A 48,276-nucleotide genomic window follows, 5' to 3' on the forward strand; every position below is an offset into this window, starting at 1 on the left:
CCGAAACCAATCAATAGGTTTCGGATTTTTACACATCAGCAGGATCGGTCAATGGATCCTTAACTGATCGGCATTACCCTGCGGGGCCCTGTTTTTTTGTCAACAATCTGGTGAAATCACGAAATTTTATTATCCGCGATCACCTTTTCCCCATATCAAACCCGCTAATCTTGCGCTGTCGGATCACATGACGGCGCTGCCGAGGAATGGAAGCTATGACCACCCCACATGAGGCGCCCAAGAAGCGCCAACTCCCCACTGTCTATACCCTGCTTTTCATCATCATCGCCCTGATGGCGGCTCTCACCTGGGTGCTGCCGGCGGGCAAATATGACTATGTCACCGCCAAGAGCCAGCAGCCGGTTGCGGCCGCCACAGTGGCCGATTACAGCGGTGATGAGCGCTTGCTGCCTGTGCCCGGCAGCTACACCGAGCTACCCGCCCAGCCGCAAGGGGTGTTCGAGGTGCTCAAGGCCCCCATTCAGGGCTTCCACAAGGCGGCCGACGTGGCGCTGTTCGTGCTCATCATCGGCGGCTTTCTGGCGGTGACCATGCAAAGCGGGGCGCTGGATGCGGGGGTGGGGGCCATAGTGCGCACTTTCGCCGGGCGCGAGCGGCTGCTGATCCCGGTGCTGATCGCTCTGTTTGCCCTCGGCGGCTCCACCTTCGGCATGGCGGAAGAGACGGTGGCCTTCTGGGCGCTCATCGTGCCGGTCATGATGGCGGCGGGCTTCGATCGTATGGTGGCGGCGGGGATCATCCTGCTTGGCTCCGGCGTCGGGGTGCTCGCCTCTACCGTCAATCCGTTTGCCACCGGCATCGCCTCCGGTTTTGCCGGCATTCCCATCGGGGAGGGGATTGGGCTGCGGGTCATCCAGTGGTTGCTGCTGGTGGTCTTCGCCTCCTGGTTCGTGATGCGCTACGCCAAGCAGGTGCAGCAGGACAAGTCCCGCTCCGTGCTGGCTGACATCGCCTATGACGATGAGTTTTCCCAGATGAAGCGCAGTGACTCGGCCTTCACCGGCAAGCAGAAGCTCACCATGCTGGTGTTCTTTGGCACCTTTTTGCTGATGATCTATGCGGTGGTGCCCTGGGCGGATCTGGGGATAGACCTGCTGCCGACCCTGGGTTGGTGGTTTGACGAGCTCTCCACCCTGTTTTTCAGCGCCTCCATCCTGATAGCGCTCATCAACCGGATGCCCGAGTCCAACTATGTGGCGACCTTCCTGAACGGGGCGCGGGATCTCATCGGCGTGGCGCTGGTGGTGGCGGTGGCGCGTGGCATCTATGTGGTGATGGAGCAGGGCGTCATCATAGACACCATCTTGCACTGGGCCGAAGGGTTGGTGACCGGCCTCTCCTCGTCGGTTTTCATCCTGATGGCTTATCTGGTGCACATCATTCTTAGTTTTTTTATTCCCTCAACCTCGGGGCTGGCGACCGTCTCCATGCCGCTGATGGGGCCGCTGGCGGATTTTTCGGGCATCTCGCGGGATCTGGTGATCACCGCCTATCAATCCGCCTCCGGCTGGATCAATCTGTTCGCTCCCACAGCAGCCCATCTGGTGGCGGGACTGGCGCTCGCCAGGATCCCCTACGAGCGATTCGTGCGCTGGGTGCTGCCCTTCATCGTCGGGGTGGCCCTCATCACAATGGCTGTGCTGGTGGCGGGCACCCTGTTGCATGGCTGATGATTCAGCTGCAAACGACAGATAGCAAAAAGGCTCCCGAAGGAGCCTTTTTCATGAGCCGTGCTTACTGCTTGTAGCCCTTGAGGAAGCGGGCGAGGCGACCGATGGCCTCTTCCAGCTCCTCTTCCCGGGGCAGGAACACCAGCCGGAAGTGGTCCGGCGCCGGCCAGTTGAAGCCGGTACCCTGCACCAGCAGCAGCTTTTCCTGCTGCAGCAGGTCGAACACCATCTTCTGGTCGTCACGAATGTCGTACACCTTGGGATCGAGGCGCGGGAACATGTAGAGCGCCCCCTTGGGTTTGACGCAGGAGACCCCGGGGATCTCGTTCAATAGCTCCCACGCCTTGTCCCGCTGCTTGCGCAGGCGACCGCCCGGCAGGATCAGCTCGTTGATGCTCTGGTAGCCACCGAGGGCGGTCTGGATGGCGTGCTGCATGGGCACGTTGGCACACAGTCGCATGGAGGCCAGCATCTCCAGCCCCTCGATATACCCCTTTGCACGGCCCTTGGGCCCGGTAATGACCATCCAGCCCTGACGGAAGCCACAGGCTCGATAGGCCTTGGAGAGGCCGTTGAAGGTCACCACCATCACATCGTCACACAGGGTGCAGACGCTGGTGTGGGAGATGTCGTCGTAGAGGATCTTGTCGTAGATCTCGTCGGCGAAGATGATGAGGTTGTGCTGGCGGGCTATCTCGATCACTTCCAGCAGGAACTCGCTGCCGTAGACGGCGCCGGTCGGGTTGTTGGGGTTGATCAGCACCAGGCCGCGAGTGCGCGGTGTGATGCGGGCGCGGATGTCATCCAGATCCGGATACCAGTCGGCCCCTTCATCGCAGCGGTAGTGCACCGCATGGCCACCGGAGAGGGTGACGGCAGCAGTCCAGAGCGGGTAGTCGGGGGAGGGCACCAGCATCTCGTCGCCGTTGTTGAGCAGCGCCTGCATGGCCATCACGATGAGCTCGCTGGCACCATTGCCGATATAGATGTCGTCGATGTCGACCTTGCGCATCCCTTTTTGCTGGTAGTACTGCATCACCGCCTTGCGGGCAGAAAACAGTCCCTTGGAGTCGCAGTAGCCCTGGCTCAGCGGCATGTTGAGGATGACGTCCTTGATGATCTCTTCTGGCGCATCGAAACCAAACGGGGCCGGATTGCCGATATTGAGCTTGATGATGCGGTGGCCTTCGTCTTCGAGACGGCGCGCTTCTTTATGCACCGGGCCGCGAATGTCATAGCAGACATCGTCGAGCTTGTGCGACTTGTCGATAGTGAACATGGTGAGTGTGCTTCCTTCCCCGTGGGGACGCGTTGGCGAAAAAGGCGATTTTTAGTATCAAATTTCTTTTCCCCTATTCTTCACAGAATTGAATGCTAGAACAATCTTCTTTTTAGTAGAATTCCCTGATTTTTAGCCTAAAAACAGGGTTGCTGAAACGTTAAATTCAGCACGATCGTTTGTGTGAACCGAGGTTCACTAGTGAAAGATGAGGGGCTGATTAACAAAGCTACCCGACTGTGTTGAAATATTCGTATCCAATGGCACGATTGGCTTGGGCCCTAAATCGTCTTCTCGCCCGTGCCAGCGAATAATAAAGAGGGCGCAGACAACAGGGCCTGCGGCTTTCTTCTTCGTTTGTTCATCGAGCCCGCACTCACAGAGGTATGTCCATGCATGCACCCGCGCCCGGCCGTTATCGCCACTTCAAGGGGGGCTATTATCAGGTACTCACCCTGGCCCTGCACACCGAAACCCGGGAGCAGCTGGTGGTCTACCAATCCGAGCAGGATGGGGTTGTCTATGCTCGCCCTGTGGCCATGTTCATGGAGTGGATCGAGCATCAAGGGCAGGTGGTGAGCCGCTTTACGCCGATGGGGGGTTGAGTCTGTCATTTTCACCATAAAAAAAGGCGCCATCAGGCGCCTGTTTTCTATGGAGTAGAGCTTACTGGTAGAGACCCAGGTTCTCTTTGGCATAGGCTTCAAAATCGGTGCAGCCACCGATGTGCTGCTCGTCCAGGAAGATTTGCGGCACTGTATTGACCGGCTTGCCGGCGCTCTTGGCCAGATCTTCCTTGGTGATGCCTTCTGCGTGGATATCCACGTAACGGAAATTGAAATCGTCACGCTGTTCAACCAGTTGCTCGGCGATCTGCTTGGCACGGACACAATAGGGGCAACCGGGACGACCAAAAATCACTGCAAACATCTTCTCTCTCCGTTGAATTGAGGCAGGGCACAGCATAGCCCTGCCTCGGTACCGATCAAAGTGCAAATTGTCGATATGACCATTCGCCCTTTCCGATAAGCCGACGTATTACTGCTCGATGAGCCGGATGAATTGTTGCTGGTAGATGCTCTCCAGCACTCCTTTCTCGAGCCTTGTTCAGGGCATAAGAGTCGCCTTGCTGGCAAGGTGGCTCCCCGCATTACTGTTCGATAATCTGGATGGGTTGTTGCTGGTAGATGCTCTCCAGCACTCCCTTTTCAAATACGGTCCAGGGCCAGGGTGCCTTGCTGGCACGGTAGCGCTCGTGGGTGGCCGGGTCCTGCGACAGGCCGCGCTGGAACATGACAAACGCCTTGCGCTGGCCACCGACTGTGTCGATAAAACCGGCCAGATTGGAGGTACCCGTGATGGTGCCTGTCTTGGCATGCACCCGGTTTTTCATCATGGGGGCGGTAACGCTGCGACGCCAGGCCAGGGTGCCATCCACCTGAGAGCTGGGCAGCAACTTGATGAGACCGAGTTCGGCATCATTTTTCTGGATGAAGTTGAGCACAGACAGCATCTGGCGTGCGCTGATGAGGTTGTGGGCAGAGAGGCCGGAGCCGTCGGCCAGGGTGGCATTGCCGAGGTCTATGCCCTGCTTGGTCAGGATGGCGCGTACCGCCATGGTGCCGCTGCGATAGCTGCCCGGCTTGTTGTAGTAGTGGCGGCCTACCGTTTTCAGGAAGGTGTCGGCGTAGAGGTTGTCCGATTTCTTCAGCATCCTGGAGAGCATGATGGGCAATGAGACAGAGTAATGGGTCCCCAGGGTCTCGGCACTGCCTGGTGCCTTGTGGGTGACCTGAAGCAGCCCTTCGTGTGCTATGCCTGCTCTGTCCATTGCCCAGCGGATGTTGTCCCAGCCCCAGGCTTCCACGTCGTGGATGGCAAAGCGCAGCCCCTGGGGTTCCTTGTTGGGGGTGATGCAGCCTTTGAGCTCATAAAAGTTGCCCTTGGCCATGTCGACTTCCAGGGCGCAGAACTGACGCGCCATGTCGCCATAGCTCATCACCTCCACCCTGTCGGTGCCAATGCCGATGGGCACGCCGGTGGCGACGTTGCCGGTGGCGGGGCGACCAATCTGGGTGGCTGTAATGGTGGCGTAGGCGCAGTTCTTGTCGATGATGACAGAGGAGACAGGGGCGGCGAAGCAGAGGGTCTGATCCCCCCAGGACCAGCCGTTACCGCGCTCATAACCGTTATAGGCACCGGTATTGACGTAGACATTGCCCTTGATGCGGTTGACGCCGAGCTGCTTGAACAGGGCCAGCAGATCCATCCGTGACAAGGTGGGGTCGCCGACGAAGTTGATCCAGATGTCGCCATTGATGGCATCACCCTGTTTGGCACCTGGCTGGGCCTGAATATCGGTGGCAAAACGGAAGTCGGCACCGAGCTCGAGCCGTGCCGCCAGGGCGGTGAGCACCTTCATGGTGGAGGCGGGGGCTATCATGTCATCGGCATTGCGGGCGAACTCTATGCCGCCATTGCCCTGCACTATGATGGCGTACTGGCCCCCCTTGGGCGGCGTCAGCGTGGCGGCTTGAACCAGAGTTGGAACAAGTGTGGAAAATAGAGCACAAAAACCAATCAACAGCCGCTGCATAAGATCCTCTAACTTAACGAAGGGGTCGGTAGTGCGCTACCCACCCTGATAATCAATATGTTTACGTTCACCGGCCAGCCTGTCGCTGCAAGGTATGATCCGCGCTCAGCCAAGGGCATTGGCGGCGCGGTACCGGCCTTCATAATCAAAAATTTTCTCTTTCACCTGCCAAAAGCGACCTGACTTGCGGGCGATGACAAAGTCGGGGTGACGAAACTGGTTTGATGCGGCCAGCACGCTCTCCAGAGTGGTGAATTCCGGCTCCAGGCCCGGGGCGGGCCAATGATGACGCACAAAGCGCTGTTGAAACAAGCGCCGTGCACCCGGGGAGTGAAAACCGAAGTACTCCGTCAGGGTAAGACCATCCTCATCGTGATAGGTCACCTCCAGCCGCTCCCCCTGTTTGCTACGGCCCGCTGTGAGGGTGAGACCGGCGCAGCGAATGACCATGCAGTCTTTCAGATTGAGGGCTTCCTTGAGCTTGTCGTCCGGATCCACCAGCAGCTGATCACAGCTCTGGCAGCGGCGGGCGGCGATGTCGTTTTCGGCGCCACAGGCGGGACACACCTTGGCGCGAAAGCGGTAGTCACACTCCTCACGGTGGCCCTCGTCATCTTCAAACAGCCCCTGACAGCGACGGCCGTAGTGTTCAATCACCTTGCCTTCTTCATCAGTCTTGCCCCAGAAGGTGTTGGCAAAGCCGCAGGCCGGGCAGGGCACCTGTACCGGCTCGGTGCCAGCGTGGGGTCTGGGTTCACCCACCTCGGGAGCGAACAGGTTGAAGTTGTTGCCAGCGTAATCGAGCACCAGACAATCGGCCTTGCCTGGTGAGAGGCGCAGGCCGCGGCCCACGATCTGCTGATAGAGCGACACCGACTCGGTGGGGCGCAGCATGACGATGAGATCGACGTGGGGGGCATCGAAACCTGTGGTGAGCACAGCCACATTGACCAAAAACTTGATCTCCCGCGCCTTGAAGGCGCTGATGAGGGCATCGCGCTCCGGGCCCGGTGTCTCGCCCGTAATGAGGGCCGCCGTCTGGGATTTGGCAATCAGCAGCCCCTGGATCTCACCAGCATGTTCGACGGTGGCGGCGAAGATCATGACTCCTTGCCGGTCGGCTGCATATTCCAGCACCTGGCTCAGGATATGGGGGGTGACCCGTTGCTGGCGTTTGAGCTCGCCGTTGAGATCCGCCTCGCTGAACAGGCCATTCTCCCGCGCAACCAGCTTGCTGAAGTCGTAGTGGACTATGGGGGCGTCGATGAGCCGCGGCGGCGTCAGATAGCCATTTTTCACCATGAAGCGCAAGGGGAGCTCGAACACGCAATCGCCAAACAGACGCTCGCCATGGCTCTTTACCATGCCGTGATAGTGACGCCGGTAGATCCAGCCCAGCCCCAGGCGGTAAGGCGTGGCGGTGAGGCCGAGAATTTTCAGGGACGGATTGCTGGCTTTGAGATGGCCCAACACCTGGTGGTACTGGCTCTCGTCATCCAGCGACACCCGGTGACATTCATCGATGATCAGCAGCGAGAAGGCGCCATCGAAGGCATCCAGATTGCGCGCGACCGATTGTACCGAGCCAAATACCACCTGGGCCTTGGCCTCCTTGCGATCCAGACCAGCGGCGAAGATGTCGGCCTTGAGTCCCCAGGCTTCGTACTTGGCGTGGTTCTGCTCCACCAGCTCCTTGACGTGAGCCAGCACCAGCACCCGGCCACGGGCCTTGCGGGCCAGTTCGGCGATCACCAGGCTCTTGCCCGCACCGGTAGGCAGCACTACCACAGCAGGGTCAGGATGCCGACGAAAGTGACTGATAACGGCGTTGACGGCGTCGATTTGATAGGGTCTGAGAACAAACATGGGGAACGGATGTGGTGCAGGATGGCGCCATTATAGGGATCTTGGCGCCACAAAAACAGCGGGCCGGCATGATGCCGGCCCGCTGGGATCCCTTATTCTGATTAATGGAAGGGGAAGACGTAGTTCATCCAGCTTGCCATGCGCAGCAGCACCTTGCGCATCACGGAAACATGGTGGAAGTGCTGGGTATAGATGGCGGCCTGACCACTGGCGCCAGCGATCACCTGATACTTGTGCCACTCGGGATCCGTGATGGAGATGACCACAGGCAGACGACCCGGACGCACCGCTGTTGTCTGATCCAACAGACCAATATTGGCCTGGACATTGCCGGCGGCGATAGCCGGCACCACGGCGGTGACAGTACCTTTGAAGATCCTGCCGGGGATACCATCGATCACCACTTCGGCCTCGTCACCAATTGCCAGACGCTGCATGCTGTTTTGCCAGAACCAGCCGACATAGGCGGTATCGTCTTTATGGATGAAGGTCATCACGGGGCGATACATGAAAGGGGTGGCAATCATGCCGGGGCGCAGGGCCAGCTGCACCACATGGCCATCACTGGGGGCATAAACCACTGTCTGTGCCAGCTGGTATTTTGCCTCGTTCAGCTGGGCTTGCAGATCTTCCAGGGTGGCTTTTTGCTGGTCAATCTGGGCCACTATGTCGTCCACATTCGCTTGCGTGACATCGAGATCCCGCTGCTTGCCAACTCCCCGCCGCATCAAGTCACTGGCGCGATCCCTGTCCAGTCTGGCAGAACGCAGTCTGGCCTCGATGGATTTGAGGTGTTCACTATTGGCGTCGAGTCGCGCGCTCAGGCTATCCACCTTCAGCTGGAAAGGTTCGGACTCGATACGAAACAGCACGTCGCCTTTTTTCACCGGCTGGTTGGGTTGTACCGGTACCTCGACAACCCGCCCCTTTACCAGGGGAACAATCGGTGTGGAGACGTAGTAGTTGCGGGCCATTTCGGAGTAGGGGTGGTTGTAGTTCATCAGCATGATCAGGGTGCCGATGATGAGCACGCCGCCCAGCGCTGCCGTGGGCACAGTCCACTTGTTGAGCGGGATGCGAAAAATCTTGAACACGGCCACACACAGGGCCGTGTAGGTCAGGATCAGTAGCAGGTCCATGATTTATCCCTGTTGTTCAGTCTGTTGGATGGTATCGATGCGTGCCTTGAGATCGGCGAGTTCCTGCTTGAGAAGCTGTATCTCGTCTTCATCCTGTTGCAGACGCTGGTTGAAGCCCCAGCCGCGATCAGGACGATAGACGGTGGCCCAGATCCAGAGGAAGGGCCAGAGCACATGTAGGGTAAACAGACTGACCCATCCCGCCACATGAATGGCATCTTGATGGGGGTGCTGACGGTGTTTGGCTATTTCATAAGGAATATCGTGGATCACTATGATCCCGTAGAACATGACCAGCCCGACAAAGAAGAGCAGGCCAAGGGCAAAATAATCAAGGAACATGGGTGTCTCCACAGGTTTGATGCACAACCAATCATTGGATTCAATTTTAGATAAAGCAATTAAAGATCACATATTTATCCGGGATTCGGCGGGATTTTACAGCCTGATCTTGTATCGAAGCTTAAGCAGGATGGAATAATTAAACATTGATGCAGGACTCATTTTTACGAGCGAAAAGGTGCGCGTTTGGTTGGTGACACAGGCCGCCTGTTTGTGCTTGCCAGCCGCCGCGGATGATCGAAAAAGGGGGAGCCAATTTGGCTCCCCCTTTTGTTTGCAGCAGGATGCTCAGCTTTCGCCTGGGTTGCTGACCAGGGTCGGGCGGTATTTCAGCAGGAAGGCAATGGTAATGGCGGCGGTGGATGCCAGGCCAATAACGGTGGAAATACCCATCTCCAGCCCGAAACCTATGGGGGCATTGGCCAGATAGGTGAACACCACGGCTGTCATGAACATGGCGGGAATGGTGCAGACCCAGTGCAGCTTGCCCTCTTTGGCCAGATAAGCCGCCGCGGCCCACAGCATGATCACGGCCGTGGTCTGGTTGGCCCAGCCGAAGTAGCGCCAGATCACCCCGAACTCCGCCTTGGAGATGATAAAGCCAAGGATGAACATGGGGATGGCGATGAGCAGACGCTTGGCCATGGGTTTCTGGGTCAGGTTGAGGAAGTCAGCCACAATCAGGCGGGCGCTGCGAAACGCGGTATCACCGGAGGTGATGGGCAGGATCACCACGCCGAGGATAGCCAGTATGCCGCCCACTGTGCCGAGCAGGCTGGTGGACACTTCATGCACTACTGCCGCCGGGCCGCCGCTGGCCATGGTGGCGTTGAGCGCCTCTGTGCTGTCGTAGAAGGAGAGTCCCAGGGTACACCAGATAAGGGCGATGACCCCTTCACCTATCATGGCGCCGTAGAAAATGAAGCGGCCGGATTTCTCGTTCTGCATGCAGCGCGCCATCAGCGGCGACTGGGTGGCATGAAAACCGGAGACGGCGCCACAGGCGATGGTGATGAACAGCAGCGGCCACAGCGGCAGCTCGGTGGGGTGCAGGTTGGAGAAGTCCATCCCTGTGTTGTAGAAGCCTTTGCCGGAGACGATGAGACCTATGATGAGGCCGACCGACATGAACACCAGCAGGGCGCCGAAGATGGGATAGAAGCGACCGATGATCTTGTCGATGGGGACTATGGTGGCGAGGATGTAGTAGGCAAAAATCGCCACAATCCAGTAGACCAGATCGGTGGAGGTGAGGTTGGCCAGCAGGCCCGCCGGGCTCAGTACGAAGACCACGCCCACCAGCATCAGCAACACGACCGCAAACAGGTTCATGAAGTGCTTGGCGACCGTGCCCAGATGTTCACCGACCACGGTCGGTACGGAGGCGCCCTTGGCGCGCACCGACAGCATGCCGGAGAAGTAGTCGTGCACAGCACCGGCAAAGATGCAGCCGAATACGATCCAGAGCATGGCGACCGGCCCATAGAGGGCGCCGAGGATCGGGCCGAAGATGGGACCGACGCCGGCGATGTTGAGCAGTTGCACCAGGTAGACTTTCTTGTCCGACATGGGCACATAGTCCACACCGTCAGCCATGGTGATGGCGGGGGTGGCGCGCTCGGGTTTCGGGCCAAATATCCGCTCGATGAACTTGCCGTAAATGAAATAGCCGGCGACAAGTAAGCCGACACAGAGGAAGAACCAGATCATTGCTACGCTCCTGCATTGTTATTTTATGGTGTGCGCAGCCAGTCTAATGGGGTCGTCTGTCAAGGGCAGGTGAAACGCGCCGAGCGGCGCCATGGTGACTCGAGTGGTCGCCGGCTGTGATCCGGCGCACAGTCCCACGCTATTATTCCAGTCCCAGTTCGTCTTTGAGCTCCTTGAGGTAGCGACGGCTGACCGGTACCCGGGCGCCGCTTGGGGTAACGATCTGGGCCAGCTGGTTTTCCAGCAGCTGGATCTCGAAGATGGCGCCGGGAGAGATCAGATACTGGCGGTGACAGCGCAGCAGGGGGGTCTTCTCTTCCAGAGATTTGAGGGTGAGCTGGGTATGAAACAGCTCGCCCTGACAGGCGACGTGCACACCGCTGAGATCGGAGAAGGCGTACTCCACCTGCTCGATGGGCAGCAGCCGCACCCGGTTGTGCAAATAGCCAGGAATGTGGCGGATAGCCGGAGCCAGCATCGCCATGGATTGGGGGCTGATATCCTGCTTGAGGCGGCTTAGCGTCTTGGCCAGCCGGGCCGGCTCCACGGGTTTGAGCAGATAGTCAAAGGCGTTCTCTTCGAAGGCCTGGATGGCGTACTCATCGAAGGCGGTGACAAACACGATGCGGGGCAGGGGATCCAGCATGGCGACCAGTTCCATGCCGCTCAGCTTGGGCATCTGGATGTCGAGAAACACCACATCCGGCTTGAGCCGCTGTATCAGTGGCAAAGCCTCGATGGCATTGGCCGCCTGGCCCAGGATCTCGATATCGGGGTCCTGGCCAAGGTGCAGGGCCAGCTCCTCACGGGCATAGAGTTCATCATCGACGATGAGTGTGCGGATCATGGGATCTCCTGAACAGAGTGACAATGGGTGAGTGGCCATGGGGGGAGGGAGTGCACCCCATCAATATCAGGAGGTTCAGCATCCGGATGCGTCCCTGGGCAGGGTGAAGGAGACGCGGGTCCAGCGCTCCGGCTCACAGCTGACACTGACGCCATAACGATTGCCAAACGCGCTCTTGAGGCGCCGATCCACTATGGTCATGCCCAGACCATCCCCTGCGGGTTTCTCCTGCCAGGTGCCGGCATTGTCCTCCACGCAGATAGTCACGCTCTCCTGATGCTCTTCGGTATAAAGGCGGATGTATCCCTGCTCCAGCAAGGTCGAGATGCCGTGCTTGATGGCATTCTCGATGAGCGGCTGCAGGGTAAAGCTCGGCAATTTCAGGTTGGCAAGATGAGGCGGGATCTCGTTGATGACGGTCAGCCTGTCCCCAAAGCGGGCCAGCTCTATCTCCAGATAGGATTGGCAGTGCTCCTGTTCTTCCTGCAGGGTGGCGAGGCCACTCTGGCGCTTGAGGTTCTTGCGAAAGAACAGCGACAGGTGCAGCAGCAGTTCCCGGGCCTTGTCCGGATCGCGCCGGGTAATGGCGCTGATGGTATTGAGGGTATTGAACAGAAAATGGGGATTGATCTGGGCCTGAATGAGCTTGAGCTCGGATTGCACCAGCAGGCGCTGCTGCTGCTCCAGTCGCCCGGCCAGCAACTGTTGTGACAGCAGGTTGGCTATCCCTTCCCCCAGCGTGTGGTTGATCTTGAGAAACAGCCGCTTCTTGGGCTCATAGAGCTTGATGGTGCCTATCACCCCCTCATCACCGTGCAACGGTATCACCAATACAGAGCCAAGCTGGCACTGGGGCGAGAGGCTGCAGCGGTAGGGCTGGCTGTTGCCATCGGCAAACAGCACCTTGTTTTGGGCAATGGCCTGCAGCGTGATGGCGGAGGCAATGGGGGTTCCCGGTTTGTGGTGATCTTCCCCCGTGCCGATGAAGGCGAGGATCTTGTCGGTATCCGTGATGGCGACGGCGCCGACCCCTGTCTCCTCTTTTACGATATGGGCTATCTTGCTGCTTGCCTCAGCGGTGAAACCCTGGCTCATGATGCCGACGGTGCGGTTGGCAATGGTGAGTGCCTTGGCGGAGAAGACTCGGGAGAACTTCTCATACATCCGCTGCTGATCGCGGATCATGCTGATAAATAGCGCCGCACCGCAGGAGTTGGCCAGGATCATGGGAGTGGCTATGGTGCGCACTAGCAGCAGGGATTTGTCAAAGGGGGTCGCCACCAGCAGTATGATGACCATCTGCAATATCTCAGCGCCAAATGTCGTGAAGAACGCAATCCTGGGTTCGAACAGCGCATTCATACGTCCCGAGCGCATCAGCCGCCAGTGCACCAGTCCGCCCAACAGTCCTTCGCAGGTGGTGGAGATGGCGCAGGCGAGGTCGGTAAATCCCCCCAGGGTGTAACGGTGCAGACCCCCGGTCAGTCCGACCAAAAAACCCACCAGCGGCCCCCCCAGCAGTCCCCCCAGCACGGCACCGACGGCACGGGTATTGGCGATGGCATCGTCAATATCCAGTCCTACATAGGTGCCCAGGATGCAAAAGCAAGAAAAAATGATATATATCAGTATTTTGTGAGGAATCCTTACGGAATAGTTGGCCAGGGGACGCAACAGGGGGCTCTTGGAGAAGAGGTAGGCGATCACCAGGCTGACGCTCATCTGTTGAAGCAGAGAGAGGACCAACTGCATAAAAAACGTTCCTCAGAGTTCATACCAAAAAAGGCGGCCGGGATGGGCAAATGTGATCAGGATCTTGTTCTGCTGGCGCCCCCGACCCGAACACGGGCACAGTTTGCCAGAAACGTGAAATAAAACCATATTAAATCAGCATGTTAAATTGATATTTGTGTAATCGCCAAAGGGTTGATATTGCTGGGTGGAGCATGAATGTATCCGCTGGATACGCCACATGGAAGTGGCATGCTCCGCCCAGTCCCTTGGCTGGGCGTTTTTTATCCAGAGTCGACAGTGAACCGTTTTGAGGGTAATTGGGCAATTATTCAGGTTTGTCCAATGAGTTATCCCCAGCTTCTGGGGATAACTCAGAAGGCAAAATAGTAACAGAAGCGCCGGGTCAGGTTAAAAAACAGCCGTTGCCCTTCATCTAGATCTTCCTGCTTCAGCACACCGGTAATGGTCCGTTCATCCTCCCGCAAGTCCAGCATGGCCACCCCTTCCGGTCGTTGTGCCTTGATATAGGGCAGTATCTTGGGTTTGAGGGGCATGGTGGGCTCGGTGGACAGCACCAGTGCAATGCTTTCATCCGAGAGTTTAACCAGCGAGCCGGGAGGATAGACCCCCAACACCTTGATCAGCAGCTTGACGAGATCCTGATCGAACTTCTTCTGTGACAGCTTGTAGAGCAGACTGATGGCCTGGCTGGGTGCCGCCGGTGTGGAGCTGTTGCGTGGATGCAGCAGCTCGTCATAGTAGTCTACCAGCCCTATTATCCTGGCCAGCGGGGGGATCTCGCCCCCCTTGATGCCAAGGGGATAACCGCTGCCATCGAGACGCTCATGGTGCAGATGGGCCACCTGGCGGATCTTGGGCTCGAATGCCTGCAAGTGTGTCAGCATCTCCAGTCCGTACTGGGGATGCATGTTGAGAAAGTTCTGCTCCGACTTGTTGAGATCCCCCCGTTTCTGGGTGATCTGGCAAGGTATCTTCATTTCCCCTATGTCATGGATCAGGCCTGCCAGCCCGGTCTCCTCTATTTCGACCGGGTTCATGCCGAGTTCCCGTGCCATCAGCATGGCAATGAAAGCCACGTTCAGGCTGTGCTGCAGCAGGATGTCAGTGTGCGGGCTGCGAATGAGGTGCAGGCCGAGGGGCCCTTCATGTTCACTGATGCGGGCGGCTGCGTTGCGCACTATCTGCGCCGTGTTGGCTAGCCCCTCGTCAGGCTTGAGGTTGAGGGCCCCCAGCGCATCGCGCAGATCGGACATGGATTGGCCAAAGGCCTTGTCTGCGGCGCGCAGGGAGCGGCGGAAGGCTTTCTCATCAAAAGGGGGAGGGCCTGCGTCTACTATCTCGTCAATGGTCGACAGATCAGGGCCGGCAGAAGGGACATCGCCCCGCAAGATGGGTTCGATGGGCAGATCGCTCTTGTCCGGATCCACCATCAAGAGGGTGAGGTCGAGGTGACGTATGATGTCGAGCTGCTGCTGATCCTTGATCTTGAAGGCATTGAACATAAAAGGGTGACTGGTCCATCCCGTGGGGAGATGGATGTAGTGGCCGATCCGTAACTGCTCTATCGAGGCTTGTATCAGCGCCATGTGCTAACTCGCATTTCATGAATGCCTACCAACAAGCTAGCAAAATTAGAGAGATAGACAAACAAAAAAGCCCGCGCATGTGCGCGGGCTCTCGAGTTCAAGTCCGATTATCAGGCCTTGGATTTCTTCTTGCTGTCTACCTTGGTTTCAACCTTGGTCGCTACCTGAGTTTCCTCGGTGAAGGGACGGCCATAGTAGGTGTCCATCAGGATGGCTTTGAGCTCGGTGATCAGCGGGTAGCGCGGGTTGGCACCGGTGCACTGGTCATCGAAGGCTTCCAGCGCCAGCTGGTCAACCTTGGCCAGGAAGTCAGCTTCGTTCACGCCAGCTTCACGGATGGAGGCCGGGATGCCCAGAGTGGCTTTCAGCTCGTCCAGCCAGGCCAGCAGTTTCTCGATCTTGGCAGCGGTGCGGTCACCGGCGGCAGTCAGACCCAGGTGGTCGGCGACTTCAGCGTAACGACGGCGAGCCTGCGGACGGTCGTACTGGGAGAACGCAGTCTGCTTGGTCGGGTTGTCGTTCGCGTTGTAGCGGATGACGTTGCTGATCAGCAGGGCGTTGGCCAGGCCGTGCGGGATGTGGAACTCGGCACCCAGCTTGTGCGCCATGGAGTGGCAGACACCCAGGAAGGCGTTGGCAAACGCGATACCGGCGATGGTGGCCGCATTGTGCACCTTCTCGCGAGCAACCGGGTCGTTGGCACCGTTCTGGTAGCTGGAAGGCAGATACTCTTTCAGCAGCTTCAGGGCTTGCAGCGCCTGACCGTCGGAGTACTCGTTGGCCAGTACGGAAACATAGGCTTCCATGGCATGAGTGACCGCATCCACACCACCGAAGGCGCACAGGGACTTGGGCATGTTCATGACCAGGTTGGCATCCACGATAGCCATGTTAGGGGTCAGCTCGTAGTCAGCCAGCGGGTACTTCATGCCGGTGGCGTCGTCGGTTACTACCGCAAACGGGGTGACTTCAGAACCGGTACCGGACGTGGTGGTGATACAGACCAGTTCGGCCTTCACGCCCATTTTCGGGAACTTGTAGATACGCTTGCGGATGTCCATGAAGCGCATGGCCAGATCTTCGAAGGCAGTATCCGGGTGCTCGTACATGACCCACATGATCTTGGCCGCATCCATGGGTGAACCACCACCCAGCGCCAGGATAACGTCCGGCTTGAAGGAGTTGGCCATCTCGGCGCCCTTGCGGACGATGGACAGGGTCGGGTCAGCTTCTACTTCGTAGAATACTTCCACTTCCATGTTCAGCTTCTTGAGCAGACGAACTACGTCATCGGCATAGCCGTTGTTGAACAGGAAACGGTCAGTTACCACCATGGCGCGCTTCTTGCCTTCCAGGTCGCCCAAGGCGATCGGCAGGGAACCACGACGGAAGTAGATGGATTTCGGAAGTTTGTGCCACAGCATATTTTCTGCCCGTTTTGCGACTGTCTTCTTGTTGATCAGGTGCTTGGGACCGACGTTCTCGGAGATGGAGTTACCACTCCAGGAGCCGCAACCCAGGGTCAGGGAAGGAGCAAGAGCGAAGTTGTACAGGTCACCGATACCACCCTGGGTGGAAGGGGTGTTGATCAGGATACGGGCGGTCTTCATCTTGTCGCCGAAGTATCTGATACGGTCCTGATTGCGATCCTGGTCGGTGTACAGACCTGAGGTGTGACCGATACCACCGATGTTGACCATGGTGCAGGCCATCTCGACAGCGTCTTCAAAATTCTTGGCGCGGAACATGCCCAGAGTCGGGGAGAGCTTCTCATGAGCGAACTCATCTTCAGCGCACAATTCCAGGCCTTCACCGATGAGGATCTTGGTGGTGGCAGGCACAGTCACACCGGCCATGGCGGCGATCTTGGTGGCTGGCTGACCGACGATATCTGCGTTCAGCGCGCCGTTAATCAGCAGCACCTTACGTACCTTGTCCGCTTCATCTTTGGACAGGATGTAGCCATCGTGGTTGGAGAAACGCTCTTTTACCTGGTTGTAGATGGAGTCAACGACGATGACGGCTTGCTCGGAAGCACAGACCACACCGTTGTCGAAGGTTTTGGACATCAGGATAGAGGCGACGGCACGCTTCACATCGGCGGTTTCGTCGATGACGATTGGCACGTTACCGGCACCTACACCGATGGCAGGCTTGCCTGAAGAGTAAGCGGCTTTCACCATGCCCGGGCCACCGGTGGCCAGGATCAGGTTGATGTCGTTGTGTTTCATCAGTGCGTTGGACAGCTCAACGGATGGTTGATCGATCCAGCCGATGATGTCTTTCGGTGCACCGGCGGCAACTGCTGCATCCAGCACCAGCTTGGCAGCGGTATTGGTGGAGTTCTTGGCGCGGGGGTGCGGGGAGAAGATGATGGCGTTACGAGTCTTCAGGGAAATCAAAGATTTGAAGATCGCGGTAGCGGTCGGGTTGGTGGTCGGAATGATACCGCAGATGATACCTACCGGCTCGGCGATGATCATGGTGCCCATCTCGTCATCCTGGCTCAGGATGCCGCAGGTCTTCTCGTCTTTATAGGCGTTGTAGATGTATTCGGAGGCGAAGTGGTTCTTGATAACCTTGTCTTCGATGATACCCATACCGGATTCTGCCACGGCCATCTGGGCCAGGGGGATACGGGCATTGCTGGCGGCCAGGGCGGCGGCACGGAAAACCTTGTCTACCTGCTCTTGCGAGAAGCTGGCGAATTCACGCTGGGCTTCTTTGACGCGGGCGACCAGTGCATCCAGTTCAGCCAAATTGGTTACTGCCATGTTTATCTCCTGATGATTTGAAAACTGTTTAGTAAGAGTTTGGCAATGCCCGGAAATTATAGTCGCCCTGTCAAGGCGAGAATCACTATAAGGGGGTATTTACATGCCTTACTAAATTGCTTTCTGAGCCGATTATAGAGCGGGTCTGACTCAGAAAAATTTGATCTGGATCATGTGTAACAAAAGAACAAAAGAAATTTTGTTTCACAATACATGTTTTCCGGATGTTACGAGGATGTAGAGTGAAACAAAAGCGGGATGAATCATGGGTGAACAGAGTGTCACGCACTATTTTTCAAGCAGTTAGCACGATCACATCCCAGTGTCCACGGGTCGGGGTCAGGGGGAGTACAGGGGCTGCATTGTGATAGAAGCGGCGATCATCCAGGACCAGATATTCTCCTGGATGTAACTCTTGTTGGAAAAATGGTTGTTCTTTTAATCCATGATAAAGCTGAAGCGCGCCGCCACAGACCCCTTCGCGGCCACAAAAAAACACGCCGATAAAGTCGAAGCCATCCTGATGGACGCCTTCCGGTGCGGGAGGCACGCTTTCGCCCTGGGCCGTGGTGATCCGCATCTGGTGAATGCCGATCGCCTTGGGAAGGTGCGAATAAGTCACCAAACATAAAAATGCGCCTTTGTAAGTATTTGAATTTAATAAACTAATTTTTTCAGTTTCGTTGTGGAGGGTGCTTATTCGCACCCTCCCTTGCCATCCGCGAGTCGAATATGGCGGGCAAAGCGGGTCAGCATCTGCTCAAAGGCGGGATGGGCGACAAAAGCGGGATCCAGCTCGGCATAGGTTCTGGGCACATCCCCGAGGAACTTGTTGATGGCGGCGGCCTGAAAGAAGACGCCGTTGTCGAGGGGGGAGAAGCGTGACCCCTCTTTCTCGACACGGCCATAGCGGCGTTCCCGAAAAGTGCCCTGAATATAGGGATCGACCGGCAGTCGATCAAAAAAGCCGAGCAGGGGGTCGACCGTGCCTGCCGGCAGCGAATCCAGGTGCCATTTCAACTTGATGTCCGTATCAATCATTACAAAATCCTTGTTTGCTGAGATGAAATCTTGCGCCAAAACTCCGTGGCCGCATAAAGCTCGACGTGATTTTACCAGAGTGTTAAATGGCGACAATCTTTATTAACAAATCAATGTGTTGAATTTTGGCCATGCATTAGAGGAACTAACTGAAAAGCCACGGAAAGGGTGAGATTATTTGATTGGTGAAGGGCATTGGCATGGTGTAAATTTACGCACGATTTATCGGGGGGATCCCCGTGGCCTTGCTTACTTCTGGATGGCGCCTATGGCAGCGATTGACGTCTCTTTATATCTGAAGTTTTTCATCGGTTTGTTCGCGATCATCAACCCATTGGGGTTGTTGCCGGTGTTTGTCAGTCTGACCGGCCATCAAACGCCGGAAGAGCGGATGAAGACCAACACCACTGCCAACATTGCCGTGATGATTATCTTGCTGGTCTCCATGTACATGGGGCAGCTGATCCTCGATGGCTTTGGCATCTCGCTGGCGTCGTTTCGCATCGCCGGTGGATCCCTGATTACCCTGATCGCCTGGTCCATGCTGCAGGGCAAGCTGGGGGAAGTGAAGCATAACAAACAGGAGAAGGGTGAGCTGGCCGCGCGCGAATCTGTCGCTGTGGTGCCCTTGGCACTGCCGTTGATGGCGGGTCCGGGTGCCATCTCTTCTTCTATTGTCTACGCCAGCCAGAGCACCTGGTCCCAGATGCTGGGCATGTCGCTGGTGGTCATGGTGTTTGCATTCTGCTCCTGGCTCATCTTCCGCGCCGCCCCCTTGCTGTTCAAGCTGATGGGCAACACCGGCATCAACGTGGTCACCCGGATCATGGGCCTTATCATGATGTCGCTGGGCATCGAGATCATGGTGGCAGGGATCAAGGGAGTCTTCCCCGGATTGATGTGATTCAGGTCTGTTTTGTCGGAGCCGGTCCTCGTGACCGGCTTTTTATTGTTTCTTTTTTGTTAGTCATTTCCTAGAATCGAGCGGGTTTGTATAAAAAACGTCCGCGGCGCGATATTTAAATGCTGAATAATTGGCTAAAAGCTGTTTTTTTAACCATGAAGCCCAGCCTAGCCTGATGATATCTATTGCATTATTAGAATTGTCAGGGAATTATGCTGGCAGCGGGGTACTTATCTCGTTGATGGACAAATGCATGGAATGTTCTTGTTGGAGTAAATGGAAATGACTCATAAAAAAACAATGATTAATACCCTATTGGTGGCAGCGCTATTTGGCGGAATGAATGCGGCGCATGCTGCTGATGTCCCCGCAGGTACCAAACTGTCTGATGTTCAGCAGTTGGTGAAAGGCAACGGCTCCGAGCCCGCAACCCTCGATCCCCACAAAACCGAAGGAACGGTTGAATCCAATATTCTGCGTGACTTGTTCGAAGGTCTCGTCTCCTCCGGCCCCAAGGGTGAAGTGCTCCCCGGTGTGGCCGAGTCCTGGGAAACCAAGGACAACAAAAAATTCGTGTTCCACCTGCGCAAAGATGCCAAGTGGTCCAACGGGGATCCCGTGACAGCCCACGATTTCGAGTTCGCCTTCAAGCGGGCCGTGGATCCCAAGACTGGTTCTCCTTATGCCTGGTACATGGAGATCCCGACCATAGTCAACGCCACCGAGATCATTGCCGGCAAGAAGCCGTCAGATACGTTGGGCGTGAAGGCCGTCGATGATTACACCTTCGAAGTACAGCTGGAAAAAGCGATCCCTTACTTCGTCAGCATGCTCTCCCACACCACCACCTACCCGGTGCCGAAGAAGGTGATCGAGAAGTTTGGTGACAAGTGGACCCAGCCAGGCAACATGGTATCCAACGGTGCCTACCAACTGAAAGACTGGGTGGTGAACGAGCGCGTCGACGTCGAGCGCAACCCCAAATACTGGGGCAACGCCAAGACGGTGATCGACAAGGTAAGCTACCTGCCTATCCAGTCCACCAATGCCGAGTTGAACCGCTATCTGGCCGGAGAACTGGATCTCACCTACAACATGCCCATCGAGCGCTTCAAGCAGATGAAGAAAGATCTGCCGAACGAGGTGAAGGTGAGTGGCTACGTAGGGACCTACTACTACACCTTCAACACCAAACGCAAACCCTATGACGATGTTCGGGTTCGCACTGCACTTACCTACGCCATCGACCGTGACGTGATTGCCGACAAGGTGATGGGCAAGGGAGAAACACCGGGTTATGCCCTGGTGCCTGACTTTGTGGATGGTTTCAAACCGGTTGCCCCCGAGTGGTCCAAGTTGACCCAGGCTGAGCGCGACACCAAAGCAAAAGCCATGTTGCAAGAGGCGGGATATGGTCCAGACAACCCGCTCAAGTTCGAGCTGCTCTACAACACCGACGACAACCACAAGAAGGTGGCCGTTGCCGTGGCCTCCATGTGGAAGAAGCTGGGCGTGCAGGTCAGCCTGGTGAACCAGGAGTGGAAGACATATCTGGAGACACTCAAGCAGGGGCAGTTTGATGTTGCTCGTCGCGGTTGGATCGCTGACTACAACGAAGCTTCCTCCATGCTGGATCTGATGCAGACCACTCACGGTAACAACGATGGCAAGTACTCCAACCCGGTGTTTGACAAGCTGATGGACGAGTCTCGTGACCAGGTCGATGATGCTTCCCGCAACAAACTCTATGTCCAGGCCGAAGAGATCCTCACTAAGGACATGCCGATCGCCCCCATCTACCAGTACGTGACCTCCCGCATGGTCAAGTCCTATGTGGGCGGCTATCCGGCCAACCCGCTGGACAACCTCTACAGCAAAGACATGTACATCGTTGCTCACTGAGTAAAATAACAAGTCGCATAACAAGCAGGCCCGCCAGACGGCGGGCCTTAGTATTAAAACCGCGACCCTTTGGAAGCAGTACAGGACAGGAATTGTCTATGTTGAAATTCATTTTTAAACGTCTATTGGAAGCGATCCCGACTCTGCTGGTCTTGATCACCGTCTCTTTCTTCATGATGCGTTTCGCGCCGGGTAACCCCTTTACCAGCGAACGTGCCCTGCCGCCGGAAGTGTTGGCCAACATCGAGGCCAAGTACGGCCTGGACAAGCCCATCGGCGTGCAATACCTCACCTATCTTGGCAACCTGGTGCAGGGCGATCTGGGGCCTTCCTTCAAATACAAGGACTTCAGCGTCAATGATCTGGTGAGTCAGGCGCTGCCTGTTTCCGCCAAGATCGGGAGCGCTGCGTTCGTCTTTGCCGTCTTGCTGGGGGTGACCTTTGGCACCATTGCAGCCTTGAAACAGAACACCCTCATCGACTATCTCTTGATGTCGTCTGCCATGGCTGGCGTGGTGATCCCGGGCTTTGTGCTGGCACCCTTGCTGGTGCTCTTCTTCAGTATCTATCTGGGCTGGTTCCCGGCCGGTGGCTGGCAGGGGGGCGGGGTGCAATTCATGGTACTGCCGGTATTTGGCATGATGATGTACTACATCTCCGCCATCTCGCGCATCATGCGTGGCAGCATGATCGAGACCATGAACTCCAACTTCATCCGTACCGCCCGTGCCAAGGGCTTGCCGCTGCGTCACATCATACTGAAACACGCGCTGCGTCCGGCCATGCTGCCGGTAGTCTCCTATCTGGGGCCTGCGTTTGTGGGCATCATCACGGGTTCAGTGGTGATAGAGACCATTTTCGGTTTGCCGGGAATTGGTCAGTTGTTTGTCAACGGTGCCCTCAACCGTGATTACTCCATGGTGCTTGGCCTGACCATTCTGGTCGGCGCCCTCACCATTACCTTTAACGCCGTGGTCGATATTCTCTATGCCTTTATCGATCCCAAGATCCGTTACTAAGTCGGGAGTTCATCATGGTTGTCACAACTGAAAAACGCGAGGCCGTCGAGGCGTTCGCACAGCAAGTGGAAGTGGTGGAGGGACGCTCCCTGTGGAAGGATGCCCGTCGCCGTTTCCTGCGTAACAGGGCGGCGCTGACCAGCCTCATCATATTGACCATTATCGGTCTGGCGGTGATCGTCGGTCCCCATCTGTCCCAATACACCTTCGACGATCCGGATTGGGGCGCCATGCAGGCCGCGCCGGATATGGAAACCGGCCACTGGTTCGGCACCGACAGTCTGGGGCGTGATCTGTTCGTGCGCACCCTCTTGGGTGGCCGCATCTCGCTGATGGTCGGCATCATGGGCGCCATGGTGGCCGTGGTCATCGGCACCTTGTATGGCGCGGCGTCCGGTTTCATCGGTGGTCGGGTCGACAGCCTGATGATGCGCGTGCTCGAGATCCTCAACGCTTTCCCCTTCATGTTCTTCGTGATCATGCTGGTGACCTTCTTTGGCCGCAATCTGGCGCTCATCTTCATTGCCATCGGGGCCGTAAGCTGGCTCGACATGGCGCGGATCGTGCGAGGCCAGACCCTGAGCCTCAAGAGCAAGGAGTTTATCGAGGCGGCTCACGTCTGTGGCGTCTCCAAGTGGAAGATCATCACCCGTCACATAGTGCCGAATGTGCTCGGTATCGTGGCCGTCTACGCCACCTTGCTGGTGCCGGGCATGATCATGTTTGAATCCTTCCTGAGTTTTCTGGGCCTCGGCGTCCAGGAACCCATGACCAGCTGGGGTGCCCTGCTGGATGAAGGCTCCAAGTCGATGGAAGTGGCCATATGGCAACTCTTGTTCCCTGCCGGTTTCATGGTGGTGACCCTGTTTTGCTTCAATTTCCTCGGGGATGGTCTGCGTGACGCACTCGATCCGAAGGATCGATAACAAGAGCGGCCAAAGATCGATAAGGAGTTTTTATGAAATTACTGGATGTAAAAGATCTGCGAGTCGAGTTCAAGACTCCGGATGGCAATGTGGTGGCGGTCAACGACCTCAATTTCTCTCTCGCCGCAGGCGAAACTCTGGGGATCGTCGGCGAGTCAGGATCCGGCAAGTCCCAGACGGCATTTGCCATCATGGGGCTGCTGGCCAAAAACGGCATCATAACGGGGTCGGCCAAGTTTCAGGGTGACGAGATCCTCAACCTGCCGGAGCACAAGCTCAACAAGATCCGCTCCGAGAAGATTGCCATGATCTTCCAGGACCCTATGACCTCGCTCAATCCCTACATGAAGGTCAAGGATCAGCTGATGGAAGTGCTGATGCTGCACAAGGGGGTGAGCAAGGCCGAGGCTTTCGAAGAGTCGGTGCGCATGCTGGATGCGGTGAAGATCCCCGAGTCGCGCAAGCGGATGAATATGTATCCTCACGAGTTTTCCGGTGGCATGCGCCAGCGGGTGATGATCGCCATGGCCCTGCTCTGCCGGCCGCAGCTACTCATCGCCGATGAGCCGACCACGGCGCTGGACGTGACGGTGCAGGCCCAGATCATGACCTTGATGAACGAGCTCAAGCGCGAGTTCAACACCTCCATCATCATGATCACCCACGATCTCGGCGTAGTAGCGGGTATCTGTGACAAGGTGCTGGTGATGTACGCCGGTCGAACCATGGAGTACGGCCGGGTGAACGATATCTTCTATCGCCCGAGCCATCCCTATACCGAAGGCTTGCTGCGCGCCATTCCCCGCCTCGACACCGAAGGGGAAGAGCTGCCCACCATACCGGGCAATCCGCCCAACCTGCTGCGTCTGCCCACCGGCTGCCCCTTCCAGGAGCGCTGCCACAGGGTGAGCGAGATTTGCGGCCAGCAGTCACCTGTTCTGACTCCGTTCAACGACGGGCGTGAGCGGGCCTGTCATTGGGTATCTGATGCCATCAACGCCAAGGAGGTGAGCGTATGAATGCGGTTATATGCGGCCAGCCATCCTCCATGATCCTGACGCCGTTTAACGACAGGCGTGAGTGGACATGTCGTTGGGTATTGGATGCCATGATCAAGGGGGCGAATTAAATGGGTACTGACAAGAAACTGCTGCTGGAAGTGTCCGACCTCAAGGTCCACTTCAGCATCAAGAGTGACAAGGCCTGGCCCTGGGCCAAGCCCTCGGCGTTGAAGGCGGTAGATGGGGTCACCCTGCGCCTGTACGAAGGGGAAACCCTTGGCGTAGTCGGGGAGTCCGGCTGTGGCAAGTCTACGTTTGCCCGTGCCCTGATAGGGCTGGTGCCGGCTACCGACGGCAAGGTGGTGTGGCTGGGCAATGATCTGACCAAGCTTGACCAGAAGGCGTTGCGGGAGAAGCGCAAAGAGATCCAGATGATCTTCCAGGATCCGCTGGCCTCCCTGAACCCGCGCATGACCATCGGCGACATCATCGCCGAGCCGCTCATCACCTTCTATCCCAACCTCTCCAAAGAGCAGGTGAAGGAGAAGGTGCGCGCCATGATGAGCAAGGTGGGTCTGCTGCCCAACCTGGTGAACCGCTATCCCCACGAGTTTTCCGGCGGCCAGTGCCAGCGTATCGGCATCGCCCGGGCGCTGATCCTGGAACCCAAGATGATCATCTGTGACGAGCCAGTGTCGGCGCTGGATGTTTCCATCCAGGCTCAGGTGGTGAACCTGCTCAAGGCAATCCAGAAGGAGATGGGGCTGTCGCTCATCTTCATCGCCCACGACTTGTCCGTGGTCAAACACATCTCGGATCGGGTGCTGGTGATGTATCTGGGCAATGCGGTGGAGCTGGGCACGCGCAAGGAGATCTTCGCGAACCCCCTGCATCCCTACACCAAGGCGCTGATGTCGGCCGTGCCCATTCCGGATCCGGATCTGGAGCGCAGCAAGGTCATCCAGATCCTGGAAGGGGACTTGCCATCCCCCATGAATCCGCCGTCCGGCTGCGTGTTCCGTACCCGCTGCCCAGTGGCGGGTCCCGAGTGTGCCAAGACCCGGCCCCAGCTGGAGGGCAATTTCGACCACGCCGTCTCCTGCCTCAAGGCCGATCCGCTCTGAGTGTGAGCATCCGATACGGGGCGCCCAGGTGGCGCCCCGATTCATTTTGCATTTGGACAAGATGCATCTTGGTGTTCTCTTTTGCTGCTGTTACTATCCGCTTCAACAAGGGGAGTAACTTCTCGCTGGTTTGTCGTCATTACGGTGCACCCATTTCCTGCAGTGCACCCGGCAGCCGGGCAGTTGATGCAAATCAGCTGTAAGTGAGACCTTGCCGAGAGGCAAGGTGTATCTGCTCCAAACGCAAACCCACGCCTCTCGGTCGTGGGTTTTGTCGTTTTTGGGAGAGATGAACATGGGTGAATGGTGGATGTGGACCGGTTTCTTCAGCATAGTGCTGGTCCTGTTATGGATAGATATACGTTTTGTTGGTGGTGGCAAGGCGCACAAGGTATCCCTCAAAGAGGCGGGCATCTGGTCTCTGGTCTGGGTCAGCGTGGCGCTGCTCTTCAACCTGGCAATCTGGCTCTGGCTGGATCACAGCGCAGGCCGCGAAATTGCCAACCAGAAGGGACTGGCGTTTCTCACCGGCTACCTCCTCGAGAAGGCGCTGGCGGTGGACAACGTCTTCGTCTGGCTGATGCTGTTCGGTTACTTCGCCATCCCGGCCGAGTTGCAGCGCCGTGTGCTGCTCTACGGGGTTTTGGGTGCCATCGTCATGCGGGCAGGCATGGTGTTCGCGGGCAGCTGGCTCATCGAGGAGTTTCACTGGATCTTGTATCTGTTCGGGGTTTTCTTGCTGCTGACCGGGGTCAAGATGCTGTGGGCAGCCGACAAGGAGCCTGACTTGGCCAACAACCCGCTGCTGGGCTGGATGCGCCGTCGCTTCAAGGTGACCGAGACCCTGGAAGGGGAGAAGTTCTTCGTCTGGCGTGACGGTGTGCGGTATGCGACGCCGCTGCTGCTCATTCTGGTGCTGGTGGAGGTGAGCGATCTCATCTTCGCGGTGGACAGTATCCCGGCCATCTTCGCGGTGACCACGGATCCCTTCATCGTGCTGACCTCCAACATCTTCGCCATCATGGGCCTGCGCGCCATGTACTTCCTGCTGGCCGGTGTGGCCGAGCGTTTCGCCCTGCTGAAATACGGTCTGGCGCTGATCCTGATGTTTATCGGGGTCAAGATGCTGCTGCTGGATATCTTCAAGATACCGACCGGCATTGCCCTTGGGGTCGTGAGCTTGATCCTGCTGATCTCCATGGGGCTGAGCCTCTGGACTACTCGCAGCCAGCCGTCGGTCAACGCAGAACGGTGAATGTGAAGAGGGCTCCCGCGGGAGCCCTCTTTGCTGGTGAGATTGTCATGTCTTAGCGTTTGATCTTCTTGGGGTTGGTGTAGCCCCAGATGGTGTACATGTCCGCCAGCAGGGCACCGTTGTACTCCTCGAGATCGGCCTGTTTCACTTCGGCCTCACCCTGACGGCCAAACAGCACCACTTCATCACCGGGTTTCACCCCTTTGAGGTCGGTCACGTCCACCATGATGGTGTTCATGGAGGTCTTGCCCACCACAGGTACCTTCTGACCCTGGATCAGTACATAGGCCTTGTTGCTCAGCGCACGGCGATAGCCGTCGGAGTAACCGAGCGGCAGGTTGGCGAGCAGGGAGTCACGCTTGAGGGTAAAGGTGCGGTCATAGCCGACGGAGTTGCCTGCCGGATAGTGGTTAACCGACGCCACCTGGGTCTTGAATGCCATCACCCGTTTGTATTCGGTGTAGGAGGGGATGGAGTCGCCGTAGAGCAGGCCGCCCGGGCGCACCATGTCAAAGTAGGCGTCCGGCACTTCCAGGGTGGCGAAGGAGTTGGCCGCGTGGATGGTGAGCTTGCTGCGATCCAGCTTGCCCGCCTCGATCAGCCACTGGGAGTCCAGCTTGAACTGGGCCAGCCCCAGCTTGACGTCCTCTTTCTCCTCCACCGGGAAGTGGGTCATGATGCCGACCGGGGTGATCCCCTTGAGTTTGAGCATGGCCAGCGCATCTTGCTTGGAATCGGCCAGACGCAGGTCTATGCCGTTGCGGCTCATGCCGGCGGAGTTGAGGCCAATATGCACCGGGATCCGGGTATTGTGGCGCAGGGCGATGTCGGAGATCCCCTGAGCACTCACCAGGCTGCCAACCAGCTCTTCCAGCTTGTAGGGCAGGGCCTGTTCCACTTCGACAGGAGTGGCGGCGCGCACCCGCATCAGGCGACCGGTAAAGCCTTTCTCGCGAGCGACGCGGGCCTCTTCGTTGCTGGCGATGCCGATACAGGGGATCTCGGCCTTGATGACGGAGGGAACCAGCAGATCGATGCCGTGACCGTAGGCATCCGCCTTCATGATGGCGCAGATCTGCGGGCCCTTGTCTCCGAGGCGGGTCTTGAGAGTCTGCAGGTTCTGTTCAAACGCGGTCAGGTCTACTTCCAGCCAGGCGTTGCTGGCGGTTTGTACTTCGCCGTTGCGATGATCGCTCTCCTGCGGCAGATAGGGGGCTGCGACGGCTTGACCGGCCAGCAGGCCCAGGATCAAGGTGGCCAGCAGTGTCTTCTTGTGCATGGGGTGATTCCTTTTTTATTGTTGGCGTTGAGGTGCATGACGACCTTATGACGGTCTTTGTCATGCAGATGGGATAGAGTGTAGCCAAGGCATTGTTATTGTTATGAACTTTGTCAATTTCCTGCGGCATTATTCCCGTGGGAAGTGTATCGCAAGGTGTCGATTGTGGCACGTCTCATGGGAGCCAGTAGATGAGAGATCTGGAGTGTCGTGTACCGCCTGTCCTGTTGTTTGGCATAGTGGGGCTGGCCATGGTGTTGGGGGGCGGTAGCGGGGAGGGGTGGTCAGAGCTGGCCCTGTTGCTGACGGTGGTCGGCTGTGTGTTCGGTTTTGGCGGCGTGCTGCGCTTTCGCCAGCATGGTACCACCGTCAGTCCAACCCGGCCGGCGCAGGCCAGCGTGCTGGTGACCGCAGGGCTTTATCGGCTCAGCCGCAATCCCATGTACCTGGGGCTGCTCTGCTGGACAATGGCGCTGGCCTGCTATCTGGGTGGTATGGGGGTCTGGATCGGGCCCCTGGTGCTGTGGGGCTGGCTCAACCGTTTTCAAATCGTGCCGGAAGAGCGGGCTCTGCAGGCTCGCTTCGGTGAAGCATATGCAGAGTATTGCCGGCGGGTTCGTCGCTGGTGTTGAGCCGCGCGACACACTGAAAAACGCAGATAAAAAAACGGCCCGCATCAGCGGGCCGTTCTGCTTTCGGGGGGGAGCGGAGGATCACGCCTTGGCGGTATCGACCTCACCCAGAGGTTCGGTTTCCCCCAGGCTGTCTTCGGTCTTGGCCACCACGCTGGCGGCGATGGCATTGCCCAGCACGTTGGTGGCGGAGCGGCCCATGTCGAGGAAATGGTCGATCCCCAGCAGCAGCAGAATGCCTGCCTCCGGGATGTGGAACTGGTTGAGAGTGGCCGCGATGACCACCAGAGAGGCGCGTGGCACACCGGCCATTCCCTTGGAGGTGACCATCAACAGCAGCAGCATGGTGATCTGCTGAGCCAGGGAGAGCTCTATGCCATAGGCCTGGGCGATGAACATGACCGCGAAGGTGCAGTACATCATGGAGCCGTCCAGGTTGAAGGAGTAGCCCATGGGCAGCACGAAGCTGGCGATGCGCTTGTCACAACCAAACTTCTCCAATCGATCCAGGGTTTTGGGGTAGGCAGCTTCGGAGCTGGCGGTGGAGAAGGCGAGCAGTATGGGTTCGCGGATCATGGCCAGCAGGGTCAGGATGCGGCGGCGGATAAACAGACTGCCCATGGCAATCAGCAGCAGCCAGAGGCAACCCAGCGCCAGATAGAATTGCGCCATGAAGGTGCCGTAGGTGGCCAGAATGCTCAGACCTTCCTTGGCGACCATGGCTGCGATGGCACCAAATACCGCGAACGGCGCAAAATTCATCACGTAGCCGGTTACTTTCAGCATTATCTCGGCGCCGCTGGCCATCAGCTTGACCACCGGCTTGGCGGTATCGCCCAAGGCGGCGGAGGCCAGTCCAAAGAAGAGGGAGAACACTACTATCTGCAGGATCTCGTTGGTGGCCATGGCCTCTACCACGCTTTTCGGTATGGCGTGGGTTACAAAGTCCTTGAGGGAGATGGCGGTGACGACCACACCTGAGCTGGCGGTATCATCCGGCAAGGAGAGAGAGAGGCCCACGCCCGGTTGCAGCAGAGTAACCATCACCAGTCCCAGTGTCAGGGAGAGCAGGGAGGCCAGCATGAACCAGCCAAGGGTCTTGGCGCCGATGCGACCGACGGTGCGGGTGTCGCCCATCTTGGCGATGCCGACCACTAGCGTGGTGAAGACAAGGGGGGCGATGATCATCTTGATCAGACGCAAAAAAATGTCGGTCAGTATGGTGATATCGTCGGCAAAGCCTGCGGCCTGCTCCGGGGCGAACACGCGATAGCCTTGACCAGTGAGGATGCCACATAACATCGAAATGATGATGGCAGCCGTCAATTTATTCATTTTCATGAGGTGGTCCCAGTTTTGATAAGTGCAAAGCGTTTTGAGTGGCAGGGGTGCCACTTCAGTCCGTTTTTGTGATCCGGGCCGTAGATTCCTGACAGCCGGTGTGCTTGCAGCATGCCTAATTCGGGGGGGTAAATCCAGCGTCTTGTATCAGTGTTTTATGCTGTCGTTAGTTGTATGTGATATGGATCTTGCATTTTATCGATATTAATCGCCGTTTATTTTGATGTTAACAAGATATTTGGCTTCCATGCACTGTTCGTGTAAGGGCTGATGCAGCAGGGTGAAAATCAGCAGGGCCGAGGTGGTGTGTTGCACCTGCATCTGTGCCAGGAAGAGGTCAGGTTCTTCTTCATCAAAGCCGAACACGGGGCGCGAGGGGGTGACCCTGACCGCATCCCGCTGCAGCGTCAGTTCGTTCACCTCAATCCACTCATAGCCCCGGCTTTGCGCCATCTCGCCCGCGCGCTTGAGCACATACTTGCGAGCCGTTTCCCGATCGATCAGATCGTTGCCGACAAACTCCAGCTGCCACTTGTCGGGGCCAAGTTGTGTCTGGGAAAAGCCGGTCTGGCCGTTCCAGAATGACTTTTCGCTGTGATAGGAGGTGGCACAGCCGCCCAGTAGGGTGCCGAACAGGCTGACGACAAGCAGCAGAACATGCAGGGGTGAGCAAAAGGAGAGGAGGAGCGGACGTTGCATCTCGATGGTCGGTTGGCGAAACACCTTGTCACTACAGCACAAACTGATCAGTGAGACAATCGTCGCTCAGGTCATCAATGGGCACTGCCAGAGACGCGGCACAAAAGAAAAGGCCTTGTCGTTTGACAAGGCCTTTACCGGGGAATTTGGTCGGTGTGAGAGGATTCGAACCTCCGACCCTCTACACCCCATGCAGATGCGCTACCTGGCTGCGCTACACACCGACGGAGTCAGCTCGGCTGACGGGGACTGAGTTTATGGAGATGCTCCGACCCTGTCAACAGGGGAAATCCCGCTCTGAGACTGTTTGCCTGCTTTGCGAGCAATTGGCGCTCAAAGTGCCGCCACAGTGGTTGAATTCGGCCATCGAGAGCTCATTTCAGGGGGCGTTGTGACGCATTTTTCAAGGCACCATAAAAACGGCCGCCCTGGGGCGGCCGTTTGCATCAGTGGTGATCTGATCAGCGGTTGAAGGTCAATCGCTTGCCCAGCACCTGATCGGTTACCTGACCGTTTTGCCAGGCGATCTGGCCATTCACCAGAGTCATCTCCACCGTGCTGTGGAAGCGGTAACCGTTGAAGGGTGACCAGCCACACAGGTAGAGCAGGTTGCTGTCGTTGACCACATAGGGCTTGCCCAGATCCAGCAGCACCAGGTCTGCGAAGTAGCCCTCACGAATGTAGCCGCGATCCTGCACCTGGAAGCGCTCGGCTACCGCGTGGGATGTCTTCTTGACGATAGTCTCCAGTGAAAACACGCCGTTGTGGTAGAGCTCCAGCAGGGCCAGCATGGAGTGCTGCACCAGAGGGATGCCGGACGGCGCCTTGAAGTAGCTGTTCTGCTTCTCCTCCCAGGTGTGGGGGGCATGGTCGGTGGCAATGATGTCCAGCACGTCGTTCCGTACCGCATCCAGCAGGGCGTGCTGGTCGGCGGCTGTCTTCACCGCCGGGTTGCACTTGATCTGGCTGCCCAGGGTGTCGTAATCCGCCTCGTTGAAGAAGAGATGGTGGACGCATACCTCGGCGGTGATGTTCTTGTCTTTGAGTTCGCTCAAGTCGTGGCTGGCGGTAAAGAGCGACAGCTCCTTGGCGGAGGTCAAATGCAGCACGTGCAGCTTGGCACCGTACTTTTTCGCCAGACCCACCGCCATGCTGGAGGACTTGTAACAGGCCTCGTCATTGCGAATGCGGCCGTGTTCGCGCATCGGCACATCTTCGCCCCACTTGGCGCGGGCCTCGTCTTCCAGCACCTTGATGGAGGGGGTGTCCTCGCAGTGGGTGACTATCATCACAGGGCTCTCGCGGAAAATCGCCGCCAGTGTCTCCTGATTGTCCACCAGCATGTTGCCGGTGGACGACCCCATGAACACCTTGACACCGCAGGACTGCTTGGGATCGAGGCGCTTGATCTCGTCGAGGTTGTCGTTGGTGGCACCGAGATAGAAGCTGTAGTTGGCGGCGGAGGAGTTGGCGGCTATCTGGTATTTGGCTTCGAGGGCGTCGAGGGTGGTGGTCTGGGGATTGACGTTGGGCATTTCCATGAAGCTGGTGGTGCCACCTGCCACGGCGGCCCGGGATTCACTGGCGATGGTCCCCTTGTGGGTCAGGCCAGGTTCCCGGAAATGGACTTGATCATCGATCATGCCGGGGATGAGGTGGCGGCCTGCCGCATCGATCACAACGGCATCGGGCGCCTCGATATGGGGGGCGATCCGGGCGATCCGTTCCCCTTCAATCAATACATCAGAGGCGTAGATGCGGCCTTCGTTGACCAGGGTGGCATTCTTGATAAGCAATTTGTTCATGGGGGAGTCCAGTTCCTTTGTCAGTGATCGCGGGTCATAATATCGCAAACTGTACTTTCTCTGTAGCAAGGTCTGACTGATGAAGTTATTTGTAAGAGATTTGACCGTGATCGACTCCAGCTACCTGTGCGAACGCCGCGGCATGGTGGGGGAGAGCTGGCTGGTGGACGTCGAGATGAGCGGCGAGCTCAACGAGATGAGCATGTTGCTGGACTTTGGTCGGGTGAAAAAGCTGATCAAGTCGATCATCGACGAAGAGGTGGATCACAAGCTGCTGGTGCCGGCCGAGTGCGCCCTGATCCATGTAGCGCATCTGGAAGGAGAGGAGAGCACGGTCGATCTGCTGCGCCCCCAGGGGTCCATTCATCTGCGCTGTCCGACGCAGGGCTTTGCCTTCATACCGGCGCCCCAGATCGATAAAGAGTCCGTCACCCGCTACCTGCTGGCGGTGCTGGCCCAGCGTCTGCCCGGCAACATCCGGGATCTGTCGGTGACCCTGCGTCAGGAGCAGATCGACGGTGCCTTCTATCACTACAGCCACGGTCTCAAGAAGCACGATGGCAACTGCCAGCGGATCGCCCACGGCCACCGTTCTCCCATCGAAATCCATGTGGATGGGATGCGTGACGGTGAGCTCGAGCTGAACTGGGCCGAGCGCTGGGCCGATATCTACCTTGGCACCGATGAAGACAAGGTGGACGTGAGCGAACTGAACTTGAGCGATATCGCCCTGGCCCAACTGGGTGAGCAGCACCTGGGATTCAAGTATGTGGCCCCTCAGGGGCTGTTTCAGCTCGCCATGCCGGCGGCCGAGGTGGAGATGATCGACACCGACACCACCATAGAGCTGCTGGCGTGCTACATAGCCCGTGAAGTGAAAAAAGCGGTGGGTGACAAGTTTGTGAAGGTCGTGGCCTATGAAGGGGTCGGCAAGGGCGCCATCGCCTACGCCTGATCCCAGCGCACTGCCACCAGATAAACAAGGCCCCGCCAACCGCGGGGCCTTGTTGCTTCAGCGAGAGAGATTCAGGCGATGAGCTTGAAGCGCTTGACCAGATTCTCCTGCTGCTCGGCCAGGGCGTCCAGCTGCTGGCTGGTCTCGGCGACCCGTTCAATGCCCTGATAGTTGAGGTCCGAAATATCCGAGATGCGGTTGAGGTTGGTGGCGATGTCGGCACTGGTCGCCTGCTGCTGCTCGGCGGCGGAGGCGATCTGGCTCGACATGTCGCTGATGAGCACCACTATCCCCTGCACCTCCTCCATGGCGGTATTGGCGTGGGAGCTCTGATCCACGCAGCTGTCCATCTCGCGGGAGCACTCCTGCATCACTGTCACCGCCTTGGCGACCCCCTGCTGCAGGTTCTCGATCATGGTCTGGATCTCGCTGGTGGACTGGGCGGTGCGCCCCGCCAGACTGCGCACTTCGTCGGCCACCACGGCAAAGCCGCGGCCCTGCTCGCCGGCACGGGCGGCCTCGATGGCGGCATTGAGGGCCAGCAGGTTGGTCTGCTCGGCGATACCGCGAATGACGTCGAGGATATTGCCAATCTGGCCACTCATGGCGCTGACATCGCCAATCACCTTGCCGGTCTGTTGCAACTTGCCTGCCAGCTGATGGGTGGTGGTGATGTTGCCCGCCATCACCTTGCGGCCGGTCTCGGAGGCTTTCTCCACGTCCTGTACCCGCTCCAGGGTCTGGTTGGCGGCCTGGGCCACTTCCCGCACCGAGGCTTCCATCTGGGTCATGGCGGCGGCGACCGAGGCGGTCTCCTGGCGCTGTGTTTCCAGATCCGCCCGCACCGATTCCGTGGTGTGGCGGTTGTCGTGGGCGGCGCTATTGAGCTGGGTAGAGGCCTGGGAGAGCTGGGTGAGCACATCCCCCATCTGCTGGATCAGCAGGTTGACCTGGCTGCCGAGCTGGCCGAACTCATTTTGGCTCTTGAAACCGACGCGCTGTGTCATGTCTCCCTGGGTCACTTCGGTCAGCACCCGCAGCAGCTCCTTGAGGGGGCGGCGTATGGCTTTGCCCAGGGTGTAGGCCACCAGGATGGCGATGAAAATGGCGATGGCGATGCTGATCCCCTGGGTCAGGGTGCTCTGGGCCTGCACCTTGCTGGAGGCGCGAATGCTGTTGTTCATCAGCTGCTGGCTCTGATCGGTGATCCCTTCCAGTTTGCTCTGTATGCTGACGATGAGCTTGCTGGCCTGCTTGCTCTCCTCGCGCATCCGCTCCTGCTGCTTCATCAACGCCAGGTATTGGGCAAGCACGCCTTCACTGGCCGTGGTGTCGCGCACAAACCCATGGACGTAGTGCCCCATGTTGTTGTCGAAATCCTTGAGCTCCCCCTGCAGATCCTTGATGGTGCTGTTGAAGCCCTCTATCTGCATCTTGTTGCGCTTGAGCGCCGCCTCTATGGGGGCGGGGATACTCTGGTTGAGCGCATCCATGGTGGAGAGCTCGATGGCGGAGAGCTCGGTGGTCAACGTCTCGGACAGCATCTTGATGAAGCTGTCGTCTATGGTGATCATCATGTCGCCGAGGTTTTTCTTGAACTGGGGCAGACTGACCTGAAACTGCCCTTTGGCCTGGTTCACCTTGTGCAGACGGGTGAGCAGGGCCTGGTGTTCGGTGGGTAGCGTCCCGGTCAGCTGCAGATAGTCGCTGACCAGCTTGGTCAGTGTCGCCATGTCACCCTGCAGTTGCGGGTGCGCCGCGGCCTGCTGGCTGAGGGTGGCGAGTGTCTTGTCGACCTGGGCCTTGGCCTGTTGCAGCTCGGCCACTTCGGCCGGGATCTGCTTGGGATCCTGCTCGGTCAACACGTCTGTGAGCCACTTGTTGGCGCTGAGCAGGCTGATCTGGGTCTGGCTGCTGGCGATCACCAGCGGCATGGATTGCCGGGTAACCTGATCCAGCGCCTGATTGAGCTCGCTCTGGCTGCGAAAGGTGAGTACCGAGGTCGCCGCCATCACGGCCACCAGAATGGCAAAGCCTAAATAGACTCTCTGCAAGATGGAGAGGTCTGACATTGTTTGTTTCATTATTGTCCCGCTGTATATGCAAAAGTCCCTTGCCTGAATACCCCGTCCATTTGATACCCTGCTATCACCCTGGGCGAGCGACGTCGGCAGACGTCCTCCGGCTATCGGTATTTTTAACAATAACTGAAGAGAATGGGACAACGGCTGTGTCAAATATCGGCTTGTGTCACACTTGACCGGCCCTGACGGCAACTTTGGGAGCCGCTTGAGGTGGGTTTAGAATTTTCTTTTTCATATAAAGGAGTTATCCATGGCGCAAGAAACCATTTTCAGCAAAATCATCCGTAAAGAGATCCCCGCCGACATCCTTTATCAAGACGATCTGGTGACCGCATTCCGGGACATTCAACCCAAGGCCAAGACCCATATCCTGATAGTGCCGAACGTGCTGATCCCCACCGTCAACGATGTAGAGCCCGAGCATGAGCTGGCCCTTGGCCGCATGTTCACGGTGGCACGCAAGCTGGCCACCGACGCTGGTATCGCCGAGGATGGCTATCGCCTCATCATGAACTGCAACCGCCACGGCGGGCAGGAGGTCTACCACATCCATATGCATCTGGTGGGGGGTCAATCCCTGGGGCCGCTGCTCTGCCTGTGATGGGTCCGTTTCCCCGTCTGGCCGGTCTGTTGCTGGCCAGCACCCTGCTGGGGGGCTGCGCCTCCCAGTGGCAGGATATGTTCGTCTCCTATTCCGATCAGATGGTGCCCCTGCGCAACCAGCTGCTGCTGGGACATGCCGCCGAGGCCTTGCCCGAGGTGCGTGAATCCACCCTGGGTGATGACACCTATGTGCTGGACCGGCTGGAGCAGGGGCGCATCGCCTGGCTGGCCGGGCAGGATGCGGGCAGCAAGCAGGCCTTTGCCGCCGCCGACAGCCGCCTCGAGTGGGAAGACAATCAGGCCGAGTATCGGCTGAGCCAGGGCCTGAGTCAGGCGGGCAGCCTGCTTACCAACGATCAGAGCATGGCCTACCTGACGCCGGATTATGAGCGCACCATGCTGCATCACTATCTGGCGCTGAATTACCTGCAACGGGGGGATGCCGACGGCGCGCTGGTGGAGGTACGCCGTGCCAACCAGGTACAGGAGCGGGCCCTCAAGGCGCGAGCGGGGGAGGTAAGCAAGGCCCGGGAAAAAGGCGCCGAAGCCAGCACAGAGCGCAATATGCGCCAGCTCATGTCGCGCGGTGCACCGGATCTGGATCGGCTGATCGGCAAGGTGAAAAACGGTTTTCAGAACGCCTACACCTTCTATTTTTCCGGCGTGCTCTATGAGGCGGCTGGCGATCTCAACGACGCCTGGGTCGATTATCAGCGCGGCTACCAGATAGCGCCGGACAACCAGAGCCTGCAGGACGCCTTGCTGCGCCTGGCGCGGCTGCGTGGCTCGCCGGATGAGCTGAAAGAGACCGAGAAAAAGCTGGGTCGCAAGGCGCCGCCTTTAACCAAAAATCAGGGGCAGCTTGTGGTGCTGTTTGAAGATGGGCTGATCCCGGCGCGGCGGGAGCTGTTCCTGCCGCTGCCCATCTCCACCTCCAGCGGCGATTTTCGTACCTTTACCGTGGCTGTCCCCTATTACGACAATAGAGCCAGCCAGACCGGTCCCCTTGTGGTCTCGGTAGGCAAGCGAATGGAGCAGACCAGCGAGCTGGTGCGACTGGAAGCGCTGGCCGCCAAGGATCTGCAGGAGCGATTGCCGGGCATGCTGACCCGTCAGGCGCTGCGGCTGGTGGCCAAGGAGCAGTTGAGGCGCACCGCCGCCAAAGAGGGAGGCGATGTGGGCAATATTCTGGTGGGCATTTTCAACACCCTCTCCGAGCGGGCCGATACCCGCAGCTGGCTGACGCTGCCAGCCCAGGCATCCAGCTGGCAGGGCATGCTGCCGGCCGGTGACGTGCAACTCACGCTGGGGGCAGGGAGTGCCATGCGCCAGTTGCCGCTCACCATACATGGCGGACGCACCACCCTGGTGTGGGTGCAACGGCTCGGCGCCGGCCTGACTACCCGGGTGATGCCGCTCTAGGCACCCACTCAAACGACAATGACACCCATGACTGATCGGTTGGGCCCCTGTGGCCGCCGGCTAAGGAGATCAAGATGAAAGCATACGGGTTGGCCCTGGGGTTGGTTATGCTGCTGGCAGGCTGCGCCACCAATACGTCCGGCGTGGCGCTCTATGGCGCAGCGGGTGCGGCGCCTGTGCAGGAGCAGCATCAGAACGTCAATGTGACCCTGACCGAGCTGAGCCGGCGCCAGCAAAACGGCCTGCTGCAGGTCAATGTGGCCGCTGCCAGTGCCCAGCGTGGCGATAACAAGCTGCAATATATGTTCTATTGGTATGATGAGGCGGGGCAGGAAGTGGCCAGTGATGGTCGCGGCTGGACGCCCATCAAGCTCCACGGCTATCAGAGCCGCACCCTGTCTGCCCTGGCGCCGAGCCCGGCCGCTCAGGGATACCGGATTTATGTACGCGAAGTGATTGAGGAATCCAACTGATGAAAATGAATCATGCCCTGCTGATATTGAGCGGCGCCCTGCTGCTCGGCGGTTGTTCCAGTACCACCGTCAGCTATGGCGATCCCACCGAAACCGAGACGGTGACCGTGGATTACGGCTCATCGGATCTGCAGGCCATTGCCGACAAGATGGCGGATTCCATGCTCGCTTCACCGGCGACCAGCGAGATCACAGCAGGTGGTCGTCCCGTTATGTTCATGGACTCCATCCGCAACAAGACCTCGGAGCACATCGATACCGAAGCCATCACGGATACCATCCGCACCAAGTTGCTGCGCGTTGGCAAGTTCCGCTTCGTCGACATGAGCAAGGTGGCCGCGGTCAAGCAGCAGCTCGAATACCAGCAGAGCAGCGGCATGGTGGATCCTGCCTCCATGGTGCGTCTGGGCAAGCAGACCGGTGCCCGCTACATGGTCTATGGCAACCTCAGCAGCATCGTCAAGGACAACGGCAAGGTGAAGGACGTCTACTACCAGATGACCATGAACCTGATGGATCTGCAAAACGGCGAACTGCTGTGGGCCGACCAGAAAGAGATCCGCAAACAGGCGAAGAAGTCTACTTTTGGCTGGTGATCTGGCAGAGCTCGAGCTGCTGGCCAGCCTGCCCGTCCCCTGGTGCTCGGGACGGCTGGAATCTCTGGCCAGTGGCCTGACCAACTGCAACTATCGACTGCGCCTCCCCTCGGGGCGCAGTCATTTTTTGCGGCTTGGTCACCCCGACCCCTATCGGCTCGGCATCGACAGAGCCACAGAGTGGCAGCTCTATCAGGGCGCCATGGCACAAGGGCTGGCGCTGCCCTGCCACCACAGCGATCCTGCCAGCGGTTTGATGTTGCTGGACTGGTGCGACGAACCAAACTGGGCCGAGGCGCCACCGCCCCTGGCCGAGCAGCCCGGCCTGCTGGCTGAGGTGCTGGTGCGACTGCACCGGCTGCCTGTGCCCGCCGTCGTGATGGCGGTGCGGGCTCATGCCGCCGGTTATCGCGGCCGTCTGGCCCGGATCCCTGAGTGGTTGCCTGCGCTGGAGCGTGCGCTGCTTGCCAGCCGCGAGCCTGACGACTGCTGGCTCCCTTGCCATCACGATCTTAATCCGGCTAATTTGTTGGGGTCGCGCCCCTGGGTCATCGACTGGGAGTATGGCGCCGCCGGTCACCCCGGTTTCGAGGTCGCCAGCATACAGCGCACCCACGGCTGGGATGACGAGCGGCGAGCGGCACTGGAACAGCGCTATCTTGAGCGGGCAGGGAGGACGCTGGGAGCCAAGGGCTTTCAGAGTCAGGCCTTCCTGCCCTGGGTCGATTACATTGGCCTGCTGTGGGCCCTGCTGATGGCCGAGCAACAAGCCGAGCCTGATTATCAGGCCCTGATCGACATGAATCGTCAACGTTTGGAGTAGTGCATGATGACCACCTTTTCCTGGCGTCAGCCCCGCAGCTGGAGTCTGTTGTTGCTCTGCCTGCTGCTGGTGGGCTGTTCCACCCGCGTTGTCTATTACTGGCTGGACGTGGCCATCGTCTGGCAGCTGGATGACTACTTCTCGCTGGATCGTGGCCAGAAGCGCTTGCTGGATCATGAGGTCAAAGGGCTGATGGCCTGGCACCGTCAGCACGAGGTGCCCCGTTATGCAGATGATCTCGATGCCCTGGCCAAGGCGGTCGCGAGCCCCATGAGCCCGGCGCAGGTTTCCCGCCATCTGGATGCGGCCCAGCAGAGCTTGACCCGCACCCTGGAGAACACGGTTCCCCGTGCTGTTCGGCTTGCCCGCACCCTGACCGAAGATCAGGTGGTCATGTTCATGAAGGACAGGCTCACCCGTCAGGCCGAGCGGGAGCAGGACTTTGCCCGCAAGCCCAAGGCCGAGATGCTCAAGGAGTTCACCGACAAGATGAACGAGCGACTGGTGTTCTGGATTGGCGAAGTGAAACCGGCGCAGGCGCCTTTGGTGGCGCAGTGGGTGGAGTGGCAGTATGAGCTGCAAGCCCCCTGGCTGGAGTTTCAGACCGCCTGGACCAAGGAGCTGGCCCGGCTGATGAAGCAGCGCCAGAGCCCGGACTTCGGTGCCCAGCTTACCGCCCTGTTGCAGCAGGGGGATGGGCTCATGGATGGCCGTTTCACCGGCTACACGGATCAATCCCGCCAGCGTACCGTCAACTGGCTGAGCGCCCTGAGCCAGTCGCTGGATATCTCCCAGCGCACCCATCTTTACTCCCTGCTCAAGGACTATGCCCGGGACTTTAGAAAGATGTCCGAGGGGTAAGCGCAGGGGGGGCATTGCAAGGTCAGCGCGGCGAGGTGATGAGCCTTGCCGCCTTGTCCTTGGCGGGCCTCTGTGGTAGTTTGCCCTTTCTATCATTTGGGAATTAACTTTTTGAGCCTGCTGGACAAAGTGAAACTGGCGCTGATGACACTGCTCATCTCGCTCACTCTGTTGCTCTCTACCGTCTCGGTGGAGGGGCTCGAGGTATCCGCGCATCCGTCTGCCTCCCAGCACACTCAGGTGATGAATGATGCCGGTACAGGCGAGCAGTCAGACAGCTCGCGGGCGCTCCACAGTGCCAGTGACAGCGATGACGGCATCGTCAAGTTTGTCGGATCCCACCAGAATCACCTGTTGCGTCTCGAGCACTCCCTGCGCAGCGATAGTCAGCCCGGCAGCGTTGTCTACGAGCTGATCATGAGCTGGTCGCAGCAGGCGATCCTGTTGCTGCTGTGCGGCCTGCTGTTCTACGCCGTCCTCTACTCCCCCAAAAACAGTTTCCGCGACCGCTTTGCCACCATTCATCGGCACAGGTTGCAACGCCAACACCTGCAATACCGCTTCTCCCAGAGCTATCTCGCCTGATCCCGATGGGGTCCGGTCTTACTGCACAGCCTCATCGCCTCCCGTAAAGCCTGCTCACCGCGCGTGAACAGGCTCACTGTCTCATTTGTATTTTCTTGCGTGCCGTTCACCTTTTTGGTGTGCGTGCCCGCCGCCTTCTCCTGACAGAGGCTTTTGCCATGAGAAAAAAGAGTCGTATCACCCTGAACCGCATGAGCAAGTGGCAGTACGCCCTGCTGCTGCTCATGCTGTTCACTTTCGCGTTTTACTCCCTGCCTACCTTCTTCGGTGAGCAGCCCTCACTTGGCCTGCATGGCCAGACCAGCCTGACAGAAGCGCAGCGCACCCTGCTGGCCGACAACCAGATAGCGCCGGTCAAACAGGTACAACAAAAAGAGCGGGTCGAACTGGTGTTCAGCAGCCAGTCTGAACAGCAAAGGGCCAAGCAGCTGCTGGAGCAGCAAGGCTATGACAGCGCAGCCCTGACCCTGGAGTTCTATTCCAATGCCCCGACCTGGATCAGCCAGCTCGGCGCGGCTCCCATCAAGCTCGGGCTGGACTTGCGTGGCGGCTCCCAGCTGCTGATCGGGGTCGATCTCAGCTTCGTGGTGGACAACCAGACCAGAAACCTGGTGGACATGCTGCGCAGCCAGTTCCGTGAAGCGCGCCTGCGGGGTGCCAACGTGGCCCGGGTGAGCGAGGGTGAGGTGCGGGTCATACTGCCCGAGGTGGCCGATCAGGCTCCCTGGCTCAACATCATCAAGGATTCTGCCGGTACCCGACAGGATCAGTGGACCCTTAATCGCAGCGGCAACGAGCTGCGACTGGTGATGAGCGAGGCCGAGCGCACCCTCTTGGCCAACAACGCCGTGACCCAGAACCTGTCGATCCTCAAGAAACGGATCAACGAGCTTGGCATCGTCGAAGCCTCGGTCCAGCGTCAGGGCCAGGATGGCATTCGCATCGAGCTGCCCGGGGTACACAATCCCAAGCAAGCCAAGGAAGTGATAGGCGCCACGGCGTCACTCGCCTTCTATCAGGCCCAGCCGGAGAGCCGCTTCTTCATGGCGGATCGCAACGGTCAGGCGGTCGGCATGGCGCGCAAGCCGGTACTGACCGGTGAGCACATAGTCGATGCGCGGGCAGGCATGGGGGAGATGGGACAACCCCAGGTGAGCATAGTGCTCGACACCCTGGGTGGCAGCAAGATGAACCAGTTCAGCCGCCAGCATGTGGGCAGCGCCATGGCCACCGTCTTCACCGAATACAAGACCAATGCCCAGGGAAAGCTGCGGGCCCAGAGCGAAGTGATCAACGTCGCCACCATACAGACAGCCCTTGGCAACCAGTTCCGCATCACAGGACTTGCCAGCGTACCCGAAGCCCAGGAGCTGGCCATGCTGCTGCGGGCTGGTGCCCTCACAGCGCCGCTGAAGATCCTGGAGGAGCGCTCAATCGGGCCGACCCTGGGGCTGCAAAATATCGAGGCTGGCTTCACCGCACTGGCGTTCGGCATGGCGGGCATGATGCTGTTCATGATGGCCTGGTATCGCAAGTTTGGTTGGGTTGCCATCACGGCGCTCATCGCCAACCTGCTGATGCAGGTGGGCATGCTGGCCGTGCTGCCGGGGGCTGTACTGACCCTGCCGGGGATCGCCGGTCTGGTGCTCACGGTCGGCATGGCGGTGGATACCCACGTGCTGATCTTTGAGCGGATCAAGGACCGCCTGCGTGAAGGGGGCAGCCTTGCCAATGCCATCGACTTTGGCTATCGCTCGGCGTTTCGCACCATTTTCGATGCCAACATCACCACGCTGATCTGTGCCGTTGTGCTCTACTCCATCGGATCTGGCCCGCTGCAGGGCTTCTCCATCACCCTGATCCTGGGTCTCATCTCCAGCATGGTGACCGGTATCTGGGGTACTCGCGCCATCATCAACCCCTTGTGGGGCAAGAGCAGCGCCAAGCTGCTGAGGGTGTGACCGTGACCCCTGCATTTACTCTGTGCCATAGCGCCGCGCGTTCGAGCCTGCTCCGCGCCTGCGTCACGCGCTTCCGGTTGGGAAGCCCGAGTCAGCTGTTGTCGAGGATAAAATTATGTTGAGAATGATCGTTGCCATGGGCCTGACCCGCTGGCGTTACATTGGATTGTGGATTTCCGTGCTGCTGACAGTGGCGAGCATAGCCGTGCTGGCCATCAACGGTCTGGAGCTCGGGCTCGATTTCACCGGCGGTATCTTGCTGGAGTTTCGTATCCAGACATTGAAAGAGGCCCATGAACTCAATGCCCTGCTGAGCGCGCCGCTGGCAGGGGCCATCGAACTCAATGGCGCCGGCATTCCGGGAGAGTGGCTCATCAAGCTGCCGCCCCACGAGCTGCCCTGGCCGGCCGAGGAGCTGGCGATCATGCTGGGTCAACAGCTCAACTTGCCGGTGGAGCTGCTGCGCACCACCATAGTCGGCCCCCAGGTGGGCGCCGAGCTGTTCCAGCAGGGGATGCTGGCGGTGCTGGTGGCATCACTGGCCATCTCCGCCTACCTGGCGGTACGGTTCGAGTGGCGCCAGGCCATCGGCATCCTGATCTCTGTGCTGCACGATGGTCTGGTGGCAATAGGGCTGCTGGCGCTGTTCCACATCGAGTTTGACCTCAATGTGATCGCCGGCCTGATGGCGGTGATCGGTTACTCGCTCAACGACAGCATCGTCATCTCGGACCGGCTGCGGGACATCTTGAGCTCACGCACCAAACTCTCCATCTACGAGTGCTCGGACGTGGCGATCAAGGCGACCTTCAGCCGCACCATGATCACCTCGGGGACCACCCTCTTTACCGTGGGCGCCCTGCTGTTGTTCGGGGGGGATGCCTTGTTCGGCTTCGCCTTCACGCTGTTTACCGGCGTCCTGGTGGGTACCATCTCTTCCATCACGGTAGCATCGACCGTCCAGGAGCTGCTGGGACTCACGCCCCAGGCGTACCAGAAAAAAGAGGAAGAGCTGGCAGAAGCGGCATGATCTGACTCGCCAGCCCTTGCAGGCAAAACGGGTTGTTGGGCAATGTGCTCAGGGGGCGCTGACCATTGGCCCGTTTGTGACAGGTGTGAATAACAAGAGGGAGGCATTGTGCTTCCCTCTACTTGTTTATTGGCTGGCGGGTATGACCCAGCGAGCTGGCCTGCTGTTTATCCAGCATTGTGTTCAGGTACAGACATAGGGCATGTGCTGAACGGCACTGCCACCGGCTGGAGGAGTGGCAAAGTCCCGAACAAGCGCAAGTCAAAAAGGCGCGTCTGGCCGGCCAGGGTAGGCAATGAAACGGCCCGTTTCGCAGACCGTTTTTTGTTTATGCATCGTCTACACTGCTAGGGAGTTTCCTTATGGAGTATGCGGTTATGAACATTGCGCGCCGGCTTCAACTGATTGCCTTGCTGGTGATGGTGGCTCTCGTATTTCTCAGTTGGTTCAGTATCAATCGCCTCGCGGCGTCCAACCAGGATTTGAGTTATGTGACGGATAATACAGTGCCAAGCATATCCTTGATCAAGGAGGTGCAGGCCGATTTCTATGAGCTGCATGCGCTGATCCAGACACATGTACTCAATACCGATGATGGCAAGATGCAGCAGATTGAAACGGATATCGCTGACATACGGACAGCGATCAATTCGCTTCTGGAAAAATATAAAGCCGAGATGCTTTCCAATGATGAAGACAGGCGATTGACTGATGATGATCAGCGGATCATTGCCCAATATTATCTGGAGATAGACAAGGTCCTGTTGTTGTCGCGCCAAAACAAAAACACCGAGGCCAGAGATTATCTGGCAAACAACGTCATGACGCTGTTTGGGCAGTTTGCTCAGGCGATAGAGCGCCATGTCAAGTTCAATGTCGATCTGGGGCTGGCGCTCAAGCGGCAGGGAGAAGAGAACTATGACAGCAGCCTGCAAACCCTGCTGTTCATTGCCGGTGGCACCGGCATATTGACCCTGGGGCTTTTTATCTGGTTGTTCAATCAGGTTGCCAACCCACTTCGACTTGCCATGCAGACCCTTTCCCTGATCCAGCGCGACTTGAATTTTACCCTGAGGGCAGACGTGAAGCAGCAGGATGAGATTGGGTTGACGCTCAATGCGGTCAATCGTCTGCTGGATACCTTGCAGCAAACCTTTACTGAGTTTTCGGTGGGCAGTTTGCAAATAAAAAGCACGGCTGAGTCGCTCTCCCAGGCTGCGCAGCACCTTGCCAGTTCCGCGAGCCAGGCAAATGATGCAACCAGTTTGATTGCTGCGGGGGTGGAGGAGATGACGGTGAGCATCACGGATATCTCGCAGCGAACCCAGGAGACCAGCCGTATCACCAACGAGTCGGGCAAGCTTGCCAGTGACGGCGGCGCGACCATAGAGAGAACGGTGCAAGCTATCAACGATATTGCCGACTCCATTCGCCAGGCCTCCCATGAGGTGACGGCCTTGGGAGAGGGCATTTCCCGGATCGGCGGTGTGGTGAACGTCATTCGTGACGTTGCAGGCCAGACCAATCTGCTGGCCCTCAATGCCGCCATTGAAGCTGCCCGTGCGGGTGAGCAAGGTCGAGGATTTGCGGTGGTCGCTGACGAGGTGCGCAAGCTGGCTGAGCGTACGGCTCAGTCAACCCAGGAAATTTCGGCAACGGTAGAGGCAATTCAACAAGAGTCTCAGGCCACAGTGTCCAGAATGAGTCAGGTAGAGGAAAAAGTGGTGCAAGGGGTTGCGATGGCCACTGAAAGCGGGGAGATCATCACCCAGATCCGCCATGCGTCGCACCGGGTCATGGATCAGGTCGGTGAAATCACCAATGCCATCCGCGAACAAAGCTCGGCGGCGGAATCCATCGCCCATCAGGTGGAGCAGATTGCACAGGTGGTCCAGCAGACCAGCAGTACGGCAGAAGAGACCTCGGCCGCAGCGGAAGAGCTCAATGTGACCACAGAGAGCATCCATCAGCAGATCTCCCGTTACCGTATCCAGTGATGGTCAGTGGCCCCTGGTGCCGCCATCATTAAGGTCGTTCCAGGGGGCACGCTGAGTGATATCTGTGGCACCTTGATAACCCTGATATGCGCATAAGAAATCCGAAACCAGTCAAGCCGGTTTCGGATTTTTTCATATCTGGAAGATGGCCAACGGTGCCTGACACAAGGGGCATTGGGAGCTGGCGCAAGACCCGGTTCTGCAGGCCCTGTACCTGACTGATGACCGGTTGGGGATAGATGCCCAGTGTCATCACCATGATGGCGAAGAGCAGTACCACCAGCCCGCCCGAGGTGACGGCCCAGTCGCCCTTGGCATCACGCATCTCGCACATAGAGAGTGATCATGACCCTAGTAGTAGAGCCCCAGGGCGCTGCCGAGCACTCTGGCACCAGAGAACCACCACAGTCGGGCTTCGACCGTCACGCCAATAAGATAGAACTTGCCGATAAAGCCCAAGGTCATGGGAATACCTGAGCGATTCCCTGAGCAGGGATATAACCACAAAAAATGACATGGCTCTGTTTGAATTCACGCCGGTGAATGGTTACACACATCCCAGTTTGAAAATAAAATTTGCTCCCTTGGTGAACTGGATATAAGACTTCTTCTGCACGGGACTCACAAGGAAGATAAAATGAAAAATGGAAGAGCAGGATGGTTAAATATTTTAACCATCATAGGGTCAGTCATGTTCGCTGTTCAAACGGAAGCCGCAGTACCTTACGTCAACTATCATCATACGGTTACGCAGCCGGATGGTTCGACACTTGAGTTGATCCTCAATGGCTCAACTCTTTACGCAGATCAACGTACTAAAGATGGCTATCCGGTTATCTATGACAATACCCTGAAAGGTTACGCTTATGCCAAGCTTTCAGAAAATGAAGAGATGTTTGAGTCGACCGGAATTCTGGTTACCGAATCGAATGGTATTAGCACCAGGTCCATACAGAAGGACACTGATATTCCTCAACATGCCAAGCGTTCTATCGTGCAACGTAACGCCAGGCAATTACAAGTTTTACAATATCAAGCCCAATCACCCAAAATCAGTGGTTTTGCCAATCTATATGCCAATGTAACAGGTAATGTTAGAGGGTTGACCATATTAATTCAGTTTCCTGATGAATCCAGCTCCATTCCACCCAGTGAGGTCATCAACTACACCAACCAAATCGGTTACACAGGCCATGGAAATGCACAATCAATCCGGGACTATTTTCGTGCCGTGTCTGGTAATAAATTGGACTATACCAATACTGTGGTTGGATATTATACGGCCAAGAAATATAAGTCCTACTACACAGACCCCACGATAACCTATGGTGCCAGAGCAAGAGAGTTGATCGTCGAAGCGCTGGATTGGCTTGAATATACCGAAGGCTTCGACTTTTCGACCATCTCGAAAGATAGTAACGGCAATATTCGTGGTTTGAATGTGTTCTATTCTGGCAAGACTGGTGGTGGCTGGGCTCAGGGCCTATGGCCTCATCAAGGTGGCTTGAACCGCTGGTGTGCCGATGGGGTCTGTGCATCCAAATACCAGATCTCCAACATGGATAGCAGTTTATCTATCGGGACCTTCATCCACGAGTCAGGACACCTGTTGTTCGGCTGGCCTGATCTTTACGATTACGATGGCAGTTTAGGAGGATCCGCTGGCTCGCACTGCATTATGGGATATGGCGGTGTAACCGGTAACAGACATAAAAAACCAGTTCCACCCAATGGCTACTTTCGCTCACTGAGTGGCTGGGAAACGATCACTGAGCTCAATCCTGCGGTTAATGGCAATGCACCTTCAGGTCTATTGAGTCACCAGGCTAACAGCAACACACTATACCGCTGGTCCAACCCGAATAAAGCCGGTGAAGCTTTTTATATAGAGACAAGAACTCAGACCGGGCAAAATCAGTATATGCCGGGGCAAGGTCTGATTGTATGGCATGTTGATCCTGATGGCTCCAATAATAATGAGTGGTATCCATATGTTCAGATGGAACATGCGGACGGGAATCGTGACCCAGAGAAAAATATTAATCTTGGTGATGCTTATGATATGTATCATGCTTCTGGGAAAGACACGTTTGGTGATACTCAACCAAATGCGCTGTCCAGTCGAGGAACCAACTCACGCTGGTGGAGTGGTGCTGATTCAGGGTTGGAGCTGACGAATATTAGCGCTGTCTCAAGTCGAATGACATTCGACATCGGTGGTGATGGTAATTCAAATCAAGAAAATTACTCAGGTTATCTGAGTGGGAAGGGCGTTAGGGAAGGTGCGAACAAGTCCCTGATATGAGATCATGTTTGTCATCTGGAGCCATGAAAAAGGGTTCATCATGAGTCATCAGCTCACCTTCGCCGACA

At 57.7% G+C, this 48,276-nt stretch carries 38 protein-coding genes, 1 tRNA gene and 3 pseudogenes; 22 read left to right on the forward strand and 20 right to left on the reverse strand.

Features of this window, described 5'->3' with window-relative positions:
- Positions 1-215 precede the first annotated feature (215 nt).
- Positions 216-1,691, forward strand: a complete 1,476-nt coding sequence (locus OKC28_RS17900; RefSeq protein ID WP_270690685.1) for a YfcC family protein — start codon at positions 216-218, stop codon at positions 1,689-1,691.
- A 64-nt stretch (positions 1,692-1,755) separates the two neighbouring features.
- Here OKC28_RS17900 and OKC28_RS17905 read toward each other — a convergent pair whose 3' ends face one another.
- Positions 1,756-2,970 carry a pyridoxal phosphate-dependent aminotransferase gene (locus OKC28_RS17905; RefSeq protein ID WP_005314784.1) on the reverse strand — a complete coding sequence of 405 codons (1,215 nt, stop codon included), beginning with the start codon at positions 2,968-2,970 and terminating at the stop codon, positions 1,756-1,758.
- Positions 2,971-3,362: 392 nt separating this feature from the next.
- Between OKC28_RS17905 and OKC28_RS17910 the strand changes: the two genes are divergently transcribed.
- Complete coding sequence (locus tag OKC28_RS17910; RefSeq protein ID WP_005314787.1) at positions 3,363-3,575, forward strand: DUF1653 domain-containing protein; 213 nt, start codon at positions 3,363-3,365, stop codon at positions 3,573-3,575.
- A 61-nt stretch (positions 3,576-3,636) separates the two neighbouring features.
- Here OKC28_RS17910 and OKC28_RS17915 read toward each other — a convergent pair whose 3' ends face one another.
- From OKC28_RS17915 to OKC28_RS17970, 12 genes and pseudogenes are all read right to left on the reverse strand, one after another.
- On the reverse strand, positions 3,637-3,900 hold the full coding sequence (locus OKC28_RS17915) for a GrxA family glutaredoxin (RefSeq protein WP_005314790.1): 264 nt from the start codon (positions 3,898-3,900) through the stop codon (positions 3,637-3,639).
- A 220-nt stretch (positions 3,901-4,120) separates the two neighbouring features.
- A complete protein-coding gene (gene dacB / locus OKC28_RS17920) occupies positions 4,121-5,566 on the reverse strand; it encodes a D-alanyl-D-alanine carboxypeptidase/D-alanyl-D-alanine endopeptidase (RefSeq protein ID WP_021140934.1) in 1,446 nt (481 codons plus the stop codon).
- Positions 5,567-5,671: 105 nt separating this feature from the next.
- Complete coding sequence (locus OKC28_RS17925; RefSeq protein WP_212540640.1) at positions 5,672-7,432, reverse strand: DEAD/DEAH box helicase; 1,761 nt, start codon at positions 7,430-7,432, stop codon at positions 5,672-5,674.
- Between the two features lie 101 nt (positions 7,433-7,533).
- Complete coding sequence (locus OKC28_RS17930; RefSeq protein ID WP_005314797.1) at positions 7,534-8,571, reverse strand: HlyD family secretion protein; 1,038 nt, start codon at positions 8,569-8,571, stop codon at positions 7,534-7,536.
- Between the two features lie 3 nt (positions 8,572-8,574).
- Positions 8,575-8,913 carry a DUF3302 domain-containing protein gene (locus tag OKC28_RS17935; protein WP_005314799.1) on the reverse strand — a complete coding sequence of 113 codons (339 nt, stop codon included), beginning with the start codon at positions 8,911-8,913 and terminating at the stop codon, positions 8,575-8,577.
- A gap of 288 nt (positions 8,914-9,201) precedes the next feature.
- Entirely contained in the window at positions 9,202-10,623 is a 1,422-nt protein-coding gene (locus OKC28_RS17940) for a carbon starvation CstA family protein (RefSeq protein WP_021139957.1), read from the reverse strand.
- A 142-nt stretch (positions 10,624-10,765) separates the two neighbouring features.
- On the reverse strand, positions 10,766-11,470 hold the full coding sequence (gene btsR / locus OKC28_RS17945) for a two-component system response regulator BtsR (RefSeq protein ID WP_270690691.1): 705 nt from the start codon (positions 11,468-11,470) through the stop codon (positions 10,766-10,768).
- Positions 11,471-11,545: 75 nt separating this feature from the next.
- Positions 11,546-13,222: a sensor histidine kinase gene (locus OKC28_RS17950; protein WP_270690693.1), complete on the reverse strand. Its 1,677-nt coding sequence runs from the start codon at positions 13,220-13,222 to the stop codon at positions 11,546-11,548.
- Between the two features lie 353 nt (positions 13,223-13,575).
- On the reverse strand, positions 13,576-14,811 hold the full coding sequence (locus tag OKC28_RS17955) for an HD-GYP domain-containing protein (protein WP_270690695.1): 1,236 nt from the start codon (positions 14,809-14,811) through the stop codon (positions 13,576-13,578).
- A 110-nt stretch (positions 14,812-14,921) separates the two neighbouring features.
- A complete protein-coding gene (adhE, locus tag OKC28_RS17960; RefSeq protein ID WP_270690697.1) occupies positions 14,922-17,585 on the reverse strand; it encodes a bifunctional acetaldehyde-CoA/alcohol dehydrogenase in 2,664 nt (887 codons plus the stop codon).
- 295 nt (positions 17,586-17,880) lie between these two features.
- Positions 17,881-18,186 (reverse strand): annotated as a pseudogene (locus tag OKC28_RS17965) (2OG-Fe dioxygenase family protein); the annotation flags it as partial.
- A gap of 113 nt (positions 18,187-18,299) precedes the next feature.
- Positions 18,300-18,626 (reverse strand): annotated as a pseudogene (locus OKC28_RS17970) (2OG-Fe dioxygenase family protein); the annotation flags it as partial.
- A gap of 268 nt (positions 18,627-18,894) precedes the next feature.
- Between OKC28_RS17970 and OKC28_RS17975 the strand changes: the two are divergent.
- The 7 genes from OKC28_RS17975 (at position 18,895) to OKC28_RS18005 (ending at position 26,757) form a co-directional block, all read left to right on the forward strand.
- Complete coding sequence (locus OKC28_RS17975) at positions 18,895-19,530, forward strand: YchE family NAAT transporter (protein ID WP_005314822.1); 636 nt, start codon at positions 18,895-18,897, stop codon at positions 19,528-19,530.
- Between the two features lie 282 nt (positions 19,531-19,812).
- A complete protein-coding gene (locus OKC28_RS17980; protein ID WP_270690704.1) occupies positions 19,813-21,432 on the forward strand; it encodes an ABC transporter substrate-binding protein in 1,620 nt (539 codons plus the stop codon).
- Positions 21,433-21,530: 98 nt separating this feature from the next.
- A complete protein-coding gene (gene oppB, locus OKC28_RS17985) occupies positions 21,531-22,451 on the forward strand; it encodes an oligopeptide ABC transporter permease OppB (protein WP_021139963.1) in 921 nt (306 codons plus the stop codon).
- Positions 22,452-22,465: 14 nt separating this feature from the next.
- A complete protein-coding gene (gene oppC / locus OKC28_RS17990) occupies positions 22,466-23,377 on the forward strand; it encodes an oligopeptide ABC transporter permease OppC (RefSeq protein ID WP_021139964.1) in 912 nt (303 codons plus the stop codon).
- 32 nt (positions 23,378-23,409) lie between these two features.
- Positions 23,410-24,396: an ABC transporter ATP-binding protein gene (locus OKC28_RS17995; RefSeq protein ID WP_042869676.1), complete on the forward strand. Its 987-nt coding sequence runs from the start codon at positions 23,410-23,412 to the stop codon at positions 24,394-24,396.
- 110 nt (positions 24,397-24,506) lie between these two features.
- The gene (gene oppF, locus OKC28_RS18000) at positions 24,507-25,502 is read left to right on the forward strand and encodes a murein tripeptide/oligopeptide ABC transporter ATP binding protein OppF (protein ID WP_058395427.1); all 996 of its coding nucleotides are present in this window, start codon (positions 24,507-24,509) and stop codon (positions 25,500-25,502) included.
- A 295-nt stretch (positions 25,503-25,797) separates the two neighbouring features.
- A complete protein-coding gene (locus OKC28_RS18005; RefSeq protein ID WP_021139968.1) occupies positions 25,798-26,757 on the forward strand; it encodes a TerC family protein in 960 nt (319 codons plus the stop codon).
- 52 nt (positions 26,758-26,809) lie between these two features.
- Here the strand turns inward: OKC28_RS18005 and alr are convergent, their stop codons facing one another.
- Positions 26,810-28,036, reverse strand: a complete 1,227-nt coding sequence (alr, locus tag OKC28_RS18010; protein ID WP_270690709.1) for an alanine racemase — start codon at positions 28,034-28,036, stop codon at positions 26,810-26,812.
- Between the two features lie 191 nt (positions 28,037-28,227).
- Here alr and OKC28_RS18015 point away from each other — a divergent pair, with 191 nt between their 5' ends.
- Positions 28,228-28,668 carry a methyltransferase family protein gene (locus tag OKC28_RS18015; protein ID WP_270690711.1) on the forward strand — a complete coding sequence of 147 codons (441 nt, stop codon included), beginning with the start codon at positions 28,228-28,230 and terminating at the stop codon, positions 28,666-28,668.
- Between the two features lie 81 nt (positions 28,669-28,749).
- Here the strand turns inward: OKC28_RS18015 and OKC28_RS18020 are convergent, their stop codons facing one another.
- The 4 genes from OKC28_RS18020 to OKC28_RS18035 all read right to left on the reverse strand — a co-directional run bounded on the left by OKC28_RS18020 (position 28,750) and on the right by OKC28_RS18035 (position 32,513).
- On the reverse strand, positions 28,750-30,009 hold the full coding sequence (locus tag OKC28_RS18020; RefSeq protein WP_059112229.1) for a dicarboxylate/amino acid:cation symporter: 1,260 nt from the start codon (positions 30,007-30,009) through the stop codon (positions 28,750-28,752).
- 204 nt (positions 30,010-30,213) lie between these two features.
- The gene (locus OKC28_RS18025) at positions 30,214-30,708 is read right to left on the reverse strand and encodes a CC0125/CC1285 family lipoprotein (protein ID WP_257982405.1); all 495 of its coding nucleotides are present in this window, start codon (positions 30,706-30,708) and stop codon (positions 30,214-30,216) included.
- A gap of 147 nt (positions 30,709-30,855) precedes the next feature.
- A tRNA-Pro gene (locus OKC28_RS18030) sits at positions 30,856-30,932 on the reverse strand.
- A 237-nt stretch (positions 30,933-31,169) separates the two neighbouring features.
- Positions 31,170-32,513, reverse strand: a complete 1,344-nt coding sequence (locus OKC28_RS18035) for a dihydroorotase (protein WP_005314854.1) — start codon at positions 32,511-32,513, stop codon at positions 31,170-31,172.
- 79 nt (positions 32,514-32,592) lie between these two features.
- Here OKC28_RS18035 and OKC28_RS18040 point away from each other — a divergent pair, with 79 nt between their 5' ends.
- Positions 32,593-33,468: a 6-carboxytetrahydropterin synthase gene (locus OKC28_RS18040; protein WP_270690716.1), complete on the forward strand. Its 876-nt coding sequence runs from the start codon at positions 32,593-32,595 to the stop codon at positions 33,466-33,468.
- Between the two features lie 71 nt (positions 33,469-33,539).
- On the opposite strand, the gene OKC28_RS18045 is transcribed toward OKC28_RS18040, so the two are convergent.
- Positions 33,540-35,552, reverse strand: a complete 2,013-nt coding sequence (locus tag OKC28_RS18045) for a methyl-accepting chemotaxis protein (protein ID WP_270690718.1) — start codon at positions 35,550-35,552, stop codon at positions 33,540-33,542.
- A gap of 250 nt (positions 35,553-35,802) precedes the next feature.
- Here OKC28_RS18045 and hinT point away from each other — a divergent pair, with 250 nt between their 5' ends.
- The 10 genes from hinT to OKC28_RS18095 all read left to right on the forward strand — a co-directional run bounded on the left by hinT (position 35,803) and on the right by OKC28_RS18095 (position 45,903).
- Complete coding sequence (gene hinT / locus OKC28_RS18050) at positions 35,803-36,153, forward strand: purine nucleoside phosphoramidase (RefSeq protein WP_212540652.1); 351 nt, start codon at positions 35,803-35,805, stop codon at positions 36,151-36,153.
- Positions 36,153-37,577 carry a COG3014 family protein gene (locus OKC28_RS18055; protein WP_212540653.1) on the forward strand — a complete coding sequence of 475 codons (1,425 nt, stop codon included), beginning with the start codon at positions 36,153-36,155 and terminating at the stop codon, positions 37,575-37,577. Before hinT ends, OKC28_RS18055 begins: the two co-directional genes overlap by 1 nt.
- Before the next feature lie 74 nt (positions 37,578-37,651).
- Positions 37,652-38,050 carry a YcfL family protein gene (locus OKC28_RS18060; protein ID WP_270690721.1) on the forward strand — a complete coding sequence of 133 codons (399 nt, stop codon included), beginning with the start codon at positions 37,652-37,654 and terminating at the stop codon, positions 38,048-38,050.
- Positions 38,050-38,646, forward strand: a complete 597-nt coding sequence (gene lpoB / locus OKC28_RS18065; RefSeq protein WP_005314873.1) for a penicillin-binding protein activator LpoB — start codon at positions 38,050-38,052, stop codon at positions 38,644-38,646. Before OKC28_RS18060 ends, lpoB begins: the two co-directional genes overlap by 1 nt.
- Positions 38,636-39,469, forward strand: coding sequence for a phosphotransferase (locus OKC28_RS18070; protein ID WP_159166644.1), 834 nt, complete (start codon positions 38,636-38,638; stop codon positions 39,467-39,469). Before lpoB ends, OKC28_RS18070 begins: the two co-directional genes overlap by 11 nt.
- 3 nt (positions 39,470-39,472) lie before the next feature.
- A complete protein-coding gene (locus tag OKC28_RS18075) occupies positions 39,473-40,330 on the forward strand; it encodes a DUF6279 family lipoprotein (RefSeq protein ID WP_270690724.1) in 858 nt (285 codons plus the stop codon).
- 111 nt (positions 40,331-40,441) lie between these two features.
- On the forward strand, positions 40,442-40,915 hold the full coding sequence (locus OKC28_RS18080; RefSeq protein ID WP_174218924.1) for a hypothetical protein: 474 nt from the start codon (positions 40,442-40,444) through the stop codon (positions 40,913-40,915).
- A gap of 158 nt (positions 40,916-41,073) precedes the next feature.
- On the forward strand, positions 41,074-42,876 hold the full coding sequence (gene secD, locus OKC28_RS18085) for a protein translocase subunit SecD (protein WP_046400730.1): 1,803 nt from the start codon (positions 41,074-41,076) through the stop codon (positions 42,874-42,876).
- A gap of 115 nt (positions 42,877-42,991) precedes the next feature.
- Positions 42,992-43,906: a protein translocase subunit SecF gene (gene secF, locus OKC28_RS18090; RefSeq protein ID WP_170946506.1), complete on the forward strand. Its 915-nt coding sequence runs from the start codon at positions 42,992-42,994 to the stop codon at positions 43,904-43,906.
- Positions 43,907-44,283: 377 nt separating this feature from the next.
- Positions 44,284-45,903 (forward strand): methyl-accepting chemotaxis protein, encoded by a 1,620-nt coding sequence (locus tag OKC28_RS18095; protein WP_021139982.1) that lies wholly within the window; start codon positions 44,284-44,286, stop codon positions 45,901-45,903.
- Between the two features lie 184 nt (positions 45,904-46,087).
- Here OKC28_RS18095 and OKC28_RS18100 read toward each other — a convergent pair.
- Positions 46,088-46,380 (reverse strand): annotated as a pseudogene (locus OKC28_RS18100) (proton-conducting transporter transmembrane domain-containing protein); the annotation flags it as partial.
- A gap of 160 nt (positions 46,381-46,540) precedes the next feature.
- On the opposite strand from OKC28_RS18100, the gene OKC28_RS18105 reads away from it, so the two are divergent.
- A complete protein-coding gene (locus OKC28_RS18105; RefSeq protein WP_270690729.1) occupies positions 46,541-48,208 on the forward strand; it encodes a M6 family metalloprotease domain-containing protein in 1,668 nt (555 codons plus the stop codon).
- Positions 48,209-48,276 lie beyond the last annotated feature (68 nt).

It is taken from the genome of Aeromonas sp. D3 (assembly GCF_027705025.1).
Classification (GTDB): domain Bacteria; phylum Pseudomonadota; class Gammaproteobacteria; order Enterobacterales; family Aeromonadaceae; genus Aeromonas; species Aeromonas salmonicida.

Coding starts and splice junctions, on each gene's coding strand:
- OKC28_RS17900 (WP_270690685.1), top strand. CDS start 216: ATGACCACCCCACATGAGGCGCCCAAGAAGCGCCAACTCCCCACTGTC.
- OKC28_RS17905 (WP_005314784.1), bottom strand. CDS start 2,970: ATGTTCACTATCGACAAGTCGCACAAGCTCGACGATGTCTGCTATGAC.
- OKC28_RS17910 (WP_005314787.1), top strand. CDS start 3,363: ATGCATGCACCCGCGCCCGGCCGTTATCGCCACTTCAAGGGGGGCTAT.
- OKC28_RS17915 (WP_005314790.1), bottom strand. CDS start 3,900: ATGTTTGCAGTGATTTTTGGTCGTCCCGGTTGCCCCTATTGTGTCCGT.
- dacB (WP_021140934.1), bottom strand. CDS start 5,566: ATGCAGCGGCTGTTGATTGGTTTTTGTGCTCTATTTTCCACACTTGTT.
- OKC28_RS17925 (WP_212540640.1), bottom strand. CDS start 7,432: ATGTTTGTTCTCAGACCCTATCAAATCGACGCCGTCAACGCCGTTATC.
- OKC28_RS17930 (WP_005314797.1), bottom strand. CDS start 8,571: ATGGACCTGCTACTGATCCTGACCTACACGGCCCTGTGTGTGGCCGTG.
- OKC28_RS17935 (WP_005314799.1), bottom strand. CDS start 8,913: ATGTTCCTTGATTATTTTGCCCTTGGCCTGCTCTTCTTTGTCGGGCTG.
- OKC28_RS17940 (WP_021139957.1), bottom strand. CDS start 10,623: ATGATCTGGTTCTTCCTCTGTGTCGGCTTACTTGTCGCCGGCTATTTC.
- btsR (WP_270690691.1), bottom strand. CDS start 11,470: ATGATCCGCACACTCATCGTCGATGATGAACTCTATGCCCGTGAGGAG.
- OKC28_RS17950 (WP_270690693.1), bottom strand. CDS start 13,222: ATGCAGTTGGTCCTCTCTCTGCTTCAACAGATGAGCGTCAGCCTGGTG.
- OKC28_RS17955 (WP_270690695.1), bottom strand. CDS start 14,811: ATGGCGCTGATACAAGCCTCGATAGAGCAGTTACGGATCGGCCACTAC.
- adhE (WP_270690697.1), bottom strand. CDS start 17,585: ATGGCAGTAACCAATTTGGCTGAACTGGATGCACTGGTCGCCCGCGTC.
- OKC28_RS17975 (WP_005314822.1), top strand. CDS start 18,895: ATGGCAGCGATTGACGTCTCTTTATATCTGAAGTTTTTCATCGGTTTG.
- OKC28_RS17980 (WP_270690704.1), top strand. CDS start 19,813: ATGACTCATAAAAAAACAATGATTAATACCCTATTGGTGGCAGCGCTA.
- oppB (WP_021139963.1), top strand. CDS start 21,531: ATGTTGAAATTCATTTTTAAACGTCTATTGGAAGCGATCCCGACTCTG.
- oppC (WP_021139964.1), top strand. CDS start 22,466: ATGGTTGTCACAACTGAAAAACGCGAGGCCGTCGAGGCGTTCGCACAG.
- OKC28_RS17995 (WP_042869676.1), top strand. CDS start 23,410: ATGAAATTACTGGATGTAAAAGATCTGCGAGTCGAGTTCAAGACTCCG.
- oppF (WP_058395427.1), top strand. CDS start 24,507: ATGGGTACTGACAAGAAACTGCTGCTGGAAGTGTCCGACCTCAAGGTC.
- OKC28_RS18005 (WP_021139968.1), top strand. CDS start 25,798: ATGGGTGAATGGTGGATGTGGACCGGTTTCTTCAGCATAGTGCTGGTC.
- alr (WP_270690709.1), bottom strand. CDS start 28,036: ATGCACAAGAAGACACTGCTGGCCACCTTGATCCTGGGCCTGCTGGCC.
- OKC28_RS18015 (WP_270690711.1), top strand. CDS start 28,228: ATGAGAGATCTGGAGTGTCGTGTACCGCCTGTCCTGTTGTTTGGCATA.
- OKC28_RS18020 (WP_059112229.1), bottom strand. CDS start 30,009: ATGAAAATGAATAAATTGACGGCTGCCATCATCATTTCGATGTTATGT.
- OKC28_RS18025 (WP_257982405.1), bottom strand. CDS start 30,708: ATGCAACGTCCGCTCCTCCTCTCCTTTTGCTCACCCCTGCATGTTCTG.
- OKC28_RS18035 (WP_005314854.1), bottom strand. CDS start 32,513: ATGAACAAATTGCTTATCAAGAATGCCACCCTGGTCAACGAAGGCCGC.
- OKC28_RS18040 (WP_270690716.1), top strand. CDS start 32,593: ATGAAGTTATTTGTAAGAGATTTGACCGTGATCGACTCCAGCTACCTG.
- OKC28_RS18045 (WP_270690718.1), bottom strand. CDS start 35,552: ATGAAACAAACAATGTCAGACCTCTCCATCTTGCAGAGAGTCTATTTA.
- hinT (WP_212540652.1), top strand. CDS start 35,803: ATGGCGCAAGAAACCATTTTCAGCAAAATCATCCGTAAAGAGATCCCC.
- OKC28_RS18055 (WP_212540653.1), top strand. CDS start 36,153: ATGGGTCCGTTTCCCCGTCTGGCCGGTCTGTTGCTGGCCAGCACCCTG.
- OKC28_RS18060 (WP_270690721.1), top strand. CDS start 37,652: ATGAAAGCATACGGGTTGGCCCTGGGGTTGGTTATGCTGCTGGCAGGC.
- lpoB (WP_005314873.1), top strand. CDS start 38,050: ATGAAAATGAATCATGCCCTGCTGATATTGAGCGGCGCCCTGCTGCTC.
- OKC28_RS18075 (WP_270690724.1), top strand. CDS start 39,473: ATGATGACCACCTTTTCCTGGCGTCAGCCCCGCAGCTGGAGTCTGTTG.
- secD (WP_046400730.1), top strand. CDS start 41,074: ATGAGAAAAAAGAGTCGTATCACCCTGAACCGCATGAGCAAGTGGCAG.
- secF (WP_170946506.1), top strand. CDS start 42,992: ATGTTGAGAATGATCGTTGCCATGGGCCTGACCCGCTGGCGTTACATT.
- OKC28_RS18095 (WP_021139982.1), top strand. CDS start 44,284: ATGAACATTGCGCGCCGGCTTCAACTGATTGCCTTGCTGGTGATGGTG.
- OKC28_RS18105 (WP_270690729.1), top strand. CDS start 46,541: ATGAAAAATGGAAGAGCAGGATGGTTAAATATTTTAACCATCATAGGG.